General features: G+C 72.9%; 51 protein-coding genes (1 of these 51 only partly in view). 17 read left to right on the top strand and 34 right to left on the bottom strand.

Going from position 1 to position 55,005, the window contains the following annotated elements; translation table 11 throughout:
- From hpnE to ACFWUQ_RS16210, 10 genes are all read right to left on the bottom strand, one after another.
- Window positions 1-690, bottom strand: the 5' portion of a protein-coding gene (gene hpnE, locus ACFWUQ_RS16255) for a hydroxysqualene dehydroxylase HpnE (protein WP_384538275.1). 708 nt of this gene lie to the left of the window's left edge; 690 of the gene's 1,398 nt are visible here — the first part of the coding sequence; the start codon lies at window positions 688-690; its stop codon lies beyond the left edge, outside the window.
- Window positions 691-913: 223 nt separating this feature from the next.
- Window positions 914-1,894, bottom strand: a complete 981-nt coding sequence (hpnD, locus tag ACFWUQ_RS16250) for a presqualene diphosphate synthase HpnD (protein WP_384538273.1) — start codon at window positions 1,892-1,894, stop codon at window positions 914-916.
- Entirely contained in the window at window positions 1,891-2,829 is a 939-nt protein-coding gene (hpnC, locus tag ACFWUQ_RS16245) for a squalene synthase HpnC (protein ID WP_384538271.1), read from the bottom strand. The genes hpnD and hpnC overlap by 4 nt, the downstream gene beginning before the upstream one ends.
- Window positions 2,830-3,216: 387 nt before the next feature.
- Entirely contained in the window at window positions 3,217-3,999 is a 783-nt protein-coding gene (locus ACFWUQ_RS16240; RefSeq protein WP_384538269.1) for an ABC transporter ATP-binding protein, read from the bottom strand.
- Window positions 3,992-4,921: an ABC transporter permease gene (locus ACFWUQ_RS16235; protein ID WP_384538267.1), complete on the bottom strand. Its 930-nt coding sequence runs from the start codon at window positions 4,919-4,921 to the stop codon at window positions 3,992-3,994. The genes ACFWUQ_RS16240 and ACFWUQ_RS16235 overlap by 8 nt, the downstream gene beginning before the upstream one ends.
- Before the next feature lie 93 nt (window positions 4,922-5,014).
- Window positions 5,015-5,896 carry a glycosyltransferase family 2 protein gene (locus ACFWUQ_RS16230; protein WP_384538283.1) on the bottom strand — a complete coding sequence of 294 codons (882 nt, stop codon included), beginning with the start codon at window positions 5,894-5,896 and terminating at the stop codon, window positions 5,015-5,017.
- An 8-nt stretch (window positions 5,897-5,904) separates the two neighbouring features.
- Window positions 5,905-6,684 (bottom strand): CDP-alcohol phosphatidyltransferase family protein, encoded by a 780-nt coding sequence (locus ACFWUQ_RS16225; protein WP_384538265.1) that lies wholly within the window; start codon window positions 6,682-6,684, stop codon window positions 5,905-5,907.
- Window positions 6,662-7,723 (bottom strand): iron-containing alcohol dehydrogenase family protein, encoded by a 1,062-nt coding sequence (locus tag ACFWUQ_RS16220; protein ID WP_384538263.1) that lies wholly within the window; start codon window positions 7,721-7,723, stop codon window positions 6,662-6,664. The genes ACFWUQ_RS16225 and ACFWUQ_RS16220 overlap by 23 nt, the downstream gene beginning before the upstream one ends.
- On the bottom strand, window positions 7,711-8,463 hold the full coding sequence (locus ACFWUQ_RS16215; RefSeq protein WP_384538262.1) for a sugar phosphate nucleotidyltransferase: 753 nt from the start codon (window positions 8,461-8,463) through the stop codon (window positions 7,711-7,713). Before ACFWUQ_RS16215 ends, ACFWUQ_RS16220 begins: the two co-directional genes overlap by 13 nt.
- Window positions 8,460-10,370, bottom strand: a complete 1,911-nt coding sequence (locus ACFWUQ_RS16210; RefSeq protein WP_384538282.1) for a DUF5941 domain-containing protein — start codon at window positions 10,368-10,370, stop codon at window positions 8,460-8,462. The genes ACFWUQ_RS16215 and ACFWUQ_RS16210 overlap by 4 nt, the downstream gene beginning before the upstream one ends.
- Window positions 10,371-10,810: 440 nt before the next feature.
- Between ACFWUQ_RS16210 and ACFWUQ_RS16205 the strand changes: the two genes are divergently transcribed.
- Complete coding sequence (locus tag ACFWUQ_RS16205) at window positions 10,811-12,115, top strand: GNAT family N-acetyltransferase (protein ID WP_384538260.1); 1,305 nt, start codon at window positions 10,811-10,813, stop codon at window positions 12,113-12,115.
- Window positions 12,116-12,244: 129 nt separating this feature from the next.
- A complete protein-coding gene (gene idi / locus ACFWUQ_RS16200; RefSeq protein ID WP_384538258.1) occupies window positions 12,245-12,844 on the top strand; it encodes an isopentenyl-diphosphate Delta-isomerase in 600 nt (199 codons plus the stop codon).
- Window positions 12,845-12,873: 29 nt separating this feature from the next.
- Here the strand turns inward: idi and ACFWUQ_RS16195 are convergent, their stop codons facing one another.
- Complete coding sequence (locus ACFWUQ_RS16195; protein ID WP_384538280.1) at window positions 12,874-13,374, bottom strand: ATP-binding protein; 501 nt, start codon at window positions 13,372-13,374, stop codon at window positions 12,874-12,876.
- A gap of 284 nt (window positions 13,375-13,658) precedes the next feature.
- On the opposite strand from ACFWUQ_RS16195, the gene ACFWUQ_RS16190 reads away from it, so the two are divergent.
- Both ACFWUQ_RS16190 and ACFWUQ_RS16185 read left to right on the top strand, forming a co-directional pair.
- Complete coding sequence (locus tag ACFWUQ_RS16190) at window positions 13,659-14,441, top strand: enoyl-CoA hydratase/isomerase family protein (protein WP_384538256.1); 783 nt, start codon at window positions 13,659-13,661, stop codon at window positions 14,439-14,441.
- A 149-nt stretch (window positions 14,442-14,590) separates the two neighbouring features.
- Complete coding sequence (locus ACFWUQ_RS16185) at window positions 14,591-16,228, top strand: ABC-F family ATP-binding cassette domain-containing protein (protein WP_384538254.1); 1,638 nt, start codon at window positions 14,591-14,593, stop codon at window positions 16,226-16,228.
- Window positions 16,229-16,258: 30 nt separating this feature from the next.
- Here ACFWUQ_RS16185 and ACFWUQ_RS16180 read toward each other — a convergent pair whose 3' ends face one another.
- The 6 genes from ACFWUQ_RS16180 to ACFWUQ_RS16155 form a co-directional block, all read right to left on the bottom strand.
- A complete protein-coding gene (locus ACFWUQ_RS16180; RefSeq protein ID WP_384538252.1) occupies window positions 16,259-17,035 on the bottom strand; it encodes an SDR family NAD(P)-dependent oxidoreductase in 777 nt (258 codons plus the stop codon).
- Between the two features lie 31 nt (window positions 17,036-17,066).
- Window positions 17,067-18,257: an MAB_1171c family putative transporter gene (locus ACFWUQ_RS16175; RefSeq protein ID WP_384538250.1), complete on the bottom strand. Its 1,191-nt coding sequence runs from the start codon at window positions 18,255-18,257 to the stop codon at window positions 17,067-17,069.
- On the bottom strand, window positions 18,247-18,744 hold the full coding sequence (locus ACFWUQ_RS16170; RefSeq protein ID WP_384538249.1) for an ImmA/IrrE family metallo-endopeptidase: 498 nt from the start codon (window positions 18,742-18,744) through the stop codon (window positions 18,247-18,249). The genes ACFWUQ_RS16175 and ACFWUQ_RS16170 overlap by 11 nt, the downstream gene beginning before the upstream one ends.
- Window positions 18,745-19,066: 322 nt before the next feature.
- A complete protein-coding gene (locus tag ACFWUQ_RS16165; protein WP_384538247.1) occupies window positions 19,067-21,562 on the bottom strand; it encodes a Tex family protein in 2,496 nt (831 codons plus the stop codon).
- A gap of 93 nt (window positions 21,563-21,655) precedes the next feature.
- A complete protein-coding gene (locus ACFWUQ_RS16160; protein WP_384538246.1) occupies window positions 21,656-22,519 on the bottom strand; it encodes a hypothetical protein in 864 nt (287 codons plus the stop codon).
- 151 nt (window positions 22,520-22,670) lie between these two features.
- Window positions 22,671-23,087 (bottom strand): hypothetical protein, encoded by a 417-nt coding sequence (locus tag ACFWUQ_RS16155; RefSeq protein WP_384538244.1) that lies wholly within the window; start codon window positions 23,085-23,087, stop codon window positions 22,671-22,673.
- 381 nt (window positions 23,088-23,468) lie between these two features.
- Between ACFWUQ_RS16155 and ACFWUQ_RS16150 the strand changes: the two genes are divergently transcribed.
- Window positions 23,469-25,025 carry a M1 family metallopeptidase gene (locus ACFWUQ_RS16150; RefSeq protein ID WP_384538242.1) on the top strand — a complete coding sequence of 519 codons (1,557 nt, stop codon included), beginning with the start codon at window positions 23,469-23,471 and terminating at the stop codon, window positions 25,023-25,025.
- Window positions 25,026-25,030: 5 nt separating this feature from the next.
- On the opposite strand, the gene ACFWUQ_RS16145 is transcribed toward ACFWUQ_RS16150, so the two are convergent.
- Complete coding sequence (locus tag ACFWUQ_RS16145) at window positions 25,031-25,966, bottom strand: oxygenase MpaB family protein (protein WP_384538240.1); 936 nt, start codon at window positions 25,964-25,966, stop codon at window positions 25,031-25,033.
- Window positions 25,967-26,300: 334 nt separating this feature from the next.
- Between ACFWUQ_RS16145 and sph the strand changes: the two genes are divergently transcribed.
- A complete protein-coding gene (gene sph, locus ACFWUQ_RS16140; RefSeq protein WP_384538238.1) occupies window positions 26,301-27,296 on the top strand; it encodes a sphingomyelin phosphodiesterase in 996 nt (331 codons plus the stop codon).
- A 74-nt stretch (window positions 27,297-27,370) separates the two neighbouring features.
- On the opposite strand, the gene ACFWUQ_RS16135 is transcribed toward sph, so the two are convergent.
- Together ACFWUQ_RS16135 and ACFWUQ_RS16130 are read right to left on the bottom strand one after the other, a co-directional pair.
- Window positions 27,371-27,685, bottom strand: a complete 315-nt coding sequence (locus tag ACFWUQ_RS16135; RefSeq protein WP_384538236.1) for a 4a-hydroxytetrahydrobiopterin dehydratase — start codon at window positions 27,683-27,685, stop codon at window positions 27,371-27,373.
- A gap of 864 nt (window positions 27,686-28,549) precedes the next feature.
- Complete coding sequence (locus ACFWUQ_RS16130) at window positions 28,550-29,083, bottom strand: flavoprotein (protein ID WP_384538234.1); 534 nt, start codon at window positions 29,081-29,083, stop codon at window positions 28,550-28,552.
- Between the two features lie 112 nt (window positions 29,084-29,195).
- On the opposite strand from ACFWUQ_RS16130, the gene ACFWUQ_RS16125 reads away from it, so the two are divergent.
- The 3 genes from ACFWUQ_RS16125 to ACFWUQ_RS16115 all read left to right on the top strand — a co-directional run bounded on the left by ACFWUQ_RS16125 (window position 29,196) and on the right by ACFWUQ_RS16115 (window position 31,251).
- On the top strand, window positions 29,196-30,371 hold the full coding sequence (locus tag ACFWUQ_RS16125; protein ID WP_384538232.1) for a helix-turn-helix domain-containing protein: 1,176 nt from the start codon (window positions 29,196-29,198) through the stop codon (window positions 30,369-30,371).
- Between the two features lie 84 nt (window positions 30,372-30,455).
- On the top strand, window positions 30,456-30,938 hold the full coding sequence (locus tag ACFWUQ_RS16120; protein WP_384538230.1) for a hypothetical protein: 483 nt from the start codon (window positions 30,456-30,458) through the stop codon (window positions 30,936-30,938).
- 169 nt (window positions 30,939-31,107) lie between these two features.
- Window positions 31,108-31,251: a hypothetical protein gene (locus tag ACFWUQ_RS16115; protein WP_384538229.1), complete on the top strand. Its 144-nt coding sequence runs from the start codon at window positions 31,108-31,110 to the stop codon at window positions 31,249-31,251.
- A gap of 61 nt (window positions 31,252-31,312) precedes the next feature.
- Here the strand turns inward: ACFWUQ_RS16115 and ACFWUQ_RS16110 are convergent, their stop codons facing one another.
- Entirely contained in the window at window positions 31,313-33,154 is a 1,842-nt protein-coding gene (locus tag ACFWUQ_RS16110; RefSeq protein ID WP_384538227.1) for an AMP-dependent synthetase/ligase, read from the bottom strand.
- A gap of 85 nt (window positions 33,155-33,239) precedes the next feature.
- Between ACFWUQ_RS16110 and ACFWUQ_RS16105 the strand changes: the two genes are divergently transcribed.
- The gene (locus ACFWUQ_RS16105) at window positions 33,240-33,974 is read left to right on the top strand and encodes a MerR family transcriptional regulator (RefSeq protein WP_384538225.1); all 735 of its coding nucleotides are present in this window, start codon (window positions 33,240-33,242) and stop codon (window positions 33,972-33,974) included.
- Window positions 33,975-34,015: 41 nt separating this feature from the next.
- Here the strand turns inward: ACFWUQ_RS16105 and ACFWUQ_RS16100 are convergent, their stop codons facing one another.
- The 8 genes from ACFWUQ_RS16100 to ACFWUQ_RS16065 form a co-directional block, all read right to left on the bottom strand.
- Entirely contained in the window at window positions 34,016-34,786 is a 771-nt protein-coding gene (locus ACFWUQ_RS16100; RefSeq protein ID WP_384538223.1) for a hypothetical protein, read from the bottom strand.
- Window positions 34,767-35,210: a hypothetical protein gene (locus tag ACFWUQ_RS16095; RefSeq protein WP_384538222.1), complete on the bottom strand. Its 444-nt coding sequence runs from the start codon at window positions 35,208-35,210 to the stop codon at window positions 34,767-34,769. Before ACFWUQ_RS16095 ends, ACFWUQ_RS16100 begins: the two co-directional genes overlap by 20 nt.
- The gene (locus tag ACFWUQ_RS16090; protein ID WP_384538220.1) at window positions 35,200-36,690 is read right to left on the bottom strand and encodes a C2 family cysteine protease; all 1,491 of its coding nucleotides are present in this window, start codon (window positions 36,688-36,690) and stop codon (window positions 35,200-35,202) included. Before ACFWUQ_RS16090 ends, ACFWUQ_RS16095 begins: the two co-directional genes overlap by 11 nt.
- On the bottom strand, window positions 36,687-37,049 hold the full coding sequence (locus tag ACFWUQ_RS16085) for a hypothetical protein (protein ID WP_384538218.1): 363 nt from the start codon (window positions 37,047-37,049) through the stop codon (window positions 36,687-36,689). The genes ACFWUQ_RS16090 and ACFWUQ_RS16085 overlap by 4 nt, the downstream gene beginning before the upstream one ends.
- A 157-nt stretch (window positions 37,050-37,206) precedes the next feature.
- The gene (locus tag ACFWUQ_RS16080) at window positions 37,207-39,378 is read right to left on the bottom strand and encodes a 3-hydroxyacyl-CoA dehydrogenase NAD-binding domain-containing protein (protein WP_384538217.1); all 2,172 of its coding nucleotides are present in this window, start codon (window positions 39,376-39,378) and stop codon (window positions 37,207-37,209) included.
- A 114-nt stretch (window positions 39,379-39,492) separates the two neighbouring features.
- Entirely contained in the window at window positions 39,493-40,707 is a 1,215-nt protein-coding gene (locus ACFWUQ_RS16075) for an acetyl-CoA C-acetyltransferase (protein WP_384538215.1), read from the bottom strand.
- A gap of 27 nt (window positions 40,708-40,734) precedes the next feature.
- Window positions 40,735-41,877, bottom strand: a complete 1,143-nt coding sequence (locus ACFWUQ_RS16070; protein ID WP_384538214.1) for an acyl-CoA dehydrogenase family protein — start codon at window positions 41,875-41,877, stop codon at window positions 40,735-40,737.
- Window positions 41,878-41,998: 121 nt separating this feature from the next.
- Complete coding sequence (locus ACFWUQ_RS16065) at window positions 41,999-43,246, bottom strand: CaiB/BaiF CoA transferase family protein (RefSeq protein ID WP_384538212.1); 1,248 nt, start codon at window positions 43,244-43,246, stop codon at window positions 41,999-42,001.
- 362 nt (window positions 43,247-43,608) lie between these two features.
- On the opposite strand from ACFWUQ_RS16065, the gene ACFWUQ_RS16060 reads away from it, so the two are divergent.
- The gene (locus ACFWUQ_RS16060) at window positions 43,609-44,808 is read left to right on the top strand and encodes a saccharopine dehydrogenase family protein (RefSeq protein ID WP_384538210.1); all 1,200 of its coding nucleotides are present in this window, start codon (window positions 43,609-43,611) and stop codon (window positions 44,806-44,808) included.
- Here the strand turns inward: ACFWUQ_RS16060 and ACFWUQ_RS16055 are convergent.
- A complete protein-coding gene (locus ACFWUQ_RS16055; RefSeq protein ID WP_384538208.1) occupies window positions 44,805-45,485 on the bottom strand; it encodes an endonuclease V in 681 nt (226 codons plus the stop codon). The two genes, ACFWUQ_RS16060 and ACFWUQ_RS16055, sit on opposite strands and share 4 nt — an antisense overlap.
- Window positions 45,486-45,511: 26 nt before the next feature.
- On the opposite strand from ACFWUQ_RS16055, the gene ACFWUQ_RS16050 reads away from it, so the two are divergent.
- Entirely contained in the window at window positions 45,512-45,811 is a 300-nt protein-coding gene (locus ACFWUQ_RS16050; RefSeq protein ID WP_384538206.1) for a YciI family protein, read from the top strand.
- 25 nt (window positions 45,812-45,836) lie between these two features.
- Here the strand turns inward: ACFWUQ_RS16050 and ACFWUQ_RS16045 are convergent, their stop codons facing one another.
- A complete protein-coding gene (locus tag ACFWUQ_RS16045; protein ID WP_384538279.1) occupies window positions 45,837-46,949 on the bottom strand; it encodes a WD40/YVTN/BNR-like repeat-containing protein in 1,113 nt (370 codons plus the stop codon).
- Between the two features lie 404 nt (window positions 46,950-47,353).
- On the opposite strand from ACFWUQ_RS16045, the gene ACFWUQ_RS16040 reads away from it, so the two are divergent.
- From ACFWUQ_RS16040 to ACFWUQ_RS16030, 3 genes are all read left to right on the top strand, one after another.
- Entirely contained in the window at window positions 47,354-47,770 is a 417-nt protein-coding gene (locus tag ACFWUQ_RS16040) for an SsgA family sporulation/cell division regulator (protein WP_384538204.1), read from the top strand.
- A 227-nt stretch (window positions 47,771-47,997) separates the two neighbouring features.
- On the top strand, window positions 47,998-49,635 hold the full coding sequence (locus ACFWUQ_RS16035) for an ABC-F family ATP-binding cassette domain-containing protein (protein WP_384538202.1): 1,638 nt from the start codon (window positions 47,998-48,000) through the stop codon (window positions 49,633-49,635).
- A gap of 270 nt (window positions 49,636-49,905) precedes the next feature.
- Window positions 49,906-50,877 carry an acyl-ACP desaturase gene (locus ACFWUQ_RS16030; RefSeq protein WP_384538200.1) on the top strand — a complete coding sequence of 324 codons (972 nt, stop codon included), beginning with the start codon at window positions 49,906-49,908 and terminating at the stop codon, window positions 50,875-50,877.
- A gap of 93 nt (window positions 50,878-50,970) precedes the next feature.
- Here ACFWUQ_RS16030 and ACFWUQ_RS16025 read toward each other — a convergent pair whose 3' ends face one another.
- The 3 genes from ACFWUQ_RS16025 to ligD all read right to left on the bottom strand — a co-directional run bounded on the left by ACFWUQ_RS16025 (window position 50,971) and on the right by ligD (window position 53,026).
- Window positions 50,971-51,213 carry a WhiB family transcriptional regulator gene (locus ACFWUQ_RS16025; protein ID WP_384538198.1) on the bottom strand — a complete coding sequence of 81 codons (243 nt, stop codon included), beginning with the start codon at window positions 51,211-51,213 and terminating at the stop codon, window positions 50,971-50,973.
- Window positions 51,214-51,322: 109 nt separating this feature from the next.
- Window positions 51,323-51,868 (bottom strand): RBBP9/YdeN family alpha/beta hydrolase, encoded by a 546-nt coding sequence (locus ACFWUQ_RS16020; RefSeq protein WP_384538197.1) that lies wholly within the window; start codon window positions 51,866-51,868, stop codon window positions 51,323-51,325.
- Window positions 51,869-51,994: 126 nt separating this feature from the next.
- Window positions 51,995-53,026: a non-homologous end-joining DNA ligase gene (gene ligD / locus ACFWUQ_RS16015; RefSeq protein WP_384538195.1), complete on the bottom strand. Its 1,032-nt coding sequence runs from the start codon at window positions 53,024-53,026 to the stop codon at window positions 51,995-51,997.
- A gap of 75 nt (window positions 53,027-53,101) precedes the next feature.
- On the opposite strand from ligD, the gene ACFWUQ_RS16010 reads away from it, so the two are divergent.
- Complete coding sequence (locus ACFWUQ_RS16010) at window positions 53,102-54,211, top strand: ATP-dependent DNA ligase (RefSeq protein ID WP_384538193.1); 1,110 nt, start codon at window positions 53,102-53,104, stop codon at window positions 54,209-54,211.
- Between the two features lie 178 nt (window positions 54,212-54,389).
- Window positions 54,390-54,914, top strand: a complete 525-nt coding sequence (locus ACFWUQ_RS16005) for an NUDIX domain-containing protein (protein ID WP_384538191.1) — start codon at window positions 54,390-54,392, stop codon at window positions 54,912-54,914.
- Window positions 54,915-55,005 lie beyond the last annotated feature (91 nt).

The following is a 55,005-nucleotide window of genomic DNA, read 5'->3' as shown; positions in this document are numbered from 1 at the left end:
GGTGTCGTGCAGGTCCCCCAGCGGTACGCGGGCCCAGCCGATGTCCGCGGCGCCGTTCTCGGAGAGGAGGCCGGTCTTGAAGACCATGGCGGCCAGGCCCAGGGAGGACTGCTCGGCCGTGGCGTTGAGCGTGGCGACGCCGACGAGGTCCCACAGGGCCTCGATCGTGCGGGGCGACTGGCCGTAGCGGCGGAGCCACGTCGCGAAGTCCAGCCCGTCGAGCGCCGGGTCGGCGGGGTCCAGGCGGCGCAGCGCGAGGGCAGCGCGGCCGACGCTCGCGCGTTCGGCGAGCGAGAGGTGCGGGTAGCGGGCGAGGGAGCCCGCCAGGTGCAGGGGTACGGGGAGGGCGCTGCGGCGCAGCCGGCCCAGGCGGGGGCCGGCGGGGTGGGCGACGTCGAGGACGGGTACGTCGAGCCGGTCCTGCAGGGGGGCCAGGGCCGCTCCGTCCACCCGGTCGAGGAACCACCGGTAGGCGGTGCAGCAGCGCAGGTAGACGTGCTGGCCGTTGTCGACGGTGAGTTCGCCGCGCTTGAAGGAGAAGGCGAGGCCGCCGAGCCGGGGGCGGCCTTCGAGCAGGGTGACCCGGAGTCCGGCGTCGGCGAGTTCGAGGGCGGTGGTGACCCCGGCGAGTCCGCCGCCGACGACGACGGCGTGCTGGGCGTGCTGGTCGTGCCGGCCGCTGCCGGTCATGCGTCCTCCCCCGTGGTGCGGTGGTACGCCGCGGCCCTGTCGCCGGGTGACGGCCGGCGGTCGGCGGAGCCCGTCCGGTGGTCGGCGGAGCCCGTCCGGGTAGACGCGGCGGCGCGCGCCGGGGTTGCCCGGCGGGCGCCCGGGGCGGCGGCGCCCGCGGAACGGCCGCGGGGCGTCGGGCGGTCGGGCGTGCGGCCCGGGGCGGCGGACGCCGTCGGGGTCATCAAACCCTCCTGCGCGTGCGTTGGCGGGAGACGGTCCGCGCGTCGAGACCGGACAGGCCCCGGACGGCGACGTACGCCTTCTCGTGCGGCGGCAGCGAGACCCGGCCGCGCAGCACGGCCTCCGGCTCCCGCTCGATGCGGTCGAGGAGGCGCCGGTAGATCCCGGCCATGGCCGCGACGCAGGCGCCGCTGCGCCGGTCGAGCATGGGCAGGAGCCGGTAGCCCTCGGCGAACAGGGCCCTGGCGCGGCGCACTTCGTGGTGGACGAGCCCGGCGAAGTCGGCGCCCGCCGGGGCCCGGTCGCCGCCGAAGCCCTCGGAGCAGCCGAACTTGGCGAGGTCCTCGGCGGGCAGGTACGTGCGCCCGTTGGCGGCGTCCTCCCGAACGTCGCGGAGGATGTTGGTGAGTTGCAGCGCGAGCCCCAGCGTGTCGGCGTACTCCCCGGCGCGTGCGGCGTCGGACGGGGCGACGCCGCCGGGGTGCGCGGTGCCGAACACGCCGAGCGAGAGCCGCCCGATGGCCCCGGCGACGCAGCGGCAGTACGTCTTGAGGTCGTCCCAGGTCTCGTAGGTCGCGCCGCGTACGTCCATCAGGACGCCGTCGATGAGCTCGTCGAGCCCTTCGAGCGGGATCGGGAAGCGGTGGGCGGCGTGCGCGAGGGCGACGGCGACCGGGTCGGTGTCGTCCTCGTCGACCGCTCCGGCCCGGATCCGGCCGAGCAGGGCGCGCGTCTCCTCCAGCCGGGTCAGCTTGGCGCCCGGTTCCAGGGTGCCGTCGCCGATGTCGTCGACGCGGCGGGAGAAGGCGTACAGCGCGGACATCGCCTGCCGCTTGTCGGTGGGCAGCAGCCTGATGCCGTACGCGAAGTTGCGCGCCTGGGATCCGGTGACGGCCTCGCAGTAGCTGTAGGCGGCCAGGACCGGTGCGGACGGCGGGTACGGTGCGGTCGGGTGTGCGGGGCCCTCCACGGTGGGGCTCACCCCTTTCTCGGCGCTGTGCGCAGGACGGCGGCCACCTCGCGGAGCAGGCCGCTCTTGGTGGGCTGGGGTGGGCCGGGCAGTACGTCGAAGCCGGCGGCGGTGACGGCTGCGAGGGCTGCGCGTCCTCCTCCCACGAAGCCGGCGAGCAGCAGCCGGAGCCTGCCGTGCACGCTGCCCACGAGGGGGATGCCCTCGGTGAGGAGCTCGCGTGCGCGCTCGGTCTCGAAAGCGATGAGGGAGCGTACGGACGCGTTCGCGGACGGCGCCCTGAGGTCGCTCTCGGCGACGTGGAAGCGCCGCATGTCCTCGGCGGGCAGGTAGATCCGGTCCCGGCCGAGGTCCTCGGCGACGTCCTGGAGGTGCTCGGCGATCTGCAGGGCGGTGCAGACGGCGTCCGAGTGGCGGACCCGCTCGGGGGTGCTGGTGCCGGTGAGGGAGAGCACGAGGCGTCCCACCGGGTTCGCGGACAGCTCGCAGTAGCCGAGCAGGTCCCCGTAGCCGGCGTAGCGGGTGACCCGCTGGTCCAGGCGGTTGGCCTCGATGAGTCCGAGGAACGGCTCGGGCGTCAGCGCGTGGGCGCGGACGACGGGCCGCAGCGCCCGGAGCAGGGGGTGCCGCGGGGCGCCGTCCACCGCGTCGGAGGCGTTGAACACGCGGTGCAGGTCGGCCTCGAAGGCGTCGAGCATCGCGAGCCGGTCCTCGGTGGCGGCCGGGTCGAGGCCGAGGAGCACCGCGTCGTGGCCGCCGGGGGCGAGGTCGCCGTCGCCGATGTCGTCGACGAGGCGGGCGTACCCGTAGACCGCTGTCAGGCCGTCGCGCCAGGCGCGGGGAAGGAAGACGGGCGCGACGGGGAAGTTCTCCGTCCGGGCCTTGGCGAGGGTGGCGCGGGTGTGCAGTGTGTCCGACGGAGGGCGGGTGCCGTGCCCGGGGGTCACCGCCCGCCGCCCGGGGCGGGGACGGCGTCGAAGCCTGGGGGCCGGAGAATTCCCGTAGCCATTGCCGTCACGTCTCCCGTTCTACACTGCCAAACCAATACATCCTATTTCGGACACGCCGCCGGGCTATTCCCGGGGGGTCGCCCAGGCCGTTCACCTGCGGTGAATCGTCCCCTCTTGCCGCGATTCAGGACCTGCCCAGCTTACGCTGTACAACGCCCCGAAAGCCGTTGGGGTATTCGCTCCGCCACCGAAAGTCGCCGGGCGTGCGCCCGGGCGCACGCCGAGGCCCCCGCCGCGCGGAGCGGAGGGGGCCTGCGGTGTTCCGGCCGAACGCACCGCGCGCGGGCCCGGATGTGCGGCGCCGGCGGGGAGGGCGGCGCCCCGTCAGCCGTTGGTGGCCTTCTCGTAGGCCGAGACGACTTCGTCCGTGGGCCCGTCCATCAGGAGTTCGCCCTTTTCCAGCCACAGCACCCGGTCGCAGGTGTCGCGGATGGACTTGTTGTTGTGGCTCACCAGGAAGACCGTGCCCGCCTTCTCCCGCAGTTCGCGGATGCGGTTCTCGGACCGCACCTGGAAACTGCGGTCGCCGGTGGCCAGGGCCTCGTCGATCATCAGGACGTCGTGGTCCTTCGCCGCCGCGATGGAGAAGCGCAGTCGCGCCGCCATGCCGGAGGAGTAGGTGCGCATCGGCAGGGAGATGAAGTCGCCCTTGTCGTTGATGCCGGAGAAGTCGACGATCCCCTGGTAGCGCTGCTTGATCTGCTCGCGGCTCATACCCATCGCCAGACCGCCGAGGACGATGTTGCGCTCGCCGGTGAGGTCGTTCATCAGCGCGGCGTTGACGCCCAGCAGCGAGGGCTGGCCGTCGGTGTAGACCTTGCCCGCCTCGCAGGGCAGGAGCCCGGCGATGGCACGCAGCAGGGTCGACTTGCCGGAGCCGTTGGAACCGATGAGGCCGATGGCCTCGCCCCGGTACGCGGTGAAGGAGACGCCGCGTACGGCGTGCACGCGGCGCACGCCGGGCGCGTCGCCCCTGCCCCGGCGCACTATCTTGCTCAGCGCGGCGGTGGCGCTGCCCCGGCCGGCGCCGCCGGTGTTGACGCGGTAGACGATGTGCACGTCGTCGGCGATGACGGTGGGGATGTGCCCCTTGTTGTTCTCAGCCACGGCCGTAACGCTCCTCAGCCTTCCAGAAGTACACGAAGCCGCCGAGACCGATCAGGGCGGCCCAGCCGACCGCGAAGGCCCAGACGTGCGGCGGCAGGTTCTCCGACCCGTATCCGTCGATCAGGGCGAACCGGATGAGGTCCATGTAGATCGCCGCCGGGTTCCACTGGAGCACGTCCGCGATCCACTGGGGCTTGTCCTTGAGCATCTCGTTGATCGAGAACATCACGCCCGAGGCGTACATCCAGGTGCGGGTGACGAACGGCATCAGCTGCGCGAGGTCCGGGGTCTTGGAGCCCATGCGCGCGAAGACCAGGGCGAGCCCGGTGTTGAAGACGAACTGCAGCACCAGCACCGGGAGCACCAGCAGCCAGGACGGCCGCGGGTAGTTCCCGAAGAGGAGTACGACCACGATCACGACGACCATCGAGTACAGCAGCTGCTGGAGCTGCTGCATCGAGAAGGAGATCGGCAGGGAGGCCCGCGGGAAGTGCAGGGCGCGTACCAGGCCGAGGTTGCCGGGGATGGCCCGGACACCCGCCATGAGGGAGCTCTGGGTGAAGGTGAAGACGAAGATGCCGATCACGAGGAAGGGGACGTAGACCCCCTTCTCCATGCCCCGGTCCGCTTCCAGGATCAACGCGAAGACCAGGTAGTAGACCAGCGCGTTCAGCAGCGGGGTCGCCACCTGCCAGACCTGGCCGAGCTTCGCCTGGCTGTACTGCGCGACCAGCTTGGCCCGGGAGAACGCCAGGATGAAGTGGCGCCGGCCCCAGAGCTGCCGCACGTACTCGACCAGGCCCGGCCGCGCGCCGCTCACCGAGAGGCCGTACTTCCTGGCGAGCTCCGCGGGGCTCAGCCCCGCGTCTTCGGACGGCGGCCTGCTCGTGGCGAGGGCGCCGTCGTGGGTTGTGTCACTCACAAGTTGAAACTTTCCGTCTTCAAGATGCGGCAGGAAGGGGATCGGGCGTGGTGCGGGGCCCCCGACCGCGCCATGGTCGCGGTCGCGGAGGTGTCAGATGACAGGTGGTCGGCCCAGCCGGGTCAACCGCCAGACCGTCCGCCACCTCATCGGCCGCCGGGGTCCGCAGGGAGTGGTCCATCCCTCCCTGAAGCCGCCGAACCACGCCTTGAGCGCGGGTGCCGACGGCCTGCGTACGAGCGTCAGCAGGAGCCAGACGCCCAGGTAGACCGGGACCAGCGGGGCGGGCAGGTTTCGGCGGGCGAGCCATACCCGGTTACGGGCCACCATACGGTGGTAGACGGCGTGCCGGGAGGGGGAGGTCGCCGGGTGCAGCAGCACCATGTCCGCCCTGTAGTCGATCAGCCACCCCGCGTCGAGGGCGCGCCAGGCCAGGTCGGTCTCCTCGTGGGCGTAGAAGAACTCCCCGGGCAGACCTCCGACCTGCTCGAACACCGCGGTCCGGACGGCGTTCGCGCCGCCCAGGAAGGTGGTCACGCGGGAGGAGCGCATCGGGTCCGAGGCACGCAGCCGGGGCACGTGGCGCCGTTGGGTCTCACCGGTCCCCGGATCGGCGATGCGGAAGCTGACGATGCCCAGCCGGGGGTCCTCCGTGAACGCCTGCCGGCACAGCTCGGCGGTGTCGGTGCGCTCCAGCAGCCCGTCGTCGTCCAGGAACAGCAGGGCGTCCACCTCGCTGCCGCCGGGGCCGAAGGCCTCGATGCCGACGTTGCGGCCGCCGGGGATGCCCAGGTTCTCGGGCAGGTCGACCGTACGGACTCCCGGCGGGAGCCCCGGCATCCCGGTGACCGTCACGCCCTGGCCCACGACGACGACCTCGACCGGGTCGCCGTCCTGCCGGGCGACCGAGTCGATGAGCGCCTTGAGCTCGTCGGGCCGGTTGCCCATGGTGATGATCACGGCGCCCAGCCTCATCGGCGCGCTCACTTGAGCCTGCTGGAGGCGAGGACCGACACCAGGTGCAGCACGGTCTGGAGCATGGCGATGCCCGCCAGGACGGCCACACCCAGCCGGGAGAAGTACAGGTCGCCCCGCATCTGGTCCAGGACCGCCAGCACCAGGATGAGGAGGGAGGCCTCGATGCCGAGGACGAGCCGGTGGAACTTCAGCGCGGAGGCGGCGCGGCGCGCCAGCGCCATGCCCCTCGCCCGCGGCTCCGCGGCCGCTTCCTGGACCGGCGGCTTGCCGACCTGGTGGCGGGCCACGCCGACGAGGTCGGTCTCGGCCTTGATCAGGATCGCGCCGAGCGCGGCGAGCGTGCCGAGGAAGGCCCACAGCCAGTCGATGCGGCCGCTGCCCCACAGGTCCGAGGCGCGCAGGCCGAAGCCGACCAGGACCGCGGCGTCGCACAGGTAGGCGCCGACCCGGTCGAGGTACACCCCGGACAGGGAGAACTGCTGCTTCCAGCGGGCGACTTCGCCGTCGACGCAGTCGAGCAGCAGGTAGAGCTGGACCGCCACGACGCCCAGCACGGCGCCCCAGACGCCCGGCACCAGCAGGGCGGGGGCGGCGAGGACGCCGGCCAGGGTCATCACGTAGGTCAGCTGGTTCGGCGTGACCTTGGTGGTGACCAGGTAGCGGGTGATGCGCAGGGAGATCTCGCGCATGTAGAGGCGCCCGCCCCAGTGCTCGCCGCTGCGCCGGTCCTTCACGCCCGCCGGGTGCACGACGGGTCGGAGTTCAGCTACGGATGGTCTTGGCATAGTCGGCGTAAGCGTCCCTGATCTCGGCTGCGGACAGGTTGAGGTGCTCCAGGATCGTGAAGCGTCCCGGGCGGGTCTGGGGGGCGTACTCGACGGCGGTGACGAACTCGTCCACGCTGAACCCGATCTCCTCGGGCAGTACGGGCAGGGCGTGCCTGCGCAGTACCTCCGTGAAGAGGCCGGCCGTCTCGGCCGCCCCGCGCAGGTGCATCGCGAAGGCGGCGCCGATGCCGACCTGCTCGCCGTGGAGCGCGGAGCGTCCCGGGTACAGCAGGTCGAAGGCGTGGCTGATCTCGTGGCAGGCGCCGGACGAGGGGCGGGAGTCCCCGCTGATCGACATGGCGATGCCGGAGAGGACGAGGGCCTCGGACAGCACGGTGAGGAAGGCGTCGTCCCCGCATCCGCCGGGGTGGCGCAGGACGGACTCGCCGGCGGTGCGGGCCATGGCCGCGGCCAGGCCGTCCACGGGCTCGCCGGTGATCTCGTGGGAGAGCTCCCAGTCGGCGATCGCCGAGATGTTGGAGATCGCGTCCCCGATGCCGGCGCGGATGAACCGCACCGGCGCGTCCTTGATCACGTCGAGGTCGATGACCATGGCGATCGGCGTCGGGACCCCGTAGGAGCCCCGGCCGTTGTCGTTGTCCAGGATGGACACCGGCGAGCAGATGCCGTCGTGCGAGAGGTTGGTGGCGACGGCCACCATGGGCAGGCCGACCCGCGCCGCGGCGTACTTCGCCACGTCGATGATCTTGCCGCCGCCCAGGCCGACCACGGCGTCGTAGCGGCGGCCCTTTATGTCGTCGGCCAGCTTGACCGCGGAGTCGATGGTGCCGTCGACGACGGCGTACCAGTCGGCGTGGGGCAGTACGGGCTCCAGCTTGGCGCGCAGCGCCACGCCGGAGCCGCCGCTGATCGCGATCGCCAGCTTGCCGGACGCGGAGATCCGCTGGTCGGCCAGGAGGCCGGCCAGGTCGTCCATCGCGCCCCGGCTGATGTCGACGACGACGGGCGAGGGGATGAGCCTCGTCAGTACTGGCATGCGATCGTCCGGCCCTTGGCGAGGTCGTCGTGGTTGTCGATCTCGACCCACTTGACGTCGCCGATGGGAGCCACGTCGATGGTGAAGCCGTCGTTGACGAGCTGCTGGTAGCCGTCCTCGTAGTAGAGGTCGGGGTCGCGCTCGAAGGTGGTCTTCAGCGCCTCGGCCAGCTGCTCCGCGGCCTCGGGCTCGATCAGGGTGACGCCGATGTACTCGCCGGTGGCGTCGGCCGGGTCCATCAGCTTCGTGATCTTGCGTACGCCCGCCCCGTCGGCGGTGACGACCTTCATCTCCTCGTCGGCCAGGCTCTTGACCGTGTCGAGGGCCAGGATGATCCGGCGGCCCTCGCCGCGGGCGGCGAGCAGCGTCTTCTCGACGGAGACCGGGTGGACGGTGTCGCCGTTGGCGAGGATCACACCCTGCTTGAGGACCTCGCGCGCGCACCACAGGGAGTAGGCGTTGTTCCACTCCTCTGCCTTGTCGTTGTCGATCAGCGTGATCTTGACGCCGTACTTGGCCTCCAGCGCCTCGCGGCGCTCGTAGACGGCCTCCTTGCGGTAGCCGACGACGACGGCGACCTCGGTGAGGCCGACCTCGGCGAAGTTGCCCAGGGTCAGGTCGAGGACCGTGAGGCTCTCCTCCTCGCCCTCGGGGCCGACGGGCACGAGGGCCTTGGGCAGGGTGTCGGTGTAGGGACGCAGACGGCGTCCGGCACCGGCAGCGAGTACAAGGCCGATCATGCTGGTTCTCCTTCGTCATGTACGGCGGGTGCCCCGGAGGAGACCCAGAACCGGATGCTCTCCACGAGCACCACCAGTGCCACGAACACGGCCAGGGCCGTGAGCGCGACGGGGAAGTCCGCGACGCGCGTGGCGAGGACGGCGGCCAGCACCGTGGTCAGCAGGACCCGGCCCTCGTGGCCGCCGATCGTCCGCACCAGCCAGTGCGGGGGCGCGCCGGTGCCGCCGCGGATGCGGTACACCGTGTCGTAGTGATGGTAGGCGACCGCCGCGATCAGGCCGAATGCCGCCGGAAGGGCCCCGGGGACGTCCGCCTTGGCCGCGAGGATCAGCACGGTGGTGTACTCGGCGGCCCGGAACAGCGGCGGGACGAGCCAGTCCAGGGCGCCCTTGAGCGGGGCGGCGACGGCCAGGCCCGCGGTGATGGCGTAGACCACCGCGACGGCGGTCAGGCGCCCGTCGCCGAACGGCAGGTACAGGGCGGCGGCGATCAGGAGCAGCGTGCCCAGGGCGGCGACGTACACCGACCCGAAGGAACCGGCCCGGCCGCGCAGCAGCCGCGCCTGCGCCTCCGCCAGCGGGCCGGAGTCGGCGAGGTCCGCGAGGGCCTGGGCCGCCCGGTCGGTCCGGGTGGCGCGGCGGGTCAGCGAGCGCAGGACCCGGCCGGCGGTGGTGTAGAGCGCGCCGAAGGCGCAGCCGACGAGCAGGGCGTAGAAGACGGTCCGGGGGGTGGTGACGGCGGTCAGCACGGCGATCATCGCCCACCGCTCGCCGATCGGGAGGATGATCATCCGCCGGAGCCACACGGTCCATCCGACGCTGTCGAGCTTGTCGGAGAGGGCCGCTGTGGGGCTCGTGTTGGCGGTGGCGTCGTGGTTGGCCTCGTTGAAGGAGAAGTCCACGACGTGGCGGCAGGTCATGAGGATCATGGCGCCGACCGCGAGGGCCCAGACGTCGTCGCCGTTCCTGGCGGCGCCGAGCGCCAGACCCGCGTAGAAGGAGTACTCCTTCGCGCGGTCGAAGGTCGCGTCGAGCCAGGCGCCCATCGTGGAGTACTGGAGCGAGTAGCGGGCCAGCTGCCCGTCGGTGCAGTCCAGGACGAAGGAGACCAGGAGCAGCACGCCGGCCGCGACGTAGCCCCAGCGGTCTCCGGTGGCGGCGCAGCCGGCCGCGATCAGCGCCGTGGCCAGGGAGGCGGTGGTGACCTGGTTCGGAGTCAGGCCCCGGCGGGCGCACCAGCGCGCGATGTAGCGGGAGTACGGGCTGATGAAGAAGGTGGTGAAGAAGCCGTCGCGGGACTTCACCGCGGTCCGCAGCCGCACGGCCTCGTCGTCGACGGCGGCGACGGCGGCGGTCGCCGCCCGCCGGTCGGCGGCGGTGGTGGGGACCGCCGCGACGAGTGTGCCGAGCTCGGGACGCTGGACCGGGGTCCCGGCGGCTTCCAGGGCGGCGGCGAGCCGGTCCGCGCAGGGGGCGGTGTCCGGGTCGTCGCCGGTGTGCGCGCGGGGGTCGCCCGGCGGGTACGGGTCCGGCGTCGCGTACGGCTCGGCGGGCACGTGGATCCAAGCTCCGGCGCCAGCTCCGGCGCCCGCTCCGGCCGCCGGCGCGTGGGCGCGCGCGGCCACGGCGGCGTCGAGCGCCGCCCGGGCTGCCGGCTGGACGGCCAGGGCGCCGGTGACGGCGCAGGCGTCGAAGCGCGGGTCGGTCAGCGCGAGGCGCAGCGCGTGCGGGTGCCCCACGAACGCGCTGTCCACGACGGCCACCCGCTGGTCGGCGGGGACGGCCGCCAGGGCGGTGGCCGTCTCGGCCGGGCCGGTGGCGTAGCGGACGTGGAAGCCCAGGGAGCGCAGGTCGTCCGCGAGGGGTGATCCGGGGACCGGCAGGCCGGTAAGGATGACGGTCGGCAGACGAACTCACTCCTCGTGACGATTTCCGGACGGGCGCCTGATGGGGCGGCGGCACGTCGGCAGAGGCTATCGGATGAATGGAAGGAGGGGTTCACCACCCGTTTACGCCCTGATGGGCCGGAGAACGCCGAGCCCGGGGCCTCGGTGTGATCATCATCGACGATCACACCGAGGTACGACAAACGGCGTCGGTGCTAGATTGGATGCCTGCGCGTACGAGTCCCGTACTCGCGTGCGGGGCCCAGATGCGGGGCCACCCCGGAGGTGGCCGACCGAGAGAACCGAGCGGGAAAGAGGTGGGGTTGATGACCGTCGTCAAGGTCGCGGCCATGCGCTGCGAACTCCGGCACATCCCCACTTCCTCCCGGGTTCCCGGCCGGGCCTGATCGCACGCCGCTGATCGGCCCCGTCGGCCGGAGCCCCCTGCCCAAGGGTTCACGTTGACCGACACCACCCGCTCGACCGATCTTCCCGACGCCGCCGACAACTCCTTCTTCGAGGCGTTCCTCACCCTGCACCGCGGGCTGCCCCGGCAGGCCCCCGGTTCCGACGCGTCCACCCGGCGCATGCTGTCCCTGTGCGGGCCGCTGCCCGAGCGGCCGCGCGCCCTCGACCTGGGCTGCGGCCCCGGCCGCAGCGCACTGCTCCTCGCCGCCGAAGCGGGCGCCGCGGGAGCCGACGTCACCGCCGTCGACCTCCACGACGGCTTCCTCGACGAGCTCCGTGAGGCCGCCGCGGCCCGCGGTCTCGCCGACCGCGTCCGCCCCGTCCGCGCGGACATGGGCGCCCTGCCCTTCGAGGACGGCTCCTTCGACCTCGTCTGGGCGGAGGGCTCCGCCTACGTGATCGGCTACGACACCGCGCTCGCGCGGTGGAAGCGGCTGCTCGCCCCCGGCGGCACCCTCGTGCTGACCGAGTGCCAGTGGACCGCCGACGAACCGTCCGACGGGGCCCGCGCCTTCTGGGACACCCACTACCCGCTGCGCACGACCGCCCGCAACCTGGCGGCCGCCCAGGCCGCCGGGTACCAGGTGCTCGGCGTGCACCACCTGCCCGACGCGGACTGGGCCGAGTACTACGGCCCGCTCGCCGAGCGGGTCAGGCACCACCCCGGCGACGGGACGGCCGCGGCGGCGGCCGCGGCGGCCGCCACCCGTGAGGAGCTCGACGTCCGGGCCCGGCACGGGCACGAGTACGGGTACACCGGGTACGTACTGCGCCCGGTGACCGCCGGGAGCGGCACCGCCTGGCGGGCCCGGCCGGAGACCCCGGCCGACATCGCGGCCGTCCGGGCCGTCAACCTGGCGGCGTTCGAGACCCCGCTGGAGGCGGACCTCGTCGACGCGCTGCGGGTGGACGGCGCCTGGCTGCCGGGGCTGTCCTACGTGGCCGAGGGGCCCGGCGGCGCGGTGGCGGCGCATGCCCTGCTCACCGCGTGCACCGTCGACGGCGCGCGGGCGCTGGCGCTGGCGCCGGTGGCGGTCGACCCCGCGCTCCAGCGCTCGGGCGCGGGCAGCTCGGTGGTCCGGGCCCTGCTCGGGGCCGCCCGGGACCGCCGCGAGTCGCTGGTCCTCGTCCTGGGGCACCCCGAGTACTACCGGCGCTTCGGTTTCGTACCGGCGTCGCACTACGGGATCCGGGCGCCCTTCGAGGTTCCCGACGAGGCCTTGATGGCGCTGGTGCTGGACGACGGGGCCCCGGTCCCGGCGGGCACCATCGCGTACCCGGCCCCGTTCGGCGTCTGACACCTGTGCGGCCCGTCCGCCCCCGCCGCCTACCACGCGGCGGGGGCGGACATGCGCAGATCGCCGAAGTGGGGACAAGCCGCTTTTGTACGGCAGACTGAGGGCCGAAGTCCGAAGCGAAGGATGGGTATGCCGACCACACCAGCCACCGCCGCGAAGAGCGCGTCCAACGGCACCGGGACTCAGGAACCGATCATGCTCGAACTGGTCGACGAGGCCGGCAACACCATCGGCACGGCGGAGAAGCTCTCCGCCCATGAGGCGCCGGGACAGTTGCACCGGGCGTTCTCCGTGTTCCTCTTCGACGAGCAGGGCCGGCTGCTGATCCAGCAGCGGGCGCTCGGGAAGTACCACTCCCCCGGCGTCTGGTCGAACACCTGCTGCGGCCACCCGTACCCCGGTGAGTCGCCGTTCGCGGCCGCGGCCCGGCGCACCCACGAGGAGCTGGGGCTGTCCCCCTCGCTCCTCGCGGAGGCGGGAACGGTCCGCTACAACCACCCCGACCCGGCGTCGGGCCTGGTGGAGCAGGAGTTCAACCACCTGTTCGTGGGACTCGCGCAGTCGGCGCTGCGGCCGGACCCGGAGGAAGTCGGCGACACCGTCTTCGTCACCGCCGAGGAGCTGGCGAAGCGGCACGCCGAGGCGCCGTTCTCGGCCTGGTTCATGACCGTGCTCGACGCCGCACGACCCGCGATCCGCGAGCTGACCGGTGACGCCGCGGGCTGGTAGCGCGCGGGGCCGCCGTCCGGGCGGGCCGCTCAGGCGGCCGCGCCGGGGACGGGCCCGCCCAGCGGGAGGGCCGCCCAGATGACCTTGCCGCCGGTCGAGGTGTGCTCGACGTCGCAGACTCCGCCGGCCTCTCGGGTGACCTCCCGGACCAGGAGCAGGCCCCGTCCGCCGGTCTGGCCGAAATCGGCCTCCAGCGCCTTGGGCCGGTACGGGTGGTTGTCCTCGACGGCCACCCGTACCCACTCCCGGCCGATGGCCACTTCCACCGCGACCTCCGGCGAGAGCAGCGCGGCATGCCGGACCGAGTTCGTCACCAGTTCGGAGACGATCAGGAGCAGGGAGTACACCAGGTCCTGGTGGGCCGGCACCCCCTGGCGCCCGAGTAGTTCCCGGACCGCCCGGCGGGCCTGCGGAACGGATTCTTCTACCGCGGGAGCGGTGAACCGCCACACCCCCTCGTACGCGAGGGGGTCGGCCGGAGCCTCCGGCGCCCCCTCCCTGGCAGGCGGGACGCTCCCGCTGACATCCATGGCTCGTCCCCCGTCTTCGCGCTCGATCGTCTCCACGCGTCAAGAGTGGGGACCGCGTTGGTCGCGCCCGGATCTCTGACCAGAAGTCAGCGTCATTCGGACGCTTTCTGACCACGGGCGTATGACAGAGTCAGTTGTTCGACTGTTCCTGATCTTCTGCCTGTCTCTTCTCGGCCGTCCCCGGCGTCCCGCCCTCAGCCCCCGCCCCGGGCGTCACCTGCTCTTCCTCACCCCCGCGGGACTCCCTTGATCATGGGTCGACGGCCCGGGATAGCATCCGGCGCATGGACGCAGCCAGGGAAGCAGCTCGGGAAGCGGCGCCGGAGGCGGCCCTGCGCCACTCGGTCGCGGGCGGGGTGGCCACCGTCGTCATCGCGCACCCCGCCAAGCGCAACGCCATGACGGCGGCCATGTGGCGGGCCCTGCCCGGCCTGCTGGCCCGCCTGGCGGCCGACCCCGCGGTGCGGGTCCTCGTCCTGACCGGGGCCGGCCCCACCTTCTGTGCCGGCGCCGACATCTCCTCGCTGACCGGCGACGAGGACCCGCAGGCCCTGTCCGTGGCGGCGGAGGACGCGCTGGCCGCCTTCCCCAAGCCCACCCTGGCGGTGATCCGCGGATTCTGCGTGGGCGGCGGCAGCCAGTTGGCGGCGGCCTGCGACCTGCGCTTCGCGGAGGAGGGCTCCTCCTTCGGGGTGACCCCGGCGCGGCTCGGCATCGTCTACCCGGCCTCCTCCACCCGGCGGCTGACCACGCTGGTGGGACCCGCCTGGGCCAAGTACCTGCTCTTCTCGGCGGAGCTGATCGACGCCGAGCAGGCGCTGCGGGCCGGATTCCTGAACGAACTGCTACCGGCCGGGCTCCTCGACCGGCGGATCGCCGAGTTCACCGCGGTCCTCGCCACGCGCTCGCAGCTCACGCAGGCCGCCGCCAAGGAGTTCGCGGACGGCCGCACGGGACGGGACGCGTACTGGGCGGACCAGGCCGCCGGGAGCGGTGACACCGCCGAGGGCGTCGCCGCGTTCCTGGAGCGGCGTACCCCGTCGTTCACGTGGACGCCGCACGGCTGACCTCCGGGCCCGCCCCCACGACCGACCACGGCCGCACGACCGACCACGGCCGCACGACCGACCACGGCCGCACGACCGATCTCCCGGCCCGGCGCGGGCCCGTCCCGGCCGGGAGGCGCCTGTCCGCGCGCGGATAGGATCGACGCATCATGACTGCCACTCTCGTCGCCAAGAAACTCACCGCCGCGCACGGTGAGCGCACCCTCTTCGCCGATCTCGACCTCGTCGTCGCGCCCGGGGACGTCATCGGCCTCGTCGGCGTCAACGGCGCCGGGAAGTCCACCCTGCTGCGCCTGCTGGCCGGCCTGGACACCCCCGAGACCGGCGAGCTGCGGCTCTCCCCGCCCACCGCCGCCGTGGGCCACCTCCCCCAGGAGCCAGAGCGGCGCGCGGGCGAGTCGGTACGGGACTTCCTGGCCCGGCGCACGGGCGTGGCCACCGCCCAGGAGGAGCTGGACGCGGCGACGCAGGGCCTGGTCGACGGAGTGCCCGGCTCGGACGACGCGTACGCCTCCGCGCTGGACCGCTGGCTGGACCTCGGCGGCGCCGACCTCGACGAGCGCGCCGAGGAGGTGGCCGCCGACCTCGGCCTCTCCGTCGGGCTCGACCTGCCCATGACGGCCCTGTCCGGCGGCCAGGCGGCGCGCGCCGGCCTGGCGTCGCTGCTGCTCTCCCGCTACGACGTCTTCCTGCTCGACGAGCCCACCAACGACCTGGACCTGGACGGTCTGGAGCGCCTGGAGCGGTTCGTGACGGGGCTGCGCGCGGGCACGGTCGTGATCAGCCACGACCGCGAGTTCCTCGCCCGGACGGTCACCAAGGTCCTCGAACTCGACCTGGCGCAGCAGCGGATCAACCTCTACGGCGGCGGTTACGACGCCTACCTGGAGGAGCGCGAGCGCTCGCGCAACCACGCCCGCGAGGAGTTCGAGGAGTACGCGGACAAGAAGGCCGCCCTGGAGGGCCGGGCCCAGATGCAGCGCAACTGGATGGACAAGGGTGTGCGCAACGCCCGCCGCAAGGCGAGCGACAACGACAAGATCGGCAAGAACCTGCGCGGCGAGTCCAGCGAGAAGCAGGCGGCCAAGGCGCGTCAGACGCAGCGGGCCATCGAGCGTCTGGACGTGGTCGACGAGCCCCGCAAGGAGTGGGAGCTGCGCATGGAGATCGCGGCGGCCCCCCGCTCGGGCTCCGTGGTCGCCACCCTGCGCGAGGCGTCCGTCCGGCGCGGGGACTTCGCCTTCGGCCCGGCCAGCCTGCAGATCGACTGGGCGGACCGGGTGGCGATCACCGGCGCGAACGGCGCCGGCAAGTCCACCCTCCTCGCCGTCCTGCTGGGCCGGGTGGCTCCGGACTCCGGCTCGGCGACCCTCGGCTCCGGCGTGCGCGTCGGAGAGGTGGACCAGGCCCGCGGCCTGTTCCTCGGTGACGAACCGCTGCTGGAGGCCTTCTGCGCGGCGGTCCCGGACACCGAGCCGGCCGAGGTCCGCACCCTGCTGGCCAAGTTCGGCCTGAAGGCGGCGCACGTGATGCGCCCGGCCGCCACCCTCTCCCCCGGCGAGCGCACCCGGGCGGCGCTGGCGCTGCTCCAGGGCCGGGGGGTGAACCTGCTGGTGCTGGACGAGCCCACCAACCACCTCGACCTCCCGGCGATCGAGCAGCTGGAGTCCGCCCTGGAGGCGTACGAGGGCACCCTGCTGCTGGTCACCCACGACCGGCGCATGCTGGACGCCGTCCAGGTCACCCGCCGGCTGCGGGTCGAGGACGGCAGGGTCACCGAGCTGTAGCGGCGCCGGAGCGGACCGGCCCGTACGCGCTCAGTCCCGGCCCGCCGGGGCGCGGCGTTCGCGGGCCATCCTCCGGGCCACGAAGGTCCGCGGCAGGTGGCGGGCCGCCAGGGCGTAGGCCCGGTAGCGCAGGCCCGTCACGCTGACCGGGCGGCGCAGGGCGAGGTCGCGCAGCGCCCGGTCGACCACGTCGTCCGGCTCCAGCCACACCGCGTCGCGCAGCGCGCTGACGTCCATCCCCGCGCGCTCCTGGAACTCGGTGCGGGTGAAACCGGGGACGACCGCCAGCACCCGGACCCCGTACGGCGCCATGTCCACCCGCAGGGACTCGCTGAACGCGGTGACCCAGGCCTTGGCGGCCCCGTACGTCCCGGTCGGCAGCAGGCCTGCCACGGAGGAGACGTTCAGCACCGCGCCCCGGCGCCGCTCGCGCAGGCCCGGCAGGACGGCGTGGGTGAGCCGGAGCGGGACCTTCACCAGGAGGTCGAGCATCCGCTCCTCGTCCTCGACGGGGTTGTAGGGGAAGGGGGCGGGCAGTCCGAACCCGGCGTTGTTGACCAGGACGTCGACGGGCCGGCCCCGGTCGGCGAGGCGCTCGGCGACGGCGGCGAGGTCGGCGGTGTCCAGCAGGTCGGCGGGCAGCACCTCGGCGCGCACGCCGAACTCCCGGCCGAGCCGCTCGGCCACCGCGGCCAGCCGGTCCTCGGAGCGGGCGACCAGGACCAGGTCGCAGCCCTTGGCGGCGAAGCCGCGGGCGAAGGCCTCGCCGAGACCGGCGCTGGCTCCGGTGATCAGTACGGTGGTCAAGAGGGGGTCGCTTCCTCGTGGTGCGGGCAGGTCAGGAACGGGCGGCGGCCGGGGAGGCACCGGCGGCCGGCGAGGCGTACGCCCGGGCGACCTCCACGAGGAACCGGGCCTCGTCCTCCAGGTCCCCGCCCTCCTGGGAGGTCTGGATGGCGGCGGGCAGCTCCAGCGTGCCGGCCTCGCCCGGGTTCCCGGGCAGCCCGGCGAGCTTCGCCCGCCGCGCCTCCTTGAGCACGCGCGCCAGGGCGGCCGCGGTGCGGCGCTCCTCGGGGACCCCGGTACCGGCCAGCCGGGTGCGGGCGAGCGCCAGGTCGCCGGGGGCCACGTACTCGCCGAGGATCATGATCGCGTCGCGTGTCTCGATGACCTTGCGGTACACGAGCAGGTTGCGCGGCACCGGCGGCCACAGCACCTCGACCACCCGGCCGGCGCGCGGCTTGTTGAGCGCCACGTGCGGGACGGCCTGCACCAGGTCGCGCCACAGCGGCCACAGCCGCCAGGCGGTGGTGATGTCGGCGGCCGTGCGCCGGTAGGCGCACAGGGTCGGCACCAGGATCGCGGCCGCGCGCAGCAGGCCGTGCAGGTTCATCAGCAGGGGGAGGGCGGGCATCGCCCAGGTGCTGCCGAAGAGGGCCTTGAGCAGGTAGGCGAGCCAGAACAGGCCGGCCAGCGCGGTACCGAGCCCGAACAGGCGCAGTCCGGCGGCGAGCCCCGGGCTGTCGCTGCGCCGGCTGTAGCGCCAGCACACGTACACGCAGACGGTGTTGGCGATCACGTGGGCGGAGATCAGCACGAGCCAGTACGCGAGGGAGGGGACCGGGTCGCCGACCGGCGGCATGGTGTGCGTGCCGTGGTCGGGGGCGGCGGCGTCGAGGGCGAGGAGCGCGGCCAGCCATCCCGCGGTGGCGGTCCAGGAGGCGAGCTGGAGCCGGCGGCCCCCGGCGGCGGCGGCCACGAAGTAGAGGACGGCGCCCGCCGACAGCACGCCGACGAGGTTGCGGACGAGGCCGACGGCGTGGGAGTGGCCGGGGTCGCGCATCGCGTAGCCGACGACGGCGGGAAGGTTCAGTGTCATCGCTGCGGCGGCGGTCGCCACGGCGAGCCACAGCCCGCGCTGCTGCGGGGAGCGCAGGGCGCCGGGGGCGCGCAGCAGGACGGCGATCCACAGGCACACGACGCTGGGCACCGCGAGCCAGTTGCCGAAGGCGGTGAGGTCAGCTGCCATGACCGCCCCGCTCGTAGCCCATGGCGGACTCCAGTCGCGCCAGGGTGCCGCCCTGCGGGGCGGCGGAGGGGGCGTGCTTCGCCGTGCGGATGCGGATCATGCTGGCGAGCATCTCCGCCTCCTGCTCCTGGCGGGTGGTGTAGTTGGTGCGTCCGAGCACGACCGGGGCGCTGCCGTCCGCCTCCTCGCCCTCCAGCGAGTGGTGGCCGAAGAGGATGTGGCCGAGTTCGTGGAGCACGATGTGCTCCCGGTGCAGCGGAGTGGTCTGCGCCTCGTAGAAGACGTAGTCGACGCTGGCGGTTCCCACCCACAGCCCGCAGACCCCGGACTCCGCCGCTTCCCTGGGGAGCGGGTGCAGGCGGATGGGCCGGCCGCGCTGCTCCGCTATTCGGGTGCAGAGCGCTTCGAGGGAGAACGGATGAGACAGGTCCAGATGGCCGAGAATCTTCTCGCACCTCTTGCGCAGGCTGAGTTGCGGGTGGGGCATGTGATCCCTCTTCGGACCCTTTCGCGGGCAGCGTCGGTAGGCGTGCGGGGGCGTGGGCATGGCGTCCTGTGCCTTCAATGCGGCCTCGGGGATGCGGTCCTGGGAAGAAACGCGGAAGCCCGTCCGCCGGGTGACGAACGGGCGTTCCACCATGCCTACAGATCTTGTACGGGAGTTGGCAAGGTATGTCCCCATGTGGGGTACCTATTCGGCCATTCCGTTCGAAGAAACGCGCGTACGAGGTGGCTGCAAGACCCCCTCCGGGGAAGTGACCGACACCGGGCCGCGCGGCCCGACCGGCAGGATCCCCGGGGGGACGGCCTCAGCGCTTGCGGCGCTCCTCCTTGCCGGTCAGGCCGGCGCGCCGCAGGGCGTCCGCCATCGCGCTGTTGGCCGGGGCCGGCGCGCCGGCCCCGGCGGGGCGCCGGTCCTGGCCGCCGCGCTGGCCGCCCCCTTGGCCCCGGCCGTCGCCCTGGCGGCCGGTCTGACCGCCTGCCTGGCCCTGGCCCCGGCCGCCCTGGGCCGGTGCGCCTTCGCGGGCGCCCCCGCCGCGCTGCTGCGGCGGACGGCCGCCGCCGCGCCGCTCCTGGCGGTCCTCCCGCTGCCGGGGAGCGCCCGCGCCGCGCTCCGCCCCGGCCTCGTCCTCCAGCCGCAGGGTCAGCGAGATCCGCTTGCGCGGGATGTCCACGTCCATGACCTTGACGCGGACGATGTCGCCCGGCTTGACCACGTCGCGCGGGTCCTTGACGAAGCTCTTCGACAGGGCCGAGACGTGGGCCAGCCCGTCCTGGTGGACGCCGATGTCGATGAAGGCGCCGAAGGCGGCGACATTGGTGACCACGCCCTCCAGGACCATCCCCGGGGCCAGGTCGCCGATCTTCTCCACGCCCTCCTTGAAGGTCGCGGTCTTGAAGGCGGGACGCGGGTCGCGGCCCGGCTTCTCCAGCTCGCGCAGGATGTCCGTGACCGTGGGCAGGCCGAAGGACTCGGTGACGAACTGCTCGGGCCGCAGGGAGCGCAGCACGCCGGTGTTGCCGATCAGGGCCGCCACCTCGCCGCCGGCGGTCTTGCCCATGGCCCGGACCACGGGGTACGCCTCGGGGTGCACGGCGGAGGAGTCCAGCGGGTCGTCCCCGCCGCGGATGCGCAGGAAGCCCGCGCACTGCTCGTACGCCTTCGGGCCGAGCCGGGCCACGTCCTTGAGCCCCTTGCGGCTGCGGAAGGGGCCGTTGGCGTCGCGGTGGGCCACGATGTTCTCGGCGAGCCCGCCGCTGATGCCGGAGACCCGCGAGAGCAGCGGCGCCGAGGCGGTGTTGACGTCCACGCCGACGCCGTTCACGCAGTCCTCGACCACCGCGTCGAGTGAGCGCGAGAGCTTCACCTCGGACAGGTCGTGCTGGTACTGGCCGACGCCGATCGACTTCGGGTCGATCTTGACCAGCTCGGCGAGGGGGTCCTGGAGGCGGCGGGCGATGGAGACCGCTCCGCGCAAGGACACGTCCATGCCGGGGAGTTCCTGCGACGCGAAGGCGGAGGCGGAGTACACGGAGGCGCCCGCCTCGGAGACCATCACCTTGGTGAGGTTCAGCTCGGGGTGTCGGGTGATGAGGTCGCCGGCCAGCTTGTCGGTCTCGCGGGAGGCCGTACCGTTGCCGATGGCGACCAGCTCGACGGCGTGCTCCTTCGCGAGGCGGGCCAGCTTGGCGAGGGACTCGTCCCACCGGTTGGCGGGCACGTGCGGGTGGATCACGTCCGTGGCCACCACCTTGCCGGTGGCGTCCACGACGGCGACCTTGACGCCCGTCCGGAAGCCCGGGTCCAAACCGAGGGTGGCCCGGGTGCCCGCGGGCGCCGCGAGCAGCAGGTCGCGCAGGTTCGACGCGAAGACCCGGACGGCCTCGTCCTCCGCGGCCTGGCGCAGCCGGGTGCGCAGGTCGATGCCGAGGTGCACCTGGATCTTCGTGCGCCAGGCCCAGCGGACGGTGTCGGCCAGCCACTTGTCACCGGGGCGGCCCGACTCCGAGGGGGCCGCGATGCCGAAGCGGCGGGCGACCATGCCCTCGTACGTGGACGGGCCGGGGATCTCGCTCGGCTCCTCCGGCTGCAGGACGAGGTCGAGGACCTCCTCCTTCTCGCCGCGCAGCATCGCGAGGACGCGGTGCGAGGGCAGCTCGGTGAACGGCTCGGCGAAGTCGAAGTAGTCGGCGAACTTGGCGCCCGACTCCTCCTTGCCCTCGCGGACCTTCGCGGTGAGCCGGCCCCGTCCCCACATGCGTTCGCGCAGTTCGCCGATCAGGTCGGCGTCCTCGGCGAACCGCTCGGTGAGGACGGCCCGGGCCCCGTCCAGGGCCGCCGCCGCGTCGACGACGCCCTTGTCGGCGTCGACGAACGCGGCGGCCAGGGAGGCCGGTTCGGCCGACGGGTCGGCGAGCAGCGCGTCGGCCAGCGGCTCCAGGCCCGCCTCCCGGGCGATCTGCGCCTTGGTGCGCCGCTTGGGCTTGAAGGGGAGGTAGATGTCCTCCAGCCGGGCCTTGGTGTCGGCCGCGTTGATCCGCGCCTCCAGCGCGGCGTCGAGCCTGCCCTGCTCCCGTACGGAGTCCAGGATCGCCGCGCGCCGGTCCTCCAGCTCCCGCAGGTAGCGCAGCCGCTCCTCCAGGGTGCGCAGCTGGGCGTCGTCGAGCATCTCGGTCGCTTCCTTGCGGTAGCGCGCGATGAACGGCACGGTGGAGCCGCCGTCGAGGAGCTCCACGGCGGCCCTGACCTGCCGCTCCCGTACGCCGAGCTCCTCGGCGATCCTGCCTTCGATGGACGTCGTCACGATCGGGTCCCGCCTGCCTTCGTTTGCACTGGAAGGCTGCCAATTGTGGCAGGTGGCGGTGGCGGACGCGGGAAGCCCTGCCCGGAACCGGCCTCAGGCCCTGCCGCGCAGGTCGGCCGGGAAGGCTCCCGCGGTCACGGCCTTCACCACGAGGGCGCCGCCGAGTTCCGCGAGGCGGGCCACTCCCGCCGCGCCCAGGTGCTCGTAGGGGGCGGAGTCGAGGCGGTCGGTCTCGGTCTCCAGCCGTTCGCGCAGGGCGACGCCCTCCTCGGTCAGCGCCCCCTCGGCGTCGAGCACGCCGCGCCGGCGCAGCCGCTCGGCGGCGTCCTCCAGGTCGGACGTCCGCCAGCCCCGGGTGGCCCTGGTCCACTTCGGGGTCATCCCCTTGCCCGTCGCGGTGTGGCTGACGAGAGCCTCCACCGGGTCCAGGCCGGCGACGAGGAGGGCGGCGAGGTGGCCGTCGCCCCGGTGCTCGCGCAACAGGGTGGCGGCGTGCCACAGCCGCAGGTGCGGGGTCTCGGGGACGGGGAGGTCGGCGTGCGCCGCGTACAGGGGGCGGGCGTGCCGGGTGCAGCCCTCGGCCGCACGTATCGCCAGGTCGGCGGCCTCGGCGAGCTCGGGCGAGGCGATCGTCTCGGCGCCGAGCAGGCGGCGCAGGGTGGCGTCGGCGGCCCGCAGCCGGGCGGCGAGGACCTGCGCGGGGGTGGCGGTGTCCCATACGGCGGGCACGTGCGCGGCGATGTGCTGGTGCGCGTAGTTGTAGAAGGTGGCGGCGACCGTGCCGGCCGTGACCGCGCCCATGGCGGCGGAGCGGCTCGCGAGGTTGACGGCGACCGGGTCGGTGATCCCGAGGGCGGCGAACTCCTTGGCGGTGTCCGGGGAGAAGTAGACCGTGGAGTGCAGCGGGTTGATCGCACCGTGCCAGCAGTGCCGGGCGGCGAGCGGGGGAAGCGTCATGCCCGGCAGGTTACCGACTATTCGGTATGTGGGACAGAGGGGGCCTCCGGGACGCCCGCCGAGGGGCCTTCCGCCGCCGACAGGGGCCTTACCGCCGCCCGCCGCCGGGGCGGAGCGCGGCCCGGCGGGAAGGGCGGCCCGGCGTGTCCGCTCAGCGCCGGCGCCGTCCGAGGGTGGGCAGGCCGCCCGAGTACGGCCGGTACGCGCCGGGGGCCGCGCGCAGCCTTGCCCGCTTCCGGGCCTCGGCCAGGGCGGCGGCGTCCGCCGCGGCCCGCTCGCGTTCGGCGTCCCGGGCGCGGAGTCCGGGCGCCTCCTCGTCGGGGACGATCCGCTTGGGCTCGTAGCCGCCGTGGACGAAGCGCCCCGTCAGCCAGTTCTGCGTCTCCGTCAGGAACGCCGTCCCCCAGGCCTCGTACGTCCGCGCGCTCCCGGTGTCCCCGTCGGCGAGCGCCTCGCGCCGTTTCGCGTCGTAGTGCAGGGCCATCCCGACGCAGAAGGAGTGCCGGCTCTGCCCGATCCAGTCGCTCCCCGAGTACGCGCTGCCCCTGACCGGCTCGTAACTGCCCACGGCACCCCCCGGTGCTGGTCGCCCCCCTGGCGGGGCGCAGGCCGACCACGCTAGGCCCTCAACCGGCGGCGGTGGCCGCGGTGTCACTCGTACGGGTCGGATCCCGGCGTCCGGCTTGCGCGCGCGGCCGTGCGTCGGGCGTGCGGCCGGGCGTGCGGCGGCATCAGGACGATGTTCCGGCCGTGCGCGGGGCGCCGGGTGCCCCGCGCAAACGGGGTGCGAACGGGGCGGAGCAGGACGGACGCACAGGTGGGAGGCCCGGGGCGGGGCATCCGGGCGGGTGATTCTTGCGGCCGGATGGCGATCGTGTGACAGCGGGGGCCATGGACATGACGTGGGCCGCCAGGGGTGAATACGGTCGAACGACGAGACCGTGAACCGATGTGTCTCCCCTACCACTTGGAGCCCTTCGTGCACCGCAAAGTCCTCGCCCCGAGCGTGCTCGCCGCCTCCCTGCTGCTGGTGATCCCGGCGTCGGCGGCGAGTTACGGCCCGGGAGCCCCGGGTATCGGCGATCCCTACTACCCGGCCAGCGGCAACGGCGGATACGACGTCTCGCACTACGACCTGCGCCTGCAGTACCAGCCGAAGACGGACCTGCTCGAAGGCACCGCCACCCTCCTGGCCACCGCCAAGCAGGACCTGTCCCGCTTCAACCTGGACTTCGGCCTGCGGGTCAGCGAGGTCCGGGTGAACGGCGTCAAGGCGGGGTTCGCCGCGACCGGCACGCAGGAGCTGGAGGTCACCCCGGCGAAGCCGCTGGCCCGCAACACCCCGCTCACCGTGGTCGTCAAGTACGCCGGAAAGCCCTCCGAGCTGAAGGTGGACGGCTGGACGGCCTGGCACCGCACGCCCGACGGCGGTGTGGCGGCGCAGGAGCCCGACTCGGCGATCTGGTGGTTCCCGAGCAACGACCACCCGCTCGACAAGGCCACCTTCGACGTGTCGGTGAACGTGCCCGACGGCACCCAGGCCATCAGCAACGGCGTGCTCCAGTCGCAGACCTCCCGCCTCGGCTGGACCCGGTACAACTGGAGGTCCAACAAGCCGCAGGCCACCTACCTCGCCACGCTCGCCGTCGGCCGGTTCGACATCACCACCGACCGGACGGCGAGCGGGCTGCCGATCCTCAACGCCTACAGCAAGGACCTCGGCGACAACGCGGGCGCGGCGCGCGCGAGCGTGGAGCGGACCGGTGAGGTCGCGGAGTGGCTGGAGGGCCTCTTCGGGCCGTACCCCTTCAACGCGCTGGGCGGGTACGTGCCGAACGTGAACGCCGGCTTCGCGCTGGAGACCCAGACCCGCCCGTTCTACGGGCCGCGGCAGTTCCAGAACGGCGCCAACATCTCGGTGGTCGTGCACGAGCTGGCCCACCAGTGGTACGGCGACAGCGTGTCCATCGAGAGCTGGAAGGACATCTGGATCAACGAGGGCTTCGCCCGCTACAGCCAGTGGCTGTGGTCGGAGAAGGAGGGCGAGGGCACGGCGCGGGAGCTGGCCGACTGGGCCTACTCGATCCGCCCGGCCGAGGACCCGTTCTGGCAGGTCAAGCCGGGCGACCCCGGTCCGGACAACCAGTTCCACGGAGCGGTCTACGACCGCGGCGCGATCGCCGTGCAGGCGCTGCGCAACGAGGTCGGCGACGAGGCGTTCTTCCAGATCCTCAAGGGCTGGCCGACCGAGCGCGCGCACGGCAACGCCGAGGTCGGGGACTTCGTCCGCTACGCGGAGAAGATCTCCCGCAAGCCCCTGGCCCAGCTGTTCGAGACCTGGCTGTACACGCCGGGCAAGCCGGCGGCCTCCGCGCTGAACCCGGAGGCCGCGGACCGGGCGGCGGAGCAGCGGCAGCCGTCGGCCCGCTCGCTCCCGGCCGCGCCGCCGGTCGAGCCGAAGTCGTGGAAGAAGATCGCGGAGACGAACGCGATCCACGACCACTGAGCCCGTCAGCGGGCGGCGGCGCGCCATCGGGCGCGCGCCGCCCGCGCGAGCGGCAGGTACCGCAGCCGCTCCGGCAGCAGCGGTACGAGGATCCGCACCGCCGCGCTGAACCACCGGAGCCTGCGCTCCTGGGCGGCGCTCCACTCCAGGCCGATCGCGGCGCGGGCCTCGGGCGGCATGTACCCGACGGTGACGAAGGCCCGCAGGCGCAGGAACCCCGCCCGCAGCGCCGGCCAGGCGAGCCGCACCAGCAGCCGCACGGCCGCCGGGCCGCCCTCGGGTCGGGGCAGCGGCACGTCGGTGGCGACCAGCTCGCGGACGACCTTCGTGGGCCCGATCTCCTCGGCCAGCATGCGGGCCCAGTACGTCCAGTACTCCTCGACGGTCTGCGGCATGTCCCGGTCGTGGAGGCCGAGGATCCGGCCGACCTGGAGCCACTCCTGGTAGAGCCGGCGCTCCTGGGCGGGCGTGAAGCGGCGCAGCAGGTACCGGCCGGCGTACACGTAGACCGGGAAGCCGGTCGCGTGCACCCATGCATAGCAGGCGGGGTCGAGGGAGTGGTAGCGCCGGCCCCGGGTGTCGATCCCCTGGATGTCCTTGTGCAGGCGGCGCACCCGGCGGCCCTCCTCGGCGGCCTCCTCGCCGCCGTAGACCCACAGCTGGGCGGAGCGCAGCGAGCGCTCGCCGCGCCCCCACGGGTCGGTGCGGAAGACCGAGTACTCGTCGACGCCGGCGGCGATCGCGGGGTGCGCGACCTGCATGGTGAAGGCGGCGGGCAGCATCAGGAGCGTTCGGACGTCGCCGGCGATGGTCCACAGCACGCCCCCGGGCGGGGGCGGCTCCGGGTCGGCCCGGCGGCCGCCTGCCGCGCGCGGGCGCCCCTGCGCCGCCTGCGCCGCCTGCGCCGCGGGGTCCTGCGCCGGGTGGTCCGTCGTGCTCATGCGTGCGCCCCCAGGGTGTCGGCCTCGCCGTACTCCCAGTATGACGGCGCTCGCGGTCCTTCCCCCGGGGGCGGCCCGGCCGTGCGCACGCGGCCTCGCTCGGACGCGTATGCGGCCCGTACGCGACCCGCACGCGGCCGCGTTCGCGGACCCGGCCAGGGGCCCGGCGCGGGGCCCGGCCGGAGGACTGATCGGCTCCGTTTTCACCGCCGTACCCGCCCCGCCGTGTTCCGGACAGAAAGTCTTGTCACGGGTGTTACCCAGAGGTAACCGCGGCTGCTTGGATGACGGAGCCGATCTTCCCCGCTCGTCCCGCCGCAACGATGGAGACCTCATGCCGCTCACCACGCACCGCCGTCCCCGGGCCGCCGCCGCGGTCGTCGCGGCGATAGCCGCCGGCGCGCTCGCGGCCACCGCCACGCCCACCGCCGCGGCCGCGGAGTCCGCGGCGCCCCGGCTCAGCGTCCTGTCGTACAACGTCTTCCTGATGAGCAAGAACCTCTACCCGAACTGGGGCCAGGACCACCGCGCGGCGGCGATCCCCCGGGCGCCGTACTACCAGGGACACGACGTGGTCGTGCTCCAGGAGGCCTTCGACAACGGCGCCTCCGACGCGCTGAAGGCCAACTCGGCCGCGCAGTACCCGTACCAGACCCCGGTCATCGGCCGGAGCAGGAGCGGCTGGGACGCCACCGGGGGCGCGTACTCCTCGACCACCCCGGAGGACGGCGGCGTCACGATCCTGAGCAAGTGGCCGATCGTGCGCAAGGAGCAGGTCGTGTTCAAGGACGCCTGCGGCGCCGACTGGTGGTCGAACAAGGGCTTCGCCTACGCGGTGCTCGATGTGAACGGCGCCAGGGTGCACGTGGTCGGCACCCACGCCCAGTCCACCGACCCGGGCTGCGGCGCCGGTGAGGCGGCGGAGATGCGCGCCCGCCAGTTCCGGGCCATCGACGGCTTCCTCGACGGCAAGAACATCCCGGCGAACGAGCAGGTCATCGTGGCCGGGGACCTGAACGTCGACTCGCGCACGCCCGAGTACGCCTCGATGCTCGCCAACGCCGACCTGGCCGGCTCGGACACCCGCACGGGCCACCCGTACTCCTTCGACACCGCGCAGAACTCGATCGCGCGCTACCGCTACCCCACGGACCCGCGCGAGGACCTGGACTACGTCCTCCACCGCAAGGGCCACGCCCGTCCGGCCGCCTGGGAGAACCACGTGGTGAACGAGGTGTCGGCCCCCTGGACGGTCTCCAGCTGGGGCACCTCCTACACCTACACCAACCTCTCCGACCACAACCCCGTAGTGGGCCACCCGGCCCCGTAGACAACCAGGACCGAATAGCACAACGCCCCCTGCCCGCCTTCGGGTTGGGAGGGGGCGCTTTCGTGCGTGCGGGGTCAGTCCAGGGGGATCGCCTGGTGTGCGGCGACGATTTCGTCGATACGGTGCGCGAGGTCGAAGTCGGCTGCGGTCAGTCGGTTACCCGCGTCGTGCGTCGTGATCGACGCCCGCAGGTGATCGATACGCAGGTCGAGGTCCGCGTGGTGCTGGACCCTGCGGGAGCGGTCCGCGATCGTGACTATCGCGGCCACCGCGGCGTGGTAGCGGATCAGATACGTCCGGGCGATCGCCGAGCCGTCCTGCTCCCATCCCGGCAGCGCGGCCAGCCGTTCAGCGATCTGCTCGTGCGTCATCGGCTGCGGTACGCCCATGTCAGCTCCCCTCGGTCACAGGCGCCGGCACCTCGGCGAGGTCCCGGCCTACCGGCGCATCGTGCCACGGCCGCATGGCCCGCTCCAGGGTGGCCAGTTCGCGGCGCGTGCGGGCGGACCCGGTCTCCACCGCGATGACCGCAGCCGAGCGGGCGATGGGGCGGTTCGGCCACCTCCCCGCGCCCTCGCACCGCAGCCTCCACCGCCGTCACGGCCGCCACCGCATGTCGGGCGCGGACGGAGTTCGAGGCCCGCAGGGGCACGATCGGCGCGATCGGCGCGGCCATACTGGCAGTGCTGCCACTGGCAGGGTCAGTCCCGCCACCTGTCCCTGAGCAACCAGGTCAGTCGCTCCGTGAAGTGGTGCCGCCAGAGCCACCAGGGAAGCCGCCGGTGGGCGACGAAGGACCACAGGTCATCATCGGCTTCGTTGCCACGTGGGCAACCGCGGAGGAGATCGAGACATCGTCGATCAACGGTTCGATGCAGACGGGCGACGTGGGCCAGAGCAACGACACCTTGGCGGCGGACCTCCGGGTCCTCCGCCTCCAGTGCCTTGGCGACTCGGAGCAGAATCGCGTCCGCGTCCGCATGATTGAGAGCGAGCGCGATGACAGACACCCGACGAGCGACTCGTCCCGGCCGAACGCGGCATCGACCTCCTCGGGCTGTTCGGTCCAGCGCAGTGTGGAGCCGTCCTGCCAGTTCAGGGCAGGTGCCGGATCGACAGGGCCACTTTCATCCGGGATCACGGCCCGACCCTACCGAGCCGCACCTGCAGGAATTCTCGATATACGAACTGAGCCCGCGCACACCCGACCCACGACGCCTGCAACGCCCTCATCACGAAATGCGCCTGGAGTACTAGCCGACGAGTCGGTCAACGGAGTCGAGCGCCAGCGCCCATGGGTACGGGCGCTTCTCGCCGGGCGCGTTCGGCTCGAAGCCACTCTCGCCGTACAGCACCTCCACACCCATGTCCCGCAGCTCTTGCAAGGACCGGTCAAGGGCTCGATGTCGGGCATAGGCCGAGTTCACACAGGGCATCACGGCCATCGGGATCTCCTTACCGATGGCCTCGGCGACGACGCCCACGACGAACCGGTCAGTGAGGCCCAGCGCCCACGCGTTGACCGTGTTGAAGGTGGCCGGGGCCACTAGGATCGCGTCCGCCTTGGGCCATACGTCGGAGTCTCCGGGCCGCTTGTAGCGGCTACGGACCGGGTGCCCGGTCAGTGCGGTCAGACCGGACAGGCTGTCTTCCAACCAGTCGGCAGCTGTGGGCGTCAGCCCAAGGCACACGTCCCAGCCACGGCGCTGCGCCTCTGCCACCACACCAGCGACCTCGAAGACGGGCGGCGCGGCCGAGCAGAGCAGGTACAACGTCCTCGTCGTCATGGCACCTGAGCCTATGCAACCGCTCCCGATCCGCGCGGAGTCGGGGCGAAGGCAGACCGAGCGCATTGTGCGCGGTACCGTCCATGATGACGAGTCGTGGACGGAGACCGCTATGCCCGCACTTGACGATGGCCACACCGGATCGCGGATCCAGGAACAGCGGCGCCTCGCCCGCCTCACTCAACGCGAGCTAGCCCACCGAATCCCGTACAGCCTCAGCCTTCTCAACCAAGTCGAATGCGGTGCGCGTCCCGCAACTCCCGGCTTCGTAGCGGCCGTGGCACAAGCTCTCAAAGTGGACGCGTCCCGGTTGACAGGCCCCCCTGCATTGACATCGCTGCCCCCCGACCGGCTGGTCTCCCTCGTCACCCCGATCCGGGAAGCCCTTGACCGGTTCGACCTCGGCCCCAACCTTGACCTGCTCAGGATCCGACCGTTGCCGAACCTGATCGCCGAGGCGGACACTCTGTGCCAGCAGGTGCGGGCCACACATCTTCGGGCCGCAGCACGCGCCCTGCCGGCTCTGATCATTGAGCTGACGCACACCGCGTGGACGGGGCCGACAACACCCGTGTGGCAGGCGCTCGCCTCGGCCTACCGCACCGCACACGACGTCACCCTGAAACTCGACCACCCAGACCTTGCTCGCGTCGCCCTCGACCGGATGGGCTGGGCGGCGGGCCGGGCGTCGGACCCCTGTCTGGAAGCCGTTCAGCGCTACAAGCGCGCGACCCTGTGGCGGGGCGCCATGTCCTCGTCGCTGATCACCTCCGGGCAGGCCTTGCTCAACGGAGAGACGAGCCGCGAGGCTCTGGCCGTGACCGGACAGCTCCACCTCGGGCTGGCTACGGTGGCTGCGACGAACGAGGACGCGGCCGCGGTGGATACGCACCTGGCCGCTGCCCGAGAGCTCGCGGACCGAGTGGGCGGGGAGGCCTGCGATGTGCACTGGCTGTCGTTCGGGCAAGCCAACGTGAAGCTGCACGAACTCGGTACCTCGATCGCTATGAGCGATTTCGACACGGCCCTCGCCCGGGCTCGAACCCTTCGCCTTCCGGCCTCGACGCTGACGTCCCGGCGGGCCCGTTACCTGGTGGACCGTGCGCTGGTGGAGATGGAGGCGGGGTCGGCGAAGACATCGCTGCGGTACCTGGCGGAGGCGCGGAGGGTGGCACCGGAGCAGACACGGCATCTGCCCGGCACAAGGAGCACGATCCGCGGGCTGGTGCACATGTCGCGGCGCGCGCCCGACAGCCTCGGGGGGATGGCTCGGTGGATCGGGCTGTAGCACTCACAAATCTGTGAGTAATCCTGCTCTGCCGCCGCGTCAGGCTGGTCTCACGACCCGTTGGCGACGGTAGGGAGAGCAGTCGTGAGACGCCGCGAGACGATGGGCGAATGGCTCGCTTCCAGTCACCCGGACCCCGCCCGGGTGTGGACGGAGTGGGCCGATTCCGGTATCGCCGTGATCCCGGTGGGCCGCGGGTTCGGCGCGGTCCGGCTGCCCGAGGCGATCGTCCACGCGGCCCTGGAGTCCGCGGACCCCGACAGAGTCGGCTCCGTACTCGACGACCGCCTGGACGGGCCCGTCATCCACGACGGACGCGGCCGCAACTACTACCCCCTGACGGCAACCGGCGCACAGCTCGACTGGGGGACCACCACCCCCGGCGTCGAGGCCCTGCCCCCCGGCACGCACCTCGGCGTCCCCGCCCCCGACCTCGACCGGTACTCGCCCCAGACGCCGGTGTACTGGGCGGCCCCCGGCCACGGGCCCCGGCACTGCCCCTCGGCCGCCGTCGCACTCCTCGTCCGCGTCGGCACGGCCCGCCTCGCCGAGGCCACACCGTGGTGAGCGCCGGCCTGGGGCGGATGGAGCAGCAGGCCTTCGATCTGACGCGGCTGACGCGGGAGGCCACCGCATCCGCGGCGCACCCGGACGGGGTGTGCGACCGGCAGGACGTGCCGTGTTCCTGCGGCCTGCCCGCCCGAATCGCACCGCTGTACGGCGGACCCATGGCCCGGTGCACGACCTGCGGATACGCCTGGGCCGTCCACCACCACCCGGCGCACTGCTGGGCCGCCGCGTGAACGAGCCGCGGCGACAGACCGCGTACGCCGTCATCGCGCTCGACGCCCTCGCCATCGTCGCCGTCGGCACCCGCTGAACCCCCGCCCCGGCCACCCGGGGGACTGACCGCCCCGCCCAGCCGGGCGGGGCGGTCCGGGTCACGGGGCCCGGTACGGGTCCTCGTACAGGCCGTCGATCAGGGATCCGTACTTCTCCCGGACGACGCGGCGCCGCAGTTTGAGCGACGGGGTGAGCTCCCCGCTCTCGGGCCCCCACTCCTCGGCCAGCAGCCGGTACCGCTTGATCTGCTCGGTGCGGTTGAGCCGGGCGTTGGCCGCCTCGACCGCGCGGGCCACCTCGGCGCGCACGGCCGAGTGCTCGGCCAGCTCGGCGGGCGAGGCCGCCTCCAGCCCCTGGGCGGCGGCCCACACCGGGGCCATGTCGGGGTCCAGGACCAGCAGCGCGACCAGGTAGGACCGGCCGTCGCCGTGCACCAGCGCCTGGCCGATCAACGGGTGCTCCTTGACCGTGTTCTCCACCAGCGCCGGGGAGACGTTCTTCCCGTTCGAGGTGATGATCAGTTCCTTCTTGCGGTCGGTCAGCCAGAGGAACCCGTCCTCGTCGAGCCGGCCGACGTCCCCGGTCGGGAACCAGCCCTGCGCGTCGGTCGCGCTCTCCACCGAGCCGTCGGGCCGCAGGTAGCCGCCGAAGACGGTGGCGCCCCGGGTGAGGATCTCCCCGTCCTGCGCGAGACGGATCTCCAGCCCCTCGATCGGCCGCCCCACCGATCCGAGCCGGAAGGCGTCCGGGCTGTTGACCGTGCACACGCCGGCGGTCTCGGTGAGCCCCCAGGCGTCCATGATGGTGATGCCCCAGCCGGCCCAGAAGCGGACCACGTCGATCGGCATCGGCGCGGTGGCACTGGCCGTCCATATCAGCCGGTCCAGGCCCGCGAGGCCCAGCAGCGGGTCGAGCACCTGCTCCTTGGCTCGGGTGTACGCGGTTTCGAGCGCGGCCGGGACCGGCTCACCGCGCTCCCGGTGGCCGGCCAGGGCGCGGGCCAGGTCGTTGGCCGCCTCGATGGCCTCCCGCTGCTCCCGCGGCAGCCGCGCAAGGACCGCCTTGACGCCGGCGGCGAGCTTCTCCCACACCCGGGGCACGCCGAAGAACTGCACCGGCCGCAGCTCGCGGACCGCTCCGGCGACGGCGGTGGGATCGGCGCACAGCCGGACGTGCGCGGCGCGCAGCAGGGGCAGGTAGATGCCCAGGACCCGTTCGGCGATGTGCGCGAAGGGGAGGTAGCAGATGTGCTCGGCGTGCTCGGGCAGGTCGACGTGCCGGTCGAGCCGGACCGTCTGGAGCATCAGGTTGCGGTGGGTCAGCCGGACGCCTTTGGGGTCGCCGGTGGTGCCCGAGGTGTAGACGACGGTCAGCGGGTCCTCGGGGCGGGTCTCGCGCCAGGCCTTCTCGAAGGAGTCCGCGCGGTGCTGCCGGGCGCCGCCCGCGTACAGGGACGCGTACGTGGAGTGCGGCCCGGCCTCGGCCGCCTCGGCCACCACCAGCCGCTCCAGCGGTACGCCCGGGTCGGCCAGCAGCGGTTCCCACCGGGCCAGTTCGCGGGCGCCCTCGACGACGGCGGTCCGGGCCCGGCTGTGGCGGGCGATGTGGGCTGTCTGCTCCGGCGCGGAGGTCCCGTACACGGTGACGGGGACGGCGCCGAGGTGGACGAGGGCGAGGTCGCTGAGCCAGTGCTCCGGTCGGTTGGACATCATCAGCAGCACGTGCTCGCCGCGCTCGACGCCGAGGGAGGCGTAGCCGGCGGCGAGGACGGCGACCTGCCGGCGGACCTCGCTCCAGCTGAGGGTCGTCCACTGCCCGGCATCGGGTCCGGTGCGCCACGAGAGGGCGGGGAGCTCCCCGTACTCGGCGGCGTTGCGGGCCAGCAGGGCAGGCACGGTGAGGTCTTCGGGTCGTCCGGGCAGTCGCAGGTTCGTGGGCATGGGCAGCTCCTGGCCGTTTCACATCGTTGGTGCGACAGCAATACTGTTGAACCCAAGCTGTGGAGCAGAGAGCGAGGCGCAGACGATGGCCGACCAGGCACCCGAGCCGATGCTCACCGTGGACGAGCTGGCGGCCCGGGCGGGCGTCACCGTGCGCACCGTACGGTTCTACAGCACGCGCGGGCTTTTGCCCCCTCCCGTGATCGGTCCTCGTCGGGTGGGCCACTACGGCCCGGAGCACCTGTCCCGGCTGGCCCTGATCGAGGAGTTGCAGCACCAGGGCATGACCCTGTCGGCCATCGAGCGCTATCTGGAAGCGCTCCCCGCCGACCTGAGCCCGCACGACCTGGCTATCCACCGCGCGATGGTGGCGAGTTGGGCCCCGGACGCGGCGCAGGAGGCGTCGCGGGAGGAGTTGGAGCGGCGGGCGGGGCGGCCGCTGACGGACACCGATGTCCGGCGGCTGACGGCGATGAACGTGCTGGCGCCCTCGGGAGGGGGGTTCCGGGTGGACGTGGGGCTGCTGCGGCTGGGGGTCGCCCTGCTCGACGTACCGATCGCGCACGAGACGATCCTGGCGGCCCGGCAGGTCCTGGTGGAGCACACCAGGTCGGCGGCGCACGAGCTGACCGCACTGTTCCGGGACGAGGTGTGGGGGCCGTTCACCGAGGGCGAGAGCGATCCGGAGCGGGTGGAGTCGATGAAGGCCCTGTCCGCGCACATGCAGCCGATGGTGGTGCAGGCGCTGGTGACGGCCTTCCAGCGCTCGCTGCGTGAGGAACTGCGGGCGGCGTTCGTCTCCGGGGACGACGCGGCGTAGCCGCCAAATCCCCCGGGCGCGGGCGCCCGGGGGATGTCGGGCTACGCCGTGCGCCGCAGCCGCACCGCCTGCTCCGTCAGCTCCGCCACCTCGAAGCGGGCACCGGCGAGCTCCACGGTGTCGCCGATCCGGACGTCCTCGTAGTCGGCCACCATGACGGCCGCGCACACGCCCTTGAAGTGGGCCGTTCCCGCCTGCGGGTCGACGGCCGCGACCGTCAGGGACAGGCCGGTGGGGAAGCGCGCCGCACCGCCGTTGGCGAGGATCGACAGCATGCCGCCCTCCGCCGGGAACCCCTTGGACGCCGCGGCCGCCACCGCGGGGTCGGTGGTGAAGCACAGCCCGTCGTCCGCGGCGCCACCGGTCGACTTCATCGACGCGGGCGCCTTGGCGAGGGCGGCCCGGTCGCCCGCGTCCGCCGGCTCCAGGACGACCCGGTAGGAGCAGATCTGGCCCACGGTGTAGGCGCGGCCCGCGAACGTGACCTGCTGGCCGGGGGTGACCGTCTGCTCCGGCCTGCCGTCCTCGTACACGGCCCCCTCGCGCAGGACCGCGGTACGGGTGGTGCCGTCGGCGCTCGCGGCGACGTACTGCGCCCCTCCCCCGCCGGGCAGCCGGAAGCCGCCGCCGCGCAGCAGGCGCACGCCGTCCTTCGAGGCCTCGCCGACGCAGACCGGCCCCTTGTCGGCCGGGGCCGGGGCCGCGGGCGCCGTCGGGTCCGCACCGCCGGCCTCGTCGTGCGTGCCGCATGCCGTCAGCAGCAGCGCGGTGACCGCCGCCGCGGCGGCGTGCCTAGCGGCCGGCCTGTGCATCCGTCGCTCCCTTGCCGTGGTCGTCATCGGTCCCGGGGCCGTCGCCCCCGGGGCCGCTTCCGGGGCCGTCCCCCGCGTCCCCGCCGGCGTCGTCCCCGGCGTCGTCCCCGCGGTCCGCCGCCCGTACGAGCACCACGCGGGTGCGGTACTCGACGTCCCGGACGCGCCAGGTGTCGCCGGTGATCTCCACCGTGTCCCCGGGCGTGAGGTCGTCGTGGCGCGCCACGAGTTCGCCGGCGTGGCTGATCGTGATCCGCCCGTGCACGGAGGGCTCGGCGAAGAGGTCCGCCAGGACCTGGTACGTCCGGCCCTCGTGCACGACGGCGTACGGCACGTGGTAGCGCAGGGGCCAGCGGCCCTCGAACTCGAAGGGGTACTTCACCTTCCGGGGTTCGGATTCGGCCGTGCTGCCGTCAGGGGACATCGAACGCCTCCGGGCTCTGGAAGTACTTGTTGAACTCCTCCTGGGAGACGACGATCGGCTTGTAGCCGGCGGTGCCCCAGGGGTTGCCCAGGATGATCTTCCCGTCGTCCGTGAACCCGCGCACGTAGTAGGCGTGGTTGGTGCAGTACGAGGGGTCCCAGGACTTCGGGTGGTTCTTGGCCAGACTCTCGTCGGGCGGGGTGGAGACGGTCAGGACCTTGCCCGCGTCGAAGGCGTTCTTGAGCGAGGACAGGTTCTTGTCGTCGTGTTCGCCGATGCCCAGGAAGCCGCCCGTCCTGAGGTCCTGGCCCTCCTGCCCGGTCAGGTAGGGGGCGGACTTCTTCGGGTCGTCGCCCTCGATCCCGCCGTAGCCGCGCTCCCCGTCACCGTCGTCGGCGTAGGCGATCGCGAAGGCCTTCTCGTAGTACGCGGGCCAGGTCTCGCCGTTGCCGTACGTGCTGATCGGGCTGCCGTTCTGGTCCGTGGGCAGGTCCGCGGTCATGGTGATCCACTGGTACGAGCCGTTCTTGTCCCAGACCCGCACGCTGACCGTGCCGTTCGGATTCTGCTTGATGCCGTCCTGGATGAACTGCGGGTCCTTCTGGGCCAGTCCGGCCAGCGAGGCGACGTACCAGCAGTCGCCGAACTGCCGCTGGTTGACGTCGTCGGCCGAGACGCCGTTGTTGAACAGGGGGTCCGAGGGCGGGGCCCAGTGGATGCCGTTGTTGGTCTGGCCGTTCTGGTTGTTCCCGCCGCTCTCGTAGGCGCCCGTGTTGGTGAAGGTCGGCTGGATGCCGGGGAACGCGGTCTGGAACGTGCCGATGTTCTCCGGGCTGATCTTCGCGAGCATTCCTCCGAGGGTCTGCCGCAGCCGGCTCTCCGGAAGCCCGTTGTTGTCGAACGGGGACCAGCCCGAGTCGTCGGTGCAGGTGGCCAGCTGGTTGAAGAAGGCGAGGTCCTCGGGCGACGCCTTGGCGATGAGGGCGTCCGCCTCGGCAGCCGTCAGCCCGTCCAGCTCGCGGGCGATCTTCTCCAGGTCGTCGCGGTTGCCGTTCACCCCGAAATCCGTGCCGCGCAGACCCTCCAGGCGGCGCAGCGCGTCGTCGATCTTCTTGGCGTCGGGCGCCGCCTCGTCCAGGAAGAGGAGGCTGTCACTGACCGGGTACCCCTTGCGGGCGAGCTCCTGGAGCCCTTCGAGCTGCGTGATCCGGCGGGTCATCGACGACTGCATCTCGCCGAGTTCACCGCCGAGGGAGCCCGGCAGGCTCCGGCGGCCGAAGAACGGCATGGGGACCAGGTCGCCGACCAGGTCCTGCAGGGCCGGGCTCCGGGAGGCCGACTGCCCGGCGGGCAGGTTCTGCTGAGCCGTGGTCAGGACCGCGGCGAGCTGGGTGTGGAGGCGGCCGCTGTTCTGCCCGAGACCGTCCAGGTCCTTGGCGAGCCTCCTCAGTTTGGCGGCGTCGAAGCCCCTGAAGGTCATCGGTTGCCGCCCGTGGCGGCTTCGGCCTTGTCCTTCGCCGTGGCCTGCTTGTCGAGTTCGGCGGCCTGGTTCTCCCAGCGCGTGGCGTCTGCCTGCAGGGCGCCGCCCATGCCGTTCAGCGACTGCCGGTGGTTCTGAAGGACGGTGGTGCACTGGTCGGCGAACGGGCCCTGCCAGATCACCGCCGCGTCACCGCCGGACCACAGGCTGCTCGCACGGGGCGTCGCCCGCTTGACCGCGTCGTCCAAGTACGGTCCGAGCCTGCCGGCGAGCGCCCGCGCCTCCCGTGCGCAGTCGCGCAGCTGCCGCGCGCGCTTCCTCAGCTCGGCGGCCTCGCCGCTGCTCTCCTTCACCTCCACGTGTGCCTTCTCCCCCTGCGACTCGCCCCTCGACGCCACGGAACCCGCACGGCGTCACTCGCGCAGCAGCATAACCAGGCGCGGTACGCGCGTTCGAATCGCGGGGAAGGCCCGCCGGCCGCGGTGCGGGACCGGCGGGCCTTCCCCGTGCGCGGTCCTAGTCGGTGTAGGTCTCGCCGCGTTCGGCCTTCGCCACGAGCGAGGCGGGCGGGGTGAAGCGCTCGCCGTACGTGCCGGCGAGCTCGCGGGCACGGGCCACGAAGCCCGGCAGGCCGCCCTCGTACCCGTTGATGTACTGGATCACGCCGCCGGTCCAGGCCGGGAAGCCGATGCCCATGATGGAGCCGATGTTCGCGTCGGCGACGGAGGTGAGGACCCCCTCGTCGAGGCAGCGGACGGTGTCGAGCGCCTCGGAGAAGAGCATCCGCTCCTTCATGTCCTCGAAGGGGATCTCGTGCCCCGGCTTGGCGAAGTGCTCGCGCAGTCCGGGCCACAGGCGGGAGCGCTTCCCGCTCTCGTCGTACTCGTAGAAGCCCGCCCCGCCGCTGCGGCCCGGGCGGCCGAACTCGTCCACCATCCGGTCGATGACGGTGTCGGCCGGGTGCTCCGCCCACGGGCGGCCCTCGGCCTCGAAGGCCTTGCGGGTCTCGTTGCGGATCTTGCGCGGGAGGGTGAGGGTCAGCTCGTCCATCAGGGAGAGCACCTTGGCCGGGTAGCCGGCCTGGGCGGCCGCCTGCTCCACGGAGGCGGGCTCGGCGCCCTCGCCGACCATGGCCACGCCCTCGTTGATGAACTGGCCGATGACGCGCGAGGTGAAGAAGCCGCGCGAGTCGTTGACGACGATCGGCGTCTTGTTGATCTGGCGGACGAGGTCGAAGGCGCGGGCGACGGCCTCGTCGCCGGTCCCGGCGCCCTTGATGATCTCGACGAGCGGCATCTTGTCGACCGGCGAGAAGAAGTGCAGGCCGATGAAGTCGGCGGGCCGCGCCACCCCTTCGGCGAGGCCGGAGATCGGCAGGGTCGAGGTGTTGGAGCAGAGCAGCGCGTCGGGCGCGACGACGTCCTGGACCTCCTGGAACACCTTGTGCTTGAGGGCGGTGTCCTCGAAGACGGCCTCGATGACGGCGTCGCAACCCGCGAGGTCCGCGGGGTCGGCGGTCGGGGTGATCCGGTCGAGCAGCTCGGCGCGCTGGGCCTCGGTCGTGCGGCCCCTGGAGACGGCCTTGTCCAGCAGCTTCTGCGCGTACGCCTTGCCCTTGGCGGCGGCCTCGGCGGTGACGTCCTTCAGCACCACCTCGATGCCCGCGCGGGCACAGGAGTAGGCGATGCCCGCGCCCATCATGCCGGCGCCGAGCACAGCGACCCTGCGGACCTGGCGCGGGGCGATGCCCTGGGGCCGGCTGCGGCCCGCGTTGACGGCCTGGAGGTCGAAGAAGAACGCCTGGATCATGTTCTTGGCGGTCTGGCCCGTGACCAGCTCGGTGAAGTAGCGGGCCTCGATCGTCAGCGCGGTCTCGAAGTCCACCTGCGCGCCCTCGACTGCGCAGGCCAGGATGTTGCGGGGCGCCGGATAGGGGGCGCCGTTCAGCTGCTTCTTCAGGTTGGCCGGGAAGGCGGGGAGGTTGGCGGCGAACTTCGGCTGGGACGGCGTGCCGCCCGGGATCCGGTAGCCGGGGGCGTCCCAGGGCTGCGCCGACTCGGGGTGGGCATCGATGAAGGCGCGCGCCTTGGCGAGCATCTCCTCGGGCGTGGCGGCCAGTTCGTGGACCAGGCCGTTCTCCAGGGCGCGCCGAGGGGTGTACTGGGTGCCCTGGAGGAGGACCTTGAGCAGCGCGTCCGCGATGCCCATGAGGCGCACGGTACGGGTGACGCCGCCGCCGGCCGGGAGCAGGCCGAGGGTGACCTCGGGCAGGCCGATCTTGGAGCCGGGCGCGTCGAGGGCGACGCGGTGGTGGCAGGCCAGGGCGATCTCGTAGCCGCCGCCGAGGGCGGCGCCGTTGATGGCGGCGACGACGGGCTTGCCGAGGGTCTCGATGCGGCGCAGGGAGCGCTTGATGGCGGTGCCCGTGTCGAAGGCGAGCTGCGCGTGCTCGGGGCGCAGCCGGATCATGTCCTTGAGGTCGCCGCCGGCGAAGAAGGTCTTCTTGGCGGAGGTGAAGACGATGCCCCGGATGGAGTCCTTCTCGGTCTCGGCGCGGTCCGCGACGGCTTCGATGGAGTCCTTGAAGGCCTGGTTCATCGTGTTGGCGGACTGGTCGGGGTCGTCGAGGACCAGGGTGACGACGCCGGTCTCGTCCTGTTCCCAGCGGATGGTACGGGTCTCGGTCATGGGGTGGGTCTCTCCGTGGAAGTCTGGTTCGGCAGGGCTGGGCGGGGGCCGGGTGTCCCGGCTCGGGCGCTGCGGGGCGGGCGGGGCCTTCGCCGCGCCGCGCGGCTGGACGGCCTACAGGCGTTCGACGACGGTGGCGACGCCCATGCCGCCGCCCACGCACAGGGTGACGAGCCCGTAGCGCTTGTCCTGGCGTTCCAGTTCGTCCACGACGGTGCCGAGGATCATCGCACCGGTGGCCCCCAGCGGGTGGCCCAGCGCGATGGCGCCGCCGTTGACGTTGACCTTGTCCAGCGAGACGCCCATGTCCTTGACGAAGCGCAGCACGACGCCCGCGAAGGCCTCGTTGATCTCGATCAGGTCGATGTCGTCGATGGTCAGGCCGGCCTTGGCGAGGGCCTTGCGGGTGGCCGGGGCGGGTCCGGTGAGCATGATGGTGGGCTCGGAGCCGGAGACGGCCGCCGAGACGATCCGGGCGCGCGGCGCGAGGCCGTTGCGCTCCCCGGCCTCGCGGGAGCCGATGGCGACCAGCGAGGCGCCGTCCACGATGCCGGAGGAGTTGCCCGCGTGGTGGACGTGGTCGATCCGCTCCACCCAGTGGTACTTCTGCAGCGCGACCGCGTCGAAGCCGCCGAGGTCGCCGATGTCCGCGAAGGACGGCTTGAGCCTGGCGAGGCTGTCGGCGGTGGTCCCCGGGCGGATGAACTCGTCGTGGTCCAGGACGACGAGGCCGTTGCGGTCGGTGACCGGGACGACCGACTTCGCGAAGCGGCCCTCCTTCACGGCGGCGGCGGCGCGCTCCTGCGAGAGCGCCGCGTACTCGTCCACGTCGCGCCGGGAGAACCCCTCGATGGTGGCGATCAGGTCGGCGCCGATGCCCTGCGGGACGAAGCCGGTGTCCCAGTTCGTCATCGGGTCCGCGAACCAGGCGCCGCCGTCGGAGGCCATCGGGACACGGGACATGGACTCCACCCCGCCCGCGAGGACGAGGTCCTCCCAGCCGGAGCGGACCTTCGCCGCCGCCATGTTGACCGCTTCCAGGCCCGAGGCGCAGAAGCGGTTCTCCTGCACGCCGGCCACGGTGTCCGGGAGCCCGGCGGCGATGGCCGCGATCCGCGCGATGTCGGAGCCCTGGTCGCCCACCGGGCCGACGACGCCGAGCACGATGTCGTCGATGGTCGCCGGGTCCAGTCCGGGGTTGCGCTCCCGCAGCGCGTGGATGAGGCCGACGACCAGGTCGATCGGCTTGGTGCCGTGCAGGGATCCGGTGGCCTTGCCGCGGCCGCGCGGGGTGCGGATCGCGTCGTACACGTACGCTTCGGTGCTCACTGGTCAAGCCTTTCTGAGGGTGCGGCGTCAGCCGAGGAGGGAGCGGCCGATGATCTCTTTCATGATCTCGGTCGTACCGCCGTAGATGGTCTGGATGCGCCCGTCGGTGAAGGCCCGCGCGACCCGGTATTCGGTCATGTATCCGTATCCGCCGTGGAGTTGCAGGCAGCGGTCGGCGACCCGCTTCTGCAGCTCGGTGGCCCACCACTTCGCCATGGAGGCGTGGACGTGGTCCAGTTCGCCGTCCGCGTGGTCGGCGATGCAGCGGTCGAGGAAGGTGCGGGTGACGGCGCACTCGGTGGCCATCTCCGCTATCTCGAAGCGGATGTGCTGGAGCTTGGAGAGCGGCCGCCCGAAGGCCTCGCGCTCCTTGACGTACTGCGTGGTGATCTCCAGCAGGTACTCGGCCGCGGCGATCGCGGCCGTCGCGATGCCCATCCGCTCCTGCGCGAGGTTGGTCATCAGGTGGCCGAACGCGCCGTTCGGCTCCCCCAGGAGGTTCTCCTTGGGCACCCGTACGTCGTGGAAGAAGAGCTCGGCCGTGTCCTGCGCCTTCTGGCCGATCTTGTCGAGGTTGCGGCCGCGTTCGAAGCCCTCCGCGCCGCGCTCGACGACCAGCAGCGACAGGCCGTGCGCCCCGCCCTCCGGGGTGGTCCGGGCCACGACGATCACCAGATCGGCGAGGATGCCGTTGGAGATGAAGGTCTTCGAACCGTTCAGTACCCAGTGGTCGCCCCGGTCCTCGGCCGTGGTCCGGATCCCCTGGAGGTCCGAGCCCGCGCCCGGCTCCGTCATCGCGATGGCCGTGATCGTCTCGCCCGAGCAGAACCCGGGCAGCCAGCGGCGCTTCTGCTCCTCGGTGGCGAGGGAGGTCAGGTACGGGCCGATGATGTCGTTGTGCAGGCCGATGGCCAGACCCGGGGCGCCGGCCCGGGTGAACTCCTCGGCGATCACGGCGGCGTACCGGAAGTCGGCGTTGCCGCCGCCCCCGTACTCCTGCGGCACGGCCAGGCCCAGCAGCCCCTGGCGCCCCGCGGCCCGCCAGACCGCGCGGCTGACGATGCCGTCCTTCTCCCACTGCTCGTAGTGCGGCAGCACCTCCTTGGCGAGGAAGGTGCGTACCGTCTCGCGGAACGCCTCGTGGTCGGCGTCGAAGATCCGGCGTTTCATCGATGGGCTCCTCACAGCCAGTTCCTGACGATTTCGACCAGCCGCGCCGGCTCGGCGCCGACGGGCGTGACGTTGAGCATGGTGGCGCCCGCTTCCCGGAAGGGCTGCGTGGACAGCTCCATCAGCCCTCCTTCGCGGACGGTGCCGCCGGGGTGTCCCGCGGCCGGTCCGGCGCGTCGTCCAGGAGGGCCGGTACGCCCCAGTCGGCCGCTACGGAGGCGGTGTGCGCGCCCGGCAGGGCGGGTCCGCCGGAGACCGAACCCGGGGTGGCCGAGAAGCGCGGCGCGGGGGCGGGCTGGATGATCCCGCCGACGTCGGTGAAGGTCCCGCGCGCGGCGAGGTGCGGGTGGTGCGGGGCCTCGCGCAGCGAGAGCACGGGGGCCACGCAGGCGTCGCTGCCCTCGAAGACCTGCGTCCACTCCTGCCGGGTGCGGGACTTGAAGCGGGTGGCGACGGCCTCGCGCAGCTCGCCCCAGCGGGCGGTGTCCTTGCGGGCGGGGGCCCCGTCCCGGATGCCGAGGAGGGTGGTGAACTCGTCGTAGAACTGCTGCTCCAGCGCGCCGACCGCCATGTACTGGCCGTCCGAGGTCTCGTAGGTGCCGTAGAAGGGGCAGCCGCCGTCGAGGAGGTTCGCCCCGCGCCGGTCCTGCCAGCCGCCCGCCGCCATCATCCCGTGGATCATGGCGGTGAGGTGGGCGGTGCCGTCGACGATGGCGGCGTCGACCACCTGGCCGGCGCCGGCGGCGCGGGCGTGCTGGAGGGCGGCGAGAACGCCGATGACCAGGTAGAGCGAGCCGCCCGCGTAGTCCCCGACCAGGTTGGCGGGAACGGCCGGCGGTTCACCCGGGCTGCCGATCATGCCCAGCGCGCCGGTGACCGCGATGTACGCGATGTCGTGCCCGGCGGTGCGGGCGAGCGGGCCGTCCTGGCCCCAGCCGGTCATCCGGCCGTAGACGAGCCCGGGGTTGCGGGCGTGGCAGTCGGCGGGGCCGACGCCGAGCCGTTCGGCGACTCCGGGGCGGAAGCCCTCGATGAGGATGTCGGCCCGTTCGACGAGGTCCAGGACCCGGGCGGGGCCCCCGGGCGCCTTGAGGTCGACGAGGACGGACCGCTTGCCGCGGTTGGTGATGTCGTGGGCCGGGTCGACGGCGAGCCCGCCGCCGCCCGGCCGGTCCACCCGTACGACGTCCGCGCCGAGGTCCGCGAGGAGCATGGCGGCGAAGGGGCCCGGTCCGATACCGGCCAGTTCGACGACGCGCACACCGGCGAGCGGGCCGCGCCCGGCGGAGGCGCCGCCGGAGGGGCCGTCGCCGGAGGGGCCCCCTCCGGGCCTGCCGGCGTCCGCGTACCCGTTCCCTGTCACTGCCATCGAGCCCCCAGCATTCCGGTCCGCGCGGTGATACGACTGTGTGACACAACTGATGTAACACCAGCGATGCTAGGAACGCGGCCCACGCAGCACAAGAGCAAGCGCTTAGTCGTTTAGTCGTTTCGCCGGACGGCCCTGCCGCGCCACCCCCGGGGAGCCGCACGCCGGCACTGCGGCCGGAGGGGTCTGCCGGGTCGCGGTATCGGGTGCGGTGCCTCGCGGGGCGCAGGGCCGCGACGGGTACGGGACGTACTGTCATGGCTGACAACGCGGCGAGGCGCCGTGCCGCGCGCCGTGACACGGTGACTTCCTCCGGCCTCGGCACTAGCCTCGGCCACCGACACCACCTGGGAGGAGCGGCCATGAACGCGACGGTTCGACAGGACCACACGGAACGGCCTTACGACGTGGTGCTGTTCGGCGCCACGGGCTTCGTGGGGGCCCTGACCGCCGAGTACCTCGCCGCGCACGCGCCCGCCGGCTGCCGGTGGGCCCTGGCCGGCCGCGACCTCGCGAAACTGGAGCGGCTGCGCGAGCGGTTGGCCGCGGCCGATCCCTCCCACGCGGAGCTGCCCCTGCTCCGGGCGGACGCCTCGGACGCCGCGGCCGTGCGCGAACTCGCCGCGTCCACACGGGTCCTGGCCACCACCGTGGGCCCGTACGTCTGGTACGGCGCGCCCCTGGTCGCCGCCTGCGCGGAAGCGGGCACCGACTACGTGGACCTGACCGGCGAGCCGGAGTTCGTGGACCGGATGTACGTCGAACACGACGCGCGCGCCCGCGAGACCGGCGCCCGTATCGTGCACGCCTGCGGCTTCGACTCGATCCCGGCCGACCTCGGCGCGTACTTCACCGTGCGCCAACTGCCCGAGGGCGTGGCGATCGCCGTCGACGGCTTCATGCGGTCGAACGCGTTCTTCTCCGGCGGGACCCTGGCCTCGGCTCTGACCGCGCTCAGCCGGGGCCCCCAGACCCTGTCGGCCGCGCGCGCCCGCCGGCTGCACGAGCCCCGGCTGCTCGGACGCCGGGCCCGGGGCCCGGTGGGCGCGCCCCGGTACAGCCGGGAGACCGGCGCCTGGGCCCTTCCGCTGCCGACGCTGGACCCCACGATCGTCGCCCGCTCGGCGGCCGCCCTGGAGCGGTACGGCCCGGACTTCCGCTACCGCCACTTCGCCTCCGTCAAGCACCTGCCCGTCGCTTTGGGCGGTACGGCCGCGGTCGGCGCGGCGGCGGTCCTGGCACAGGCCCCGCCCGCCCGGCGCTGGCTCATGGACCGCTGGGAGCCGGGGCAGGGGCCCGACGCGGAGCGGCGGGCGCGCAGCTGGTTCACCGTGCGGTTCGTGGGCGAGGGCGGCGGACGGCGCGTCCTGACCGAAGTCGCGGGCGGCGACCCGGGCTACGGGGAGACCGCGAAGATGCTGGCGGAGTCGGCGCTCTGCCTGGCCCACGACGCCCTCCCGGAGGTCTCCGGCCAGCTGACGACGGCCGTCGCGATGGGTGACGCCCTCATCGCCCGCCTCCAGAAGGCCGGCATCACCTTCCGGGTGGCGGACGCGCGCTAACGCGTCGCTTCGCGCAGGGCCCGCCGGCACAGGGAGTCGGCGTGCCGGGTGGTCTCGGGGATGCGGAAGCGGGGGCTCAGCGCGAGGGCGTGGGCGCAGGCGTTGTCGAGCGAGACGCGGTGGCCGACGGAGACGTAGACCGGCTTGACCCCGTCCTGCGTGCGCAGCGCCCGCCCGACCTCCGCGCCGTCGGCGGCCCGCAGCGCGGCGGCGTGACCGCGCCGGGCTCCGGGCTCCTCGTAGGTGAAGGTGAACGGGTTCTTCGCCACCCCCATGACCGGGAGCCCGGTGACCACGCCGAGGTGGCAGGCCAGGCCGAAGCCGCGGGGGTGGGCCAGCCCGTACCCGTCGCAGACGACGAGTCCGGGCGCGGTGGTGAGGGCGTCGAGGGCCGCCAGTACGGTCGGCAGCTCGCGGAAGGCGAGCAGGCCGGGCACGTAGGGGAAGCTGACGTGCCCCACGGCCGTGGCCTCCTCCACGACCTCCAGGGTGGCGGCGTCGAGCACCACGGCCGCGGCGGCGACGAGGTCGCGCGCGTCGTCGTACGCGACGTCCACCCCCGTGACCAGCCCCACGCCGGGCGGCGGCCCGGTCTCGGTGAGCACTACCTGATGGCGCAGTTCGTCCTGTATCGCCCGGGCCTCGGCCTCGTCGGCGGGGGTCTTCGCACTCGTCATGATGAGGCGAGAGTAGCCTGGCGATCATGTTCGTCATGGAGCTCACCTACACCGCGCCCATCGAAGCCGTGGAAGACCAGTTGGACGCCCACATGGCGTGGCTGGACGGCTACTACGCGTCCGGCGTCTTCCTCGCGTCGGGACGCAAGATCCCCCGCGACGGCGGTGTGATCCTGGCCGGCGGCGTCTCGCGGGCCGAGGTCGAGAGGATCGCGGCCGAGGACCCCTTCACGATGGCGGGCGTCTGCGCCTACCGCATCACGGAGTTCATCGCCACGAAGACCTCCTCGGACCTTGCGGCGGTCCGCGAGAACCCGGCCCTGTAGGCCGCGGGCGACGCGCCGGCCGCGGTCACCGCCGCTCCAGCCTTCCCACCCGCCCCTTCTCCCCCGCCGCCCAGCAGCCCGTGTCCCGCGCGCACGCGACCGTGTCGAACGAGCCCGCCGCCAGCGGCCGCCAGCTGTGCCCGCCGTCCGTCGTCAGGTCCGTACCCGTGGGGCCGACCGCCAGGGCCGTCGCCGCGCTGTACGGGAACCAGGCCGCGCCCGAGCGGTACGCCGGGGGCGGGGCCGCCGCCGGGCGCCAGGTCCGGCCGGCGTCCGAGGTGACCGCCGCCGCCTGCGGCGACGGCTGCCCCGTCCGGTAGTCACCGCCGACCGCGACACCCCTCGTACGGTCCCGGAACGCCAGGGCGAACACGCCCCGCGCCGGGTCGCCCGCGGGGAGGGTGGACTCGGCGACGCGCCAGTTCAGGCCCCGGTCCGAGGAGTGCAGGATCCGGGCGGCGGCTCCCCCGCCCGTGGCGAGCCATACGTCGCGCGGCCCCGCGCCGACCAGGCACTGGCCGCTCGCCGCGAAGCCGGCCTCGCCCGGCAGCGCCTCCGGCATGCCCGCGGTCGGCAGCACCCGCCAGGTCCGCCCGCCGTCGTCCGTGGACAGGATGCGGAACCTGCCGTCCACCGGATCGCTCATGGCCAGCCCGTGCCGGGCGTCGAAGAAGGTGAGGCAGTCGTAGAAGGCGCGCGGATCGGGGTTGCGGAAGGTCTCGGTCCAGGTGGCGCCGCCGTCCTCGGTGCGCAGCACCCGCGAGGCCTCGCCCTCACCGATCGACAGGGCGACCGCGCGCCGGGCGTCGAAGGCCTCGATGTCCCGCAGTTCCAGTCCCTGCGCGACCGCGTCCGGCGGTGAGACGTCCCGCCAGCTGCGGCCCCCGTCCACGGTGCGCAGGACAGTCCCCCGGGAGCCGGCCACCCAGGCGGTGTTCCGGCTGACGGCCGCCAGGCCCCGGAAGCGCGAGTCCGTGCCGGTCTCCTTCAGGGCCCAGTCCACGCCGAACCGGCCTGTCCCCGCCCCCGCATCCGCCGTGCCGGTGCCGGTACCGGCACCGGCACCGGCACCGGCCAGGTCTTCCGCGGTCGCGGCGCTTCCACGGTCCGCCGCCGCCGCTGACGCGCCCCCCGGCATCCCGCCCCCGGCGTGGGCGGGCGCGGCCAGCAGCCCCGCCGCCAGAAGTGCCCCGCACATGCCGACGCCGAGTCCAGCTCCCAGAAGTCTCATGGCGCCGGAAGCTAACGCACCGCGGATCCGCCGTCCAGGGTGCCTCCGGCCCCCGGAAAGCCGCGCCTTGGGCCTGTGGAGTGAGCGGTAACCAGCCCTTCTCCGGCGGCCGGTCGCTCGGGGAACCGGGTGACCGTCCTTGGCTCGCACCTGACCTTTGGTCACTCTGTGCGATCACACAGGCAACTTCTGGCCAATCGGTGACACAGGTCACGTCACCCCTCATGCACGGAATTGCCGATTCCGGCGTCTATCGGGTTGCCGGGCGTCAGCCACTGCCCGGCAGCAGATCCGCCGCAAGGGAGTGAGCCGTGATCACTGTCATCGAGCAGGCCATGCAGGCCCGTCTGGTCGCCATCGCGCCGAAGATCGAGATCGTTCCCGTCACTCTCTGCTACGAGCGGTCCGATCCCTTCGCCATCCGGATGACATTCCCCGCCCCCGCCACCCTGGAGGGCGTCGCCGTCTCGTGGACCTTCGCGCGCGAACTGCTGGAGTCGGGGCTCAGCGGCCCCGCGGGCCACGGCGACGTGCGGGTGCGCCCCTACGACGGCGACCGGACCACGATCGAGTTCCACGCGCCCGAGGGCGTCGCGATCGTCCTGCTCCTGACGGCCGAGCTGCAGCGCTTCCTGGAGCGGGCCGCGAGCGTCGTCCCGCCCGGCATGGAGCACCTCTACCTCGACGTGGACCAGAGCCTGGCGCAGCTGATGCGCGACACCTGCTGACCGCGCGCACCTGCGCCCGCACACCCGTCGGCTCCCCTTCGTCGCGTTATTCGTTTGCGGGCGGCTCCGGCCGCCCGTAGCTTCGTGAACGGCCCATTGCCGCCGAAACGGAGTAGGACATTGCTCGTCTGAGGTTCGAGACACCGACCACCGCGACCACCCGCGTCGCCGCCCCGTCGGCTGTCTCCCCGCGTTGCACGCACCACTCACGCAACCTGGAGGCCTCCATGAGCCATGCCCCTGTTTTCATCACCTGCTCCGACCTGTCCTTCGACTGGCCCGACGGAACCCCCGTCCTCGACGGCTTCCAGCTCACCGTGGGCCCCGGCCGCACCGGCCTGATCGGGCTCAACGGATGCGGAAAATCCACCCTGCTGAAACTGATGGCCGGTGAACTGACCCCGAATGAGGGCCAGTTGTCGGTCGCGGGCACGGTCGGCCACCTCCCGCAGGACGTCACCCTCGACACCGCGCTCCGCGTGGACGAGGCGCTGGGCATCCGCGCCACCCGGACCGCCCTGCACGCCATCGAGGCCGGCGAAGCCACCGAGGCGAACTTCGCCGCCGTCGGCGACGACTGGGACGTCGAGGAGCGGGCCCTGGCCGCACTCGACCAACTCGGGCTCGCCCGCGTCGGGCTGGACCGTACGGTCGGCGAGCTGTCCGGCGGCGAGTGCGTACTGCTGCGCCTGGCGGCCCTGCTGCTCGCGCGTCCCGACGTGCTGCTGCTGGACGAGCCCACCAACAACCTGGACCTGCGCGCCCGGGGCCGGTTGTACGAGGCGGTCGAATCCTGGACCGGCGTGCTGGTCCTGGTCAGCCACGACCGTGAGCTGCTGGAGCGGGTGGACCAGATCGCCGAACTGCGCGACGGCGAGGTGCGCTGGTACGGAGGCAACTTCACCGCCTACGAGGAGATGCTCGCGGCCGAGCAGGAGTCGGCGGAACGGATGGTCCGCGTCGCCGAGGCGGACGTGCAGCGCCAGAAACGCGAACTCATCGACGCACAGGTCAAATTGGCCCGGCGCAAGCGGTACGGGCAGAAGATGTTCGAGAACAAGCGCGAGCCGAAGATCGTCATGGGCGCACGCAAGCGGTCGGCGCAGGAATCGGCGGGCAAGCACCGGATCATGCACACCGAGAAGCTCACCCAGGCGAAGGAGCGGCTCGACCGGGCGGAGGAGGCGGTGCGCGACGACGCCGAGATCCGCGTCGAACTGCCCGCCACCCGCGTGCCGCCCGGCCGGCGCGTGCTGACCCTGGCCGATGTGGAGCTCGCCCACGGCGCCGCCGTGCGGGGCGAGTGGGAGCTGCGCGGACCGGAGCGGATCGCACTGGTCGGCCGCAACGGTTCGGGCAAGACCACCCTGCTGCGCATGATCGCCGGACTGCCGGCTCCGGCCTCGGGGACGGCGGTGACGCACGTGGCCACGCGGTTCCTGCCGCAGCGGCTGGACGTGCTGGACGAGGACCGCACGGTGGTGGAGAACGTGGCCCGGTTCGCCCCGCAGGCCACCAACAACGTGATCCGGGCCCGGCTCGCGCACTTCCTCTTCCGGGGCACCCGGGCGGACCGGCCGGCCGGCACCCTGTCGGGCGGCGAACGGTTCCGGGCGGCACTGGCGGCACTGCTGCTCGCGGAGCCGGCCCCGCAGCTGCTCATGCTGGACGAGCCGACGAACAACCTCGACCTGGCGAGCGTGCGGCAGCTGACGGACGCGCTGGAGTCGTACGAGGGAGCGCTCCTCGTGGCGAGTCACGACGTGCCGTTCCTGGAGTCGATCGGGATCACGCGCTGGCTGCTGCTGGACGGCGAGCTGCGGCCGACCACGGCCGAGGAGGTGCGGGCGACCCTCTGGCACTGACGGTGCGGCCGTCGCCGAGGCGGGCCGCGAACACCGGAACTTTGCCCTCCGCGTGCTGCCTCCCGCCGTCAAGGCGGGGGCGGCGCGCCACCTGGTCGCATGACTTTCAGGCCGGGCTTCCCCTCTCAGGGCCCCTCAAACTGCATAGATAACTACAGGTAACCGGACATAGGCACGCCTGGGGCTTGGCCTCACCTTGATGTCGCGCTTAACCTACGACTCCGTAGGCTACGGAACCGTAGGTAATTCGCTTTGCACTCAGGAGTACCCGTGACGATCGCCTCTCCCCACCTCGGCAGCTCGGAGGCGTGGACGGACGCCAAGCTGCTGTTCGCGCTGGAAGAGGTGGTGGAGAAGGAACTCAACCGCCACCTGACGGTCACCAAGGACTGGATGCCCCACGAGTACGTCCCGTGGAGCGACGGCCGGAACTTCCCCGGATTCTTCGAGGACGGCGAGGCCTGGGACCCGGAGCAGTCCAAGGTCACCGAGATCGGCAAGATCGCGCTGGTCGTGAACCTGCTGACCGAGGACAACCTCCCCAGCTACCACCACGAGATCGCCTCGCTCTTCGGCCGGAACGGCGCCTGGGGCACCTGGGTGCACCGCTGGACGGCCGAGGAGGGCCGCCACGGCATCGTCATGCGCGACTACCTGCTGGCCTCCCGCGCCGTGGACCCGGACAAGCTCGAAGCCTTCCGGATGCAGCACATGTCCGAGGGCTTCGAGTCCGACAACCGGCACTCGATGCTGCACTCGGTGGCGTACGTCGCCTTCCAGGAGCTCGCCACGCGCATCTCGCACCGCAACACCGGGCACCAGTCCGGCGACCCGGTGTGCGACCGGATGCTGGCCCGCATCGCGCAGGACGAGAACCTGCACATGGTCTTCTACCGCAACCTGCTGGGCGCGGCCTTCGAGATCGCCCCGGACCTCACCATGCAGGCCGTCCGGGACGTCGTCGTCAACTTCCGGATGCCCGGCCACGGCATGCCCGGCTTCGAGCGGATGGCCGCGCAGATGGCGATCGGCGGCGTCTACAACCTGCGGATCCACCACGACGACGTACTCAGCCCCGTGATCCGCTTCCTCAAGATCATGGACATCGACGGTCTCGGCCCCGAGGGCCGCAAGGCCCAGGAGGAGCTCGGCCTGTTCATGAACGGCCTGGACTCCGAGGCCCGCAAGTTCGACGAGCGCCTGGCCGCGCGCGCGGCCCGGATCGCCGCCCGCAAGGCCTGAGCCACCCCGTACCACTCCGTACCGCCACACCGTGCGCCCCGGCCGGAGCCCGTGCTCCGGCCGGGGCGCACGGCTGTGTCGGAGTCGGTGCGGTCAGCGGCTGGTGCGCAGGGCGAGGCGCTCGGCCTCGGAGAGGCCGCCCCACACACCGAAGCGCTCGTCGTTGGCCATGGCGTAGTCCAGGCACGCCGCCCGCCCCTCGCACGCCCCGCACAGCCGCTTCGCGTCGCGCAGTGACGAACCGGGTTCCGGGAAGAAGAAACCGGGTCCCGTCTGGGCGCAGAGGGCCAGGTCGTACCAGGCGGGAGCGGCGGCTGCGGTGGTGTTCATCGACATGCCGGTGATCCTCGCCGCCGCCGATGGACGTCCGATCAACGCCTGATCAACACCCTGCGGGCACTCCCCGAGGACCAGCCTCCCATCCGCCACTGACAGCGGGCCCGGGTCAGGCGTCGACCAGGCCGTCCAGCAGTTCCCGGCCGGTCCGCCAGTCGCCGAGGGCGCTGCCCGAGTTGATGTGCCCGTGGCCGGTCACGAGGTGCAGCTCCGCCTGCCATCCCCGGGCGAACGAGGCGGCCGCCGGAGCGTCGCAGTACGGGTCGTCGTCGCTGGCCACCACCATGCTCCGGCACGGCAGCGGACGTATCGGCGGATCGAGGAAGGTGGCGGCGGCACGGGCCGGGAAGGCCGGCCCCCGGGGGTTCGGGGGCGCGACCAGGAAGGCCGCGACGCCCTCGGGCCGCGCCTGCTCCAGCCAGTGGGCGGCGGCCCAGCAGCCCAGGCTGTGCGCCACCAGCACCACCTGGCGGTCCCGCCCGGCAACGCTCTCGTAGGCGGTCTGGACCGCGGCGGTCCAGTCGGACAGGTCCGGCTCGCTCCAGGAGGCCGGCGCGGTCCGGGCCGCGGCGGCTCCCCACCGGGCCTCCCACCGGCTCTGCCAGTGCTGCTCGTCCGAACCGTCGATCCCGGGGATGACGACGTACGCGACCATCGCCTACCGTCCTTCCAGTCGCGGGGCTCCCACGTCATGGGTCCACCCCGGGCCCATTCTCGACGGATCAGCGGCCCCGACCGGCCCCGGCCCCCACGCGAGGGCGCCGGACGCGGTCCCCGGCGGCTACCCGCCCGCGCCGTCGTCCTGCTTCGCGCGGCTCGGTTGGACGCGTTTGGGTTCCCCCGGCATCTTCGGGTAGTCCGGCGGGTACGGCATGTCGCCCAGGCCGTTGTCGTGCTCGTCGCGGGCGGCGAGCTCCAGCACGGTGTCCAGGGTGAAGGCGTGGTCGTCCATGTCCGCGTGCAGATCCCCCAGTTCGGCGAAGCGGGCCGGCATCGTCACGATGTCGAAGTCCCTCGGCTCCGCGTCGTCCACCTCGTCCCAGCGCAGCGGCGCCGACACGGGGGCGTGCGGCCGCGGGCGGACCGAGTAGGCGGAGGCGATCGTGCGGTCGCGCGCCGTCTGGTTGTAGTCGACGAAGATGCGTTCGCCCCGCTCCTCCTTCCACCAGGCCGTCGTGACCTTGCCCGGCATCCGGCGTTCCAGCTCACGGCCGAGGGCGATCGCGCACCGCCGGACCTCGGTGAAGGTCCAGCGAGGCGCGATGGGCACGAAGACGTGCAGGCCCCGGCCCCCCGAGGTCTTGGGCCAGCCGCGCAGGCCCAGTTCCTCCAGCAGCGCGCGCAGCTCATGGGCGGCCGCCACCGCGTGGTGGTAGTCGGTGCCGGGCTGCGGGTCGAGGTCGATGCGCAGTTCGTCGGGCCGGTCGGTGTCCTCGCGCCGCACCGGCCAGGGGTGGAAGGTGAGGCAGCCCAGATTCGCGGCCCACAGGACGGCGGCGGGCTCGGTCGGGCAGATCTCGTCGGCCGCGCGACCGCTGGGGAAGGCGATGTGCGCGGTCGGGATCCAGTCGGGGAGGTTCTTCGGGGCGCGCTTCTGGAAGAACGACTCGCCCTCCACCCCCTCGGGGAAGCGCTCCAGGGTCGTGGGCCGGTCGCGCAGGGCCCGGGTGATCCCGGGCCCGACCGCCAGGTAGTACTCGGCCACGTCCCGCTTGGTGAGCCCGCGCTCCGGGAAGTACACCTTGTCGGGGCTGGACAGCCTGACCGTCCGCCCGCCCGCGTCCAGCTCGATCGCATTACCGGCAGCACCCATGTGCGCCACGGTAGGCGGGCCCGGCCGGGTGCGCATACCGGGCGGGGCCGGACGTACCACCGCAGAATTCCAGCTATGGACCTGCCGGTGATGCCCCCTGTGAAACCGATGCTCGCCAAGTCCGTGGCGAAGATCCCGCCGGGCATGCAGTACGAGGCCAAGTGGGACGGCTTCCGGGCCATCGTGCACCGCGACGGCGACGAGGTCGAGATCGGCAGCCGTACGGGCAAGACGCTCACCCGGTACTTCCCGGAGCTGGTGGCGGCGCTGAAGGAGAACCTGCCCGGCCGGTGCGTCGTGGACGGAGAGATCGTCATCGTGTGCGGCGGGCGCCTGGACTTCGACCGGCTGACCGAGCGCATCCACCCCGCGCAGTCCCGGGTCACCCTGCTCGCCGGGTCCACCCCGGCGAGTTTCGTCGCCTTCGACCTGCTCGCGCTCGGCGACGACGCTCTCCTCGACACCCCGCTCGGCGAGCGGCGCCGCGCCCTCGTCCAGGCCCTCTCCACCGCTCGTCCCCCCGTCCATCTCGCACCCGCGACCACCGATCCGGCGCTCGCCCAGGAGTGGTTCGAGCGGTTCGAGGGCGCCGGGCTCGACGGTGTGGTCGCCAAGCCCCTCGACCTCCCCTACCGGCCCGACGCCCGCCTGATGTTCAAGATCAAGCACGAGCGTACGGCCGACGTCGTCGTCGCGGGTTTCCGTTTCCACAAGAGCGGTCCGATCGTCGGATCACTCCTCCTCGGCCTGTACGACGGCCAGGGCGCGCTCCAGCACGTCGGAGTGTGCGCCGCCTTCCCGATGAAGCGCCGGGCGGAGATGGTCGAGGAGCTCGAACCGCTGCGCATGCCGGAGGTCCAGGAGCACCCCTGGGCCGCCTGGGCGCAGGAGTCTGCCCACGAGAGCGCCCGGCTGCCGGGTGCGCAGAGCCGCTGGACCGGGAAGAAGGACCTGTCGTGGGTGCCGTTGCGGCCGGAGCGGGTCCTGGAGGTGCGGTACGACCACATGGAGGGGGACCGCTTCCGGCACACCGCCCAGTTCGCCCGCTGGCGGCCCGACCGGGAGCCGGAGAGCTGCACCTACGCGCAGCTGGAGGAGGTCGTCGGCTACGACCTCGCCGAGGTCCTCAGCCCGCCCCCCGCGCCCACCGGCACCGGCACCGGCACCGGCACCGGCACCGAGTAGACCGCGACCGTCGCGCTCCGGGGCCGGCACGGAGCGGGAGCGGACCGGCCGCGGCCGGAACCGCGCCGAAGTCCGCGTGCTCCGTTTGACAAGGCGTCCTGCCGGAGCGGCACATTGGTCCCACGGCCGACGAGGAGGCCCGGACCACGCCGGCCGCCACCCCACCGGAAGGACGGACATGACCGACCCCGCCGAACCCCCCGCACCCGCGGCCCGACCCGAGCGTCCGGAGCGCGCGGCCCCGCAGCCCAACGCCGTGGTCGGCGTCGGGCTGGTCGTCGTCGGGCCCGACGGCCGGATCCTGCTCGGGCAGGCTCACGACGGCCGGTGGGAACTCCCCGGCGGCAAGGTCGACCCCGGGGAGGGCTTCGAGCAGGCCGCCGCCCGCGAGCTCGCCGAGGAGACGGACCTGCGGACGCCACCCGAGGCCGTCCGGATCCTCGCCGTCCACATCGACGCGAAGACCGGCGTGACCCGCCTGACCGCGGCCGCCGTGACCACGGCGGCGCGGGGCGTCCCGACGGTCACCGAGCCACACAAGATCGTGTCCTGGCAGTGGTTCGCACCGGTCGAGATCCCCGCGGCGCTCTACGCGCCCTCGGCCGCCGTCCTGCGCGCCTGGCGCCCGGACCTCGCGGCCCCGGCACACGCGCCCGCGTACGACTACCCGACCGCCGACGCGCCCGGCCGGGGCTTCGCCTAGTGCCGTGGCCGGAAAGGTTTGCCGGGTCGCGGTGTCCGGTGCGGTGCATCGCAAGACGGCGGACCACGGCTCGTACTGGACGTACCGCCGT

The organism is Streptomyces sp. NPDC058662 (assembly GCF_042716255.1).
In the GTDB taxonomy this organism is placed as follows: Bacteria; Actinomycetota; Actinomycetes; order Streptomycetales; family Streptomycetaceae; genus Streptomyces.
The sequence above is the reverse complement of the archived record's forward strand: the minus strand, read 5'-3'. Positions and strand labels throughout refer to the sequence as shown.

Bases quoted from the DNA above. Each gene is read 5' to 3' on its own strand.
- ACFWUQ_RS16125 (WP_384538232.1), top strand. From the start codon at position 29,196: ATGCCCGCACTTGACGATGGCCACACCGGATCGCGGATCCAGGAACAG.
- ACFWUQ_RS16195 (WP_384538280.1), bottom strand. From the start codon at position 13,374: ATGGATGTCAGCGGGAGCGTCCCGCCTGCCAGGGAGGGGGCGCCGGAG.
- sph (WP_384538238.1), top strand. From the start codon at position 26,301: ATGCCGCTCACCACGCACCGCCGTCCCCGGGCCGCCGCCGCGGTCGTC.
- ACFWUQ_RS16090 (WP_384538220.1), bottom strand. From the start codon at position 36,690: ATGACCTTCAGGGGCTTCGACGCCGCCAAACTGAGGAGGCTCGCCAAG.
- ACFWUQ_RS16225 (WP_384538265.1), bottom strand. From the start codon at position 6,684: ATGCCAAGACCATCCGTAGCTGAACTCCGACCCGTCGTGCACCCGGCG.
- ACFWUQ_RS16150 (WP_384538242.1), top strand. From the start codon at position 23,469: ATGTGTCTCCCCTACCACTTGGAGCCCTTCGTGCACCGCAAAGTCCTC.
- ACFWUQ_RS16110 (WP_384538227.1), bottom strand. From the start codon at position 33,154: ATGCCCACGAACCTGCGACTGCCCGGACGACCCGAAGACCTCACCGTG.
- ACFWUQ_RS16095 (WP_384538222.1), bottom strand. From the start codon at position 35,210: ATGTCCCCTGACGGCAGCACGGCCGAATCCGAACCCCGGAAGGTGAAG.
- idi (WP_384538258.1), top strand. From the start codon at position 12,245: ATGCCGACCACACCAGCCACCGCCGCGAAGAGCGCGTCCAACGGCACC.
- ACFWUQ_RS16185 (WP_384538254.1), top strand. From the start codon at position 14,591: ATGACTGCCACTCTCGTCGCCAAGAAACTCACCGCCGCGCACGGTGAG.
- ACFWUQ_RS16025 (WP_384538198.1), bottom strand. From the start codon at position 51,213: ATGTCGATGAACACCACCGCAGCCGCCGCTCCCGCCTGGTACGACCTG.
- ACFWUQ_RS16035 (WP_384538202.1), top strand. From the start codon at position 47,998: ATGAGCCATGCCCCTGTTTTCATCACCTGCTCCGACCTGTCCTTCGAC.
- ACFWUQ_RS16055 (WP_384538208.1), bottom strand. From the start codon at position 45,485: ATGACGAGTGCGAAGACCCCCGCCGACGAGGCCGAGGCCCGGGCGATA.
- ACFWUQ_RS16190 (WP_384538256.1), top strand. From the start codon at position 13,659: ATGGACGCAGCCAGGGAAGCAGCTCGGGAAGCGGCGCCGGAGGCGGCC.
- ACFWUQ_RS16020 (WP_384538197.1), bottom strand. From the start codon at position 51,868: ATGGTCGCGTACGTCGTCATCCCCGGGATCGACGGTTCGGACGAGCAG.
- ACFWUQ_RS16175 (WP_384538250.1), bottom strand. From the start codon at position 18,257: ATGGCAGCTGACCTCACCGCCTTCGGCAACTGGCTCGCGGTGCCCAGC.
- ACFWUQ_RS16160 (WP_384538246.1), bottom strand. From the start codon at position 22,519: ATGACGCTTCCCCCGCTCGCCGCCCGGCACTGCTGGCACGGTGCGATC.
- ACFWUQ_RS16010 (WP_384538193.1), top strand. From the start codon at position 53,102: ATGGACCTGCCGGTGATGCCCCCTGTGAAACCGATGCTCGCCAAGTCC.
- ACFWUQ_RS16050 (WP_384538206.1), top strand. From the start codon at position 45,512: ATGTTCGTCATGGAGCTCACCTACACCGCGCCCATCGAAGCCGTGGAA.
- ACFWUQ_RS16220 (WP_384538263.1), bottom strand. From the start codon at position 7,723: ATGCCAGTACTGACGAGGCTCATCCCCTCGCCCGTCGTCGTCGACATC.
- ACFWUQ_RS16070 (WP_384538214.1), bottom strand. From the start codon at position 41,877: ATGAAACGCCGGATCTTCGACGCCGACCACGAGGCGTTCCGCGAGACG.
- ligD (WP_384538195.1), bottom strand. From the start codon at position 53,026: ATGGGTGCTGCCGGTAATGCGATCGAGCTGGACGCGGGCGGGCGGACG.
- ACFWUQ_RS16005 (WP_384538191.1), top strand. From the start codon at position 54,390: ATGACCGACCCCGCCGAACCCCCCGCACCCGCGGCCCGACCCGAGCGT.
- ACFWUQ_RS16060 (WP_384538210.1), top strand. From the start codon at position 43,609: ATGAACGCGACGGTTCGACAGGACCACACGGAACGGCCTTACGACGTG.
- ACFWUQ_RS16170 (WP_384538249.1), bottom strand. From the start codon at position 18,744: ATGCCCCACCCGCAACTCAGCCTGCGCAAGAGGTGCGAGAAGATTCTC.
- ACFWUQ_RS16105 (WP_384538225.1), top strand. From the start codon at position 33,240: ATGGCCGACCAGGCACCCGAGCCGATGCTCACCGTGGACGAGCTGGCG.
- ACFWUQ_RS16045 (WP_384538279.1), bottom strand. From the start codon at position 46,949: ATGCCGGGGGGCGCGTCAGCGGCGGCGGCGGACCGTGGAAGCGCCGCG.
- ACFWUQ_RS16145 (WP_384538240.1), bottom strand. From the start codon at position 25,966: ATGAGCACGACGGACCACCCGGCGCAGGACCCCGCGGCGCAGGCGGCG.
- ACFWUQ_RS16130 (WP_384538234.1), bottom strand. From the start codon at position 29,083: ATGACGACGAGGACGTTGTACCTGCTCTGCTCGGCCGCGCCGCCCGTC.
- ACFWUQ_RS16135 (WP_384538236.1), bottom strand. From the start codon at position 27,685: ATGGGCGTACCGCAGCCGATGACGCACGAGCAGATCGCTGAACGGCTG.
- ACFWUQ_RS16065 (WP_384538212.1), bottom strand. From the start codon at position 43,246: ATGGCAGTGACAGGGAACGGGTACGCGGACGCCGGCAGGCCCGGAGGG.
- ACFWUQ_RS16100 (WP_384538223.1), bottom strand. From the start codon at position 34,786: ATGCACAGGCCGGCCGCTAGGCACGCCGCCGCGGCGGCGGTCACCGCG.
- ACFWUQ_RS16080 (WP_384538217.1), bottom strand. From the start codon at position 39,378: ATGACCGAGACCCGTACCATCCGCTGGGAACAGGACGAGACCGGCGTC.
- ACFWUQ_RS16215 (WP_384538262.1), bottom strand. From the start codon at position 8,463: ATGATCGGCCTTGTACTCGCTGCCGGTGCCGGACGCCGTCTGCGTCCC.
- ACFWUQ_RS16230 (WP_384538283.1), bottom strand. From the start codon at position 5,896: ATGAGGCTGGGCGCCGTGATCATCACCATGGGCAACCGGCCCGACGAG.